General features: G+C 69.3%; 47 protein-coding genes and 5 pseudogenes. 23 read left to right on the top strand and 29 right to left on the bottom strand.

Annotated features, from left to right (window positions below; translation table 11 throughout):
- The first annotated feature begins 122 nt into the window (after positions 1–122).
- The 3 genes from ACFYO2_RS34745 to ACFYO2_RS34735 are packed head-to-tail and all read left to right on the top strand — an operon-like array spanning position 123 to position 2805.
- Positions 123–1061 (top strand): metal ABC transporter solute-binding protein, Zn/Mn family, encoded by a 939-nt coding sequence (locus ACFYO2_RS34745; RefSeq protein WP_388357171.1) that lies wholly within the window; start codon positions 123–125, stop codon positions 1059–1061.
- 59 nt (positions 1062–1120) lie between these two features.
- Complete coding sequence (locus tag ACFYO2_RS34740; protein WP_388357383.1) at positions 1121–1927, top strand: metal ABC transporter ATP-binding protein; 807 nt, start codon at positions 1121–1123, stop codon at positions 1925–1927.
- On the top strand, positions 1924–2805 hold the full coding sequence (locus ACFYO2_RS34735) for a metal ABC transporter permease (RefSeq protein ID WP_388357169.1): 882 nt from the start codon (positions 1924–1926) through the stop codon (positions 2803–2805). The genes ACFYO2_RS34740 and ACFYO2_RS34735 overlap by 4 nt, the downstream gene beginning before the upstream one ends.
- Positions 2806–3182: 377 nt before the next feature.
- On the opposite strand, the gene ACFYO2_RS34730 is transcribed toward ACFYO2_RS34735, so the two are convergent.
- Together ACFYO2_RS34730 and ACFYO2_RS34725 are read right to left on the bottom strand one after the other, a co-directional pair.
- On the bottom strand, positions 3183–4016 hold the full coding sequence (locus ACFYO2_RS34730; protein ID WP_388357166.1) for an alpha/beta fold hydrolase: 834 nt from the start codon (positions 4014–4016) through the stop codon (positions 3183–3185).
- A gap of 101 nt (positions 4017–4117) precedes the next feature.
- Positions 4118–4957 carry an alpha/beta fold hydrolase gene (locus tag ACFYO2_RS34725; protein WP_388357163.1) on the bottom strand — a complete coding sequence of 280 codons (840 nt, stop codon included), beginning with the start codon at positions 4955–4957 and terminating at the stop codon, positions 4118–4120.
- Positions 4958–5285: 328 nt separating this feature from the next.
- On the opposite strand from ACFYO2_RS34725, the gene ACFYO2_RS34720 reads away from it, so the two are divergent.
- Entirely contained in the window at positions 5286–5735 is a 450-nt protein-coding gene (locus tag ACFYO2_RS34720) for a hypothetical protein (protein WP_388357160.1), read from the top strand.
- A 73-nt stretch (positions 5736–5808) separates the two neighbouring features.
- On the opposite strand, the gene ACFYO2_RS34715 is transcribed toward ACFYO2_RS34720, so the two are convergent.
- Positions 5809–6957, bottom strand: coding sequence for a serine hydrolase domain-containing protein (locus ACFYO2_RS34715; protein WP_388357158.1), 1149 nt, complete (start codon positions 6955–6957; stop codon positions 5809–5811).
- Positions 6958–7639: 682 nt separating this feature from the next.
- On the opposite strand from ACFYO2_RS34715, the gene ACFYO2_RS34710 reads away from it, so the two are divergent.
- The 4 genes and pseudogenes from ACFYO2_RS34710 to ACFYO2_RS34695 form a co-directional block, all read left to right on the top strand.
- Entirely contained in the window at positions 7640–8728 is a 1089-nt protein-coding gene (locus tag ACFYO2_RS34710; RefSeq protein WP_388357154.1) for a BTAD domain-containing putative transcriptional regulator, read from the top strand.
- Positions 8725–10767, top strand: a complete 2043-nt coding sequence (locus ACFYO2_RS34705; RefSeq protein WP_388357151.1) for an ATP-binding protein — start codon at positions 8725–8727, stop codon at positions 10765–10767. The genes ACFYO2_RS34710 and ACFYO2_RS34705 overlap by 4 nt, the downstream gene beginning before the upstream one ends.
- 1119 nt (positions 10768–11886) lie before the next feature.
- Positions 11887–12468, top strand: a complete 582-nt coding sequence (locus ACFYO2_RS34700) for a sigma-70 family RNA polymerase sigma factor (RefSeq protein ID WP_388357148.1) — start codon at positions 11887–11889, stop codon at positions 12466–12468.
- Positions 12469–12849: 381 nt separating this feature from the next.
- Positions 12850–13065, top strand: a pseudogene (locus ACFYO2_RS34695) (ATP-binding cassette domain-containing protein); the annotation flags it as partial.
- Between the two features lie 112 nt (positions 13066–13177).
- Here the strand turns inward: ACFYO2_RS34695 and ACFYO2_RS34690 are convergent.
- A complete protein-coding gene (locus ACFYO2_RS34690) occupies positions 13178–14617 on the bottom strand; it encodes an amino acid permease (RefSeq protein WP_388357145.1) in 1440 nt (479 codons plus the stop codon).
- A gap of 276 nt (positions 14618–14893) precedes the next feature.
- Between ACFYO2_RS34690 and ACFYO2_RS34685 the strand changes: the two genes are divergently transcribed.
- Positions 14894–15628: a FadR/GntR family transcriptional regulator gene (locus tag ACFYO2_RS34685; RefSeq protein WP_388357142.1), complete on the top strand. Its 735-nt coding sequence runs from the start codon at positions 14894–14896 to the stop codon at positions 15626–15628.
- Positions 15629–15688: 60 nt separating this feature from the next.
- Positions 15689–17161, top strand: coding sequence for an APC family permease (locus tag ACFYO2_RS34680; protein WP_388357139.1), 1473 nt, complete (start codon positions 15689–15691; stop codon positions 17159–17161).
- Positions 17162–17403: 242 nt separating this feature from the next.
- Here the strand turns inward: ACFYO2_RS34680 and ACFYO2_RS34675 are convergent, their stop codons facing one another.
- Positions 17404–18243, bottom strand: a complete 840-nt coding sequence (locus ACFYO2_RS34675; protein ID WP_388357136.1) for a LysR family transcriptional regulator — start codon at positions 18241–18243, stop codon at positions 17404–17406.
- Positions 18244–18336: 93 nt separating this feature from the next.
- On the opposite strand from ACFYO2_RS34675, the gene ACFYO2_RS34670 reads away from it, so the two are divergent.
- A complete protein-coding gene (locus ACFYO2_RS34670; protein ID WP_388357380.1) occupies positions 18337–19074 on the top strand; it encodes an SDR family oxidoreductase in 738 nt (245 codons plus the stop codon).
- Positions 19075–19176: 102 nt separating this feature from the next.
- Here the strand turns inward: ACFYO2_RS34670 and ACFYO2_RS34665 are convergent, their stop codons facing one another.
- Both ACFYO2_RS34665 and ACFYO2_RS34660 read right to left on the bottom strand, forming a co-directional pair.
- Positions 19177–20235 carry an IS630 family transposase gene (locus ACFYO2_RS34665; protein WP_388357377.1) on the bottom strand — a complete coding sequence of 353 codons (1059 nt, stop codon included), beginning with the start codon at positions 20233–20235 and terminating at the stop codon, positions 19177–19179.
- A 281-nt stretch (positions 20236–20516) separates the two neighbouring features.
- Positions 20517–20987, bottom strand: a pseudogene (locus ACFYO2_RS34660) (transposase); the annotation flags it as partial.
- Positions 20988–21052: 65 nt separating this feature from the next.
- Between ACFYO2_RS34660 and ACFYO2_RS34655 the strand changes: the two are divergent.
- The 3 genes from ACFYO2_RS34655 to ACFYO2_RS34645 all read left to right on the top strand — a co-directional run bounded on the left by ACFYO2_RS34655 (position 21053) and on the right by ACFYO2_RS34645 (position 22209).
- Entirely contained in the window at positions 21053–21361 is a 309-nt protein-coding gene (locus ACFYO2_RS34655; RefSeq protein WP_388357133.1) for a transposase, read from the top strand.
- Positions 21358–21918: an IS3 family transposase gene (locus ACFYO2_RS34650; RefSeq protein ID WP_388357131.1), complete on the top strand. Its 561-nt coding sequence runs from the start codon at positions 21358–21360 to the stop codon at positions 21916–21918. The genes ACFYO2_RS34655 and ACFYO2_RS34650 overlap by 4 nt, the downstream gene beginning before the upstream one ends.
- A gap of 69 nt (positions 21919–21987) precedes the next feature.
- Positions 21988–22209, top strand: coding sequence for an IS3 family transposase (locus ACFYO2_RS34645; RefSeq protein WP_388357128.1), 222 nt, complete (start codon positions 21988–21990; stop codon positions 22207–22209).
- 155 nt (positions 22210–22364) lie between these two features.
- Here the strand turns inward: ACFYO2_RS34645 and ACFYO2_RS34640 are convergent.
- Positions 22365–22730 (bottom strand): annotated as a pseudogene (locus tag ACFYO2_RS34640) (transposase); the annotation flags it as partial.
- Positions 22731–23177: 447 nt separating this feature from the next.
- On the opposite strand from ACFYO2_RS34640, the gene ACFYO2_RS34635 reads away from it, so the two are divergent.
- Positions 23178–23687 carry an RNA polymerase sigma factor gene (locus ACFYO2_RS34635; protein WP_388357125.1) on the top strand — a complete coding sequence of 170 codons (510 nt, stop codon included), beginning with the start codon at positions 23178–23180 and terminating at the stop codon, positions 23685–23687.
- 59 nt (positions 23688–23746) lie between these two features.
- Here ACFYO2_RS34635 and ACFYO2_RS34630 read toward each other — a convergent pair whose 3' ends face one another.
- The 9 genes from ACFYO2_RS34630 to ACFYO2_RS34590 form a co-directional block, all read right to left on the bottom strand.
- Complete coding sequence (locus ACFYO2_RS34630) at positions 23747–24484, bottom strand: 4'-phosphopantetheinyl transferase superfamily protein (RefSeq protein WP_388357122.1); 738 nt, start codon at positions 24482–24484, stop codon at positions 23747–23749.
- 91 nt (positions 24485–24575) lie between these two features.
- Positions 24576–25754 carry a hypothetical protein gene (locus tag ACFYO2_RS34625; RefSeq protein WP_388357119.1) on the bottom strand — a complete coding sequence of 393 codons (1179 nt, stop codon included), beginning with the start codon at positions 25752–25754 and terminating at the stop codon, positions 24576–24578.
- 20 nt (positions 25755–25774) lie between these two features.
- A complete protein-coding gene (locus tag ACFYO2_RS34620; RefSeq protein WP_388357116.1) occupies positions 25775–28075 on the bottom strand; it encodes an anthranilate synthase component I in 2301 nt (766 codons plus the stop codon).
- A gap of 1 nt (position 28076) precedes the next feature.
- Positions 28077–29669 carry an AMP-binding protein gene (locus ACFYO2_RS34615; RefSeq protein WP_388357113.1) on the bottom strand — a complete coding sequence of 531 codons (1593 nt, stop codon included), beginning with the start codon at positions 29667–29669 and terminating at the stop codon, positions 28077–28079.
- Positions 29670–29808: 139 nt separating this feature from the next.
- On the bottom strand, positions 29809–31014 hold the full coding sequence (locus ACFYO2_RS34610; RefSeq protein WP_388357110.1) for an SDR family oxidoreductase: 1206 nt from the start codon (positions 31012–31014) through the stop codon (positions 29809–29811).
- On the bottom strand, positions 31011–32258 hold the full coding sequence (locus tag ACFYO2_RS34605) for an alpha/beta fold hydrolase (RefSeq protein ID WP_388357107.1): 1248 nt from the start codon (positions 32256–32258) through the stop codon (positions 31011–31013). The genes ACFYO2_RS34610 and ACFYO2_RS34605 overlap by 4 nt, the downstream gene beginning before the upstream one ends.
- Before the next feature lie 15 nt (positions 32259–32273).
- Positions 32274–33818, bottom strand: a complete 1545-nt coding sequence (locus ACFYO2_RS34600) for a class I adenylate-forming enzyme family protein (RefSeq protein WP_388357104.1) — start codon at positions 33816–33818, stop codon at positions 32274–32276.
- A complete protein-coding gene (locus ACFYO2_RS34595) occupies positions 33818–34060 on the bottom strand; it encodes an acyl carrier protein (RefSeq protein ID WP_388357101.1) in 243 nt (80 codons plus the stop codon). Before ACFYO2_RS34595 ends, ACFYO2_RS34600 begins: the two co-directional genes overlap by 1 nt.
- Positions 34057–35121 (bottom strand): hypothetical protein, encoded by a 1065-nt coding sequence (locus tag ACFYO2_RS34590; RefSeq protein WP_388357098.1) that lies wholly within the window; start codon positions 35119–35121, stop codon positions 34057–34059. The genes ACFYO2_RS34595 and ACFYO2_RS34590 overlap by 4 nt, the downstream gene beginning before the upstream one ends.
- Before the next feature lie 384 nt (positions 35122–35505).
- On the opposite strand from ACFYO2_RS34590, the gene ACFYO2_RS34585 reads away from it, so the two are divergent.
- From ACFYO2_RS34585 to ACFYO2_RS34560, 6 genes are read left to right on the top strand one after another with little or no spacing between them, the layout of a single operon-like run.
- Complete coding sequence (locus ACFYO2_RS34585) at positions 35506–37626, top strand: MMPL family transporter (RefSeq protein WP_388357095.1); 2121 nt, start codon at positions 35506–35508, stop codon at positions 37624–37626.
- Position 37627: 1 nt separating this feature from the next.
- Complete coding sequence (gene paaA, locus ACFYO2_RS34580) at positions 37628–38710, top strand: 1,2-phenylacetyl-CoA epoxidase subunit PaaA (protein WP_388357092.1); 1083 nt, start codon at positions 37628–37630, stop codon at positions 38708–38710.
- A complete protein-coding gene (gene paaB / locus ACFYO2_RS34575; protein WP_388357089.1) occupies positions 38710–39009 on the top strand; it encodes a 1,2-phenylacetyl-CoA epoxidase subunit PaaB in 300 nt (99 codons plus the stop codon). Before paaA ends, paaB begins: the two co-directional genes overlap by 1 nt.
- On the top strand, positions 38999–39790 hold the full coding sequence (gene paaC, locus ACFYO2_RS34570) for a 1,2-phenylacetyl-CoA epoxidase subunit PaaC (protein ID WP_388357086.1): 792 nt from the start codon (positions 38999–39001) through the stop codon (positions 39788–39790). Before paaB ends, paaC begins: the two co-directional genes overlap by 11 nt.
- On the top strand, positions 39787–40287 hold the full coding sequence (gene paaD / locus ACFYO2_RS34565) for a 1,2-phenylacetyl-CoA epoxidase subunit PaaD (protein WP_388357083.1): 501 nt from the start codon (positions 39787–39789) through the stop codon (positions 40285–40287). The genes paaC and paaD overlap by 4 nt, the downstream gene beginning before the upstream one ends.
- A gap of 29 nt (positions 40288–40316) precedes the next feature.
- Positions 40317–41465 carry a 2Fe-2S iron-sulfur cluster-binding protein gene (locus ACFYO2_RS34560; RefSeq protein ID WP_388357081.1) on the top strand — a complete coding sequence of 383 codons (1149 nt, stop codon included), beginning with the start codon at positions 40317–40319 and terminating at the stop codon, positions 41463–41465.
- 125 nt (positions 41466–41590) lie between these two features.
- On the opposite strand, the gene ACFYO2_RS34555 is transcribed toward ACFYO2_RS34560, so the two are convergent.
- Positions 41591–43873, bottom strand: coding sequence for a (Fe-S)-binding protein (locus ACFYO2_RS34555; protein ID WP_388357079.1), 2283 nt, complete (start codon positions 43871–43873; stop codon positions 41591–41593).
- A 263-nt stretch (positions 43874–44136) separates the two neighbouring features.
- Here ACFYO2_RS34555 and ACFYO2_RS34550 point away from each other — a divergent pair, with 263 nt between their 5' ends.
- Positions 44137–44550, top strand: coding sequence for a hypothetical protein (locus ACFYO2_RS34550; RefSeq protein ID WP_388357076.1), 414 nt, complete (start codon positions 44137–44139; stop codon positions 44548–44550).
- A gap of 124 nt (positions 44551–44674) precedes the next feature.
- On the opposite strand, the gene ACFYO2_RS34545 is transcribed toward ACFYO2_RS34550, so the two are convergent.
- The 11 genes and pseudogenes from ACFYO2_RS34545 to ACFYO2_RS34495 all read right to left on the bottom strand — a co-directional run bounded on the left by ACFYO2_RS34545 (position 44675) and on the right by ACFYO2_RS34495 (position 55510).
- Positions 44675–44929, bottom strand: a complete 255-nt coding sequence (locus ACFYO2_RS34545; protein WP_388357073.1) for a hypothetical protein — start codon at positions 44927–44929, stop codon at positions 44675–44677.
- A gap of 10 nt (positions 44930–44939) precedes the next feature.
- A pseudogene (locus tag ACFYO2_RS34540) lies at positions 44940–45380 on the bottom strand (DUF5959 family protein); the annotation flags it as partial.
- Between the two features lie 125 nt (positions 45381–45505).
- Positions 45506–45899: pseudogene (locus ACFYO2_RS34535) on the bottom strand (transposase); the annotation flags it as partial.
- Between the two features lie 597 nt (positions 45900–46496).
- A complete protein-coding gene (locus ACFYO2_RS34530; RefSeq protein ID WP_388357070.1) occupies positions 46497–47360 on the bottom strand; it encodes a helix-turn-helix transcriptional regulator in 864 nt (287 codons plus the stop codon).
- Between the two features lie 769 nt (positions 47361–48129).
- Positions 48130–48720, bottom strand: coding sequence for a hypothetical protein (locus tag ACFYO2_RS34525; RefSeq protein ID WP_388357067.1), 591 nt, complete (start codon positions 48718–48720; stop codon positions 48130–48132).
- A 284-nt stretch (positions 48721–49004) separates the two neighbouring features.
- Positions 49005–49876, bottom strand: a protein-coding gene (locus tag ACFYO2_RS34520) for an IS5 family transposase (RefSeq protein WP_388357374.1) whose coding sequence is annotated in 2 segments (ribosomal slippage) — positions 49005–49543 and positions 49543–49876 — 873 coding nt in all. Because the reading frame shifts where the segments join, the coding sequence is not laid out codon by codon here.
- A 371-nt stretch (positions 49877–50247) separates the two neighbouring features.
- Complete coding sequence (locus ACFYO2_RS34515; RefSeq protein WP_388357065.1) at positions 50248–50520, bottom strand: IS3 family transposase; 273 nt, start codon at positions 50518–50520, stop codon at positions 50248–50250.
- A gap of 88 nt (positions 50521–50608) precedes the next feature.
- Positions 50609–50743, bottom strand: a complete 135-nt coding sequence (locus ACFYO2_RS34510; RefSeq protein WP_388357062.1) for a hypothetical protein — start codon at positions 50741–50743, stop codon at positions 50609–50611.
- Positions 50740–51636 carry a transcriptional regulator gene (locus ACFYO2_RS34505; RefSeq protein ID WP_388357059.1) on the bottom strand — a complete coding sequence of 299 codons (897 nt, stop codon included), beginning with the start codon at positions 51634–51636 and terminating at the stop codon, positions 50740–50742. Before ACFYO2_RS34505 ends, ACFYO2_RS34510 begins: the two co-directional genes overlap by 4 nt.
- A 415-nt stretch (positions 51637–52051) precedes the next feature.
- The gene (locus tag ACFYO2_RS34500) at positions 52052–53404 is read right to left on the bottom strand and encodes a class I SAM-dependent RNA methyltransferase (protein WP_388357056.1); all 1353 of its coding nucleotides are present in this window, start codon (positions 53402–53404) and stop codon (positions 52052–52054) included.
- 57 nt (positions 53405–53461) lie between these two features.
- Positions 53462–55510, bottom strand: coding sequence for an APC family permease (locus tag ACFYO2_RS34495; protein ID WP_388357053.1), 2049 nt, complete (start codon positions 55508–55510; stop codon positions 53462–53464).
- Positions 55511–55902: 392 nt separating this feature from the next.
- Here ACFYO2_RS34495 and ACFYO2_RS34490 point away from each other — a divergent pair.
- Positions 55903–57248 (top strand): homocysteine S-methyltransferase family protein (locus tag ACFYO2_RS34490; RefSeq protein WP_388357050.1); only part of this gene is annotated, 1346 nt, incomplete at its 3' end.

Raw genomic sequence — 57248 nt, 5'->3', positions numbered from 1 at the left:
TATAGATCGGAATCAGCCATGTTCTTGACATTCATTTCCATCTAGCGTGGCGCTTGCCCGGCTCGCTCCGGGCTGTCCCAGCCCCCGGGAACATCCCTGTTCCCCCCTGTCGTGGAGGACCCATGCCCTCGTCCCCGTCCCGGCGCCTGGCCGCCCTGCTCACCGGCGCCTCGCTGGCCGTCCTGGCAGGCTGCGGCAGCTCGTCGGACTCCGGCAGCGGCGGGAGCAGCTCCCAGGAACCGGCCGCCTCGTCCAAGGTCGCCGTTGTCGCCTCGACCAACGTCTACGGCGACATCGTGAAGCAGATAGGCGGCGCGAAGGTCGACGTCACCTCGATCATCAGTGACCCCGAGCAGGACCCGCACTCCTACGAGGCCAACACCCAGAACCAACTGGCGCTGTCCAAGGCGAAGGTCGTCGTCGAGAACGGCGGCGGCTACGACGACTTCGTCGACCGGATGCTCAAGAGCGGCGGCTCCTCCGCCGAGGTGATCAACGCCGTCAAGGTCTCTGGCAAGACGGCCCCGAAGGGCGGGGAGCTCAACGAGCACGTCTGGTACGACTTCCCCACCGTCGCCAAGATCGCAGACCGCACAGCGGCCGCCCTGGGCAAGGCCGAACCCGCCGACGCGGCCGCCTTCACCCAGAACGCCGAGACGTTCAAGACGAAGCTCCACCTGCTGGAGACGAAGGAAGCCCAGATCAGGAAGGAGCACGGCGGCGAGGGCGTGGCCATCACCGAGCCCGTGCCGCTGTACCTGCTCGACGCGTCCGGCCTGGTGAACCGGACGCCCGGGGAGTTCAGCGAGGCCATCGAGGAGGGCGACGACGTCTCCCCCAAGATCCTCCAGGCCACGCTGGCCGTGTTCAGCGGCAAGGAGGTCAAGGCGCTGGTCTACAACGAGCAGACTTCCGGCCCGCAGACCGAGAAGGCCAAGGCCGCGGCGAAGGCGGCCGGCATCCCCGTCGTCCCGGTGACCGAGACCCTGCCCGCGGGCAAGGACTACCTCGGCTGGATGACCGCCAACGTCGACGCGCTCGCGAGCGCGCTGGACAAGTGAGGCGACCGGCCGCGGCCCCGGTGCCCCGGGCCCGTCAGGCGGGACCCGGGACCGGCGCGGTGATCAGCCTGCGCGAGGCCGCCGTGTCCTACGGCGAGCGTGTGGTGTGGCAGGGCCTGGACCTGGACGTACGGCCCGGGGAGTTCGTGGCCGTGCTCGGGCCGAACGGCTCGGGCAAGACCAGCTTCGTACGGTCCCTGCTGGGCCGGCAGCCTCTCTCGGCCGGCACCCTGACCGTCCTCGGCCGCCCGCCCCGCGAGGCCGCCCGGCACCTGGGTTACGTACCCCAGCAGGCGGAGTTGTCCGCGCAGGCGATGCTGCGCGCCCGCGACCTCGTACTCTTCGGGATCGACGGCCACCGCTTCGGACCGCGCCTGCGCACGGCCGCCGTCCGCCATCGGGTTGACGAGATCCTCGCGTCGGTCGGCGCGTCCACGTACGCCGACGTGCCGCTCGGCCTGCTCTCCGGAGGCGAACGTCAGCGCGTCCGCATCGGCCAGGCCCTGGCCACCGACCCGCGCATCCTGCTCTGCGACGAGCCGCTGCTCTCCCTCGACCTGAACCACCAGCGGGCCGTCACCGAACTGGTCGACGCCCGACGCCGCTCGCACGGCACGGCCGTGGTCTTCGTGACCCACGAGATCAACCCGGTGCTCGGCCTGGTGGACCGGGTGCTGTACCTGGCGCACGGCAGTCACCGGGTCGGCACACCGGAGGAGGTCCTCACCTCCGAGTCGCTGTCGCGGCTGTACGGCACCCAGGTCGATGTCGTCCGTGTACACGGCCGGGTCGTGGTCGTCGGAGCCCCCGACGACCCGGCCACACCACCGCACCACGCCCATGAGACCGAGGATGTACGCCGATGACGCTCGCCGACGGGGTCTGGCAGCAGATCTTCAGCTTCGACAACTACGGCGAACTCCTGGCGCTGGTCCGCAACTCCCTCGTCGCCGGTGCCGCGCTCGGCCTCGTCGGCGGCCTGGCCGGGGTCTTCGTCATCATGCGCGACCTGCCCTTCGCGGTGCACGGCATCAGCGAGCTGTCCTTCGCCGGAGCTTCAGCGGCCCTGCTCCTCGGCGTGAACATCGTGGCGGGCTCGATCGTCGGCTCGCTCCTCGCAGCCGGCGTGATCGGCGTCCTGGGCGCACGGGCCCGCGACCGCAACTCGGTGATCGGCATCATCATGCCGTTCGGCCTCGGACTGGGCGTGCTCTTCCTCGCCCTCTACAAAGGCCGCGCGGCCAACAAGTTCGGCCTCCTCACCGGCCAGATCGTCGCCGTCGACACCCCGCAGATGACCTGGCTGCTCGGCACCTCCGCCGTCGTCCTGCTCGCCCTGACGATCATGTGGCGCCCGCTGACCTTCGCCAGCGCCGACCCGGATGTCGCCGAGGCCCGCGGCGTGCCGGTGCGTGCCCTGTCCTTCGCCTTCATGATCGTGCTCGGACTCGCCGTCGCCCTGTCGGTGCAGATCGTCGGCGCGCTGCTGGTCCTCAGCCTCCTGGTCACGCCCGCCGCGGCCGCCGCCCGCATCACCGCGTCGCCCATCCTGCTGCCGGTGCTCAGCGTGCTCTTCGCCGTGGCCTCGATCGAGGGCGGCATCCTGCTCGCCCTGGGCAGCAGCATCCCCATCAGCCCCTACGTCACGACGATCTCGTTCACGATCTACGCCACCTGCCGCCTCGCGGGCACCCACCGCACCCGGCGGTGGGGAGCCGGACGGACGGTGGCGCAGCCGGCCTGACTCACGCGCCGAAAGGCTTTGCGGGAAAGCGCCGCCGTGAGGGCTTGGTGGCCGGCGTCGGTGAGTTCCTTCGCGGCTGCGTTCGGACCCGGCGGAGCTGCGTTCGCCGGTCGTCACCTCGGTCAGCTGGAGATGGCGCGGGAAGAGCAGGGAGGTGTCACTCCGGCTCTCGAACCATGCCAGAGCTACTCTGCGGGCAACTGTCCTGGCTTCAGGAGAGTTTCGTGCACCCCGCCGTAGTGGGAACGACGGCGGGGTGCGCACGGTTCACGGTCCTGCCGACGAGCGGCCCGCGAGCGAACGAGCAGGATCACCCTCGCGTCCCCCGCGTAACGGGCCGCGTGCCCGCTCCCGGCGGGAGGGCCGTCGGCCGTCGGTCACTTGGCCAGGAAGGCGAGGAGGGCCTGGGTGACTTCCTGGGCGTGGGTCCACAGCAGGCCGTGGGGGGCGCCGTCGATGACGACGTAGTCCGCCTGCGGGAGTGACTGGTGGAAGCGTTCTCCGGTGGCCTCGATGGGCAGGATGCGGTCGGCGGTCCCGTGCAGGATCAGTGCCGGGACGTCGATCTTGGGGAGGTCGGCACGGAAGTCGGTGGACCAGGTCGCCACGCAAGCCAGGGAGGCGTACGAGGAGGCTCCGGCGGCAACGTTCCAGCTGTTGCGGACGGCTTCCTCGCTGATGCGGGTGCCGAGGTTCTCGTCGAGGTTGTAGAAGTTCTCGTAGAACGCGGTGAAGTAGGCGTAGCGGTCGGCGGTGACTGCCTCTTCGATGTCCTTGAAGATGGTGCCGTCGACGCCGCCGGGGTTGTCGTCGGTCTTGAGGAGGAAAGGCTCGAGAGAGGCGAGGAAGGCTGCCTTGGCTATCCGGGCGGAGCCGTAGGTTCCCAGGTAGCGGGCGACCTCGCCGGTACCCATGGAGAAGCCGACCAGGACGACGTCGTTGAGGTCGAGGGTCTCCAGGACCGTGTTCAGGTCGGCAGCGAAGGTGTCGTAGTCGTAGCCGGTGGTGGGCTGGCTGGAGCGGCCGAAACCGCGCCGGTCGTACGTGATCACGCGGTAGCCGGCCGACAGCAGGGCGGCCGACTGCTTCTCCCAGGAGTGGCCGTCGAGCGGGTAGCCGTGGATCAGTACGACCGGCTGCCCGGTGCCGTGGTCCTCGTAGTACAGCTCGATGCTGGTCGAGTTCTCCTGGCCGACGGTGATGAACGCCATGCTGGTTACTGCCTTTCGGTGGGAAATGCGTCTGGTGGTGAAGTGCCCGGACGGGCAGGACTGTGGGGACGTGCGAGGCTGCGACAGGGCGGAACTGCCGGTCAGCGGACCGTGCGGGCCGCCTGCTCCACGATGCGGGCGACGGCCCCGGGGCGGGACACGGATACCGCGTGCGACGCGTCGATGACCGTGGTGCGAGCCCCGGCACGGGCCGACATGTAGCGCTGGGCGGCCACGGGGATGTTGAGGTCTTCGGTAGTGACCAACGACCAGGAGGGGATCGTCTTCCAGGCGGCCTTCGTCGACTTCTCCTCCAGCGCGGCGGCGGCGATCGGACGCTGTCCTGCTGCCATGAGCCTGGCCTTGTCCGCCGGCACGTCCGCAGCGAACTGGTCGCGGAACTTTTCCGGCTTGATGTACACGTCTGCGCCCTGACCACCGTCGGGCAGCGTGTAGTTGACGGACTCGATCGCCTGGCCGAGGGTGCTGCCGGGGAACTTGTTCGTCAGTCCGAGCGAACTCTCGCCCGTGTCGGGCAGGAACGCAGCGATGTAGACCAGCGCCTTCACCTTGCCCTCCAGGCCCGCGGCGGCCTGGCTGATGACGGTACCGCCGTAGGAGTGACCGACCAGGACCACGGGCCCGTCGATGTGGTCGACGACGCTGCGCAGGTAAGCGGCATCGGTCGCCGGACCTCGCAGCGGGTTGGCGGCGGACACCACGGGATAGCCCGCACTCTGCAGCCGAGTGACGACACCGTCCCAGCTCGCCGCGTCGGCGAACGCCCCGTGCTCCAGCACGATCGTCGGACGTATCTGATGGTGGGGCACCGCACCGGCTACGCCGGGCAGGGTGACGGCGGCCACAGACAGCCCTACGGCCGCTGTGACACCGAGCAGGGCGGATCTGCGGCTCGGACGGGCCAGGCGGGTGATGCGCATGCGTGAATGTCCTTTTCCTTGGTTGTCGGCCCTCACCGGACCGTGCCGGCGAAGCGGCCGGTGCGTTCGAGAAACGAAGCACCGAGTTCCTTTGTGGATGACCGAGTTGTTGTGCGTTCCGTCTGCGCCAGGTGGTCAGCGCGGATCGGAGGGATGGTGGGCGACACGCGACAGCGGCCCGGAGAGCGGCTGCCGGGCTGCCGCCCGACCTGGCCCTGGAGCATCGCCCGCCCCCCCAACTGCCGGGCCAGAACGTCTTTCGTCCTGTTCAACGATGAGAAGACAGGGCCGGTTCACCCCGGGAACGGGATGTTCGTTCATCGATCCGATGCCGGACGGTGCCGTCGCGGACGCGGCGTACGGCATCGCGCGCGAGGCTCTGACCAACGTGGCGCGGCACTCGCCGGGTGCGGCCACGACGGTGACCTGCCTGTACGGCGACACCTGCACGGGAGTCTCGGTCACGAGCGCGCGGCCGGCCGGGTCGGTGGCGCACGGCGCGGGCCTCGGTTCAGGGCGCGGCCAGGGCTTTCTGCGGTCGCGGGCCCGGGAGCCGGGTGGCACACTGCCCAGCGGCCCGACAGCCGAGAGCGGTTGGGAGGTACGCGCGACCCTGCCCGGCCGGACCGCCGCCGCCTCGGCAGGGCGGTCGGCTCCGTACACGTATCGCCTGGCACAGGTCGTGACCGCTGCCGGCCTCGTCCTGCAACCGCTGCTTCCCTTGCTGGTCGACCGGGAGGGCACGGCGTCGAACGCACAGCGGGTGACGGCACCCTGACGGGCGAGCTGAACCGGTGAGTCACGGCTTTACCCAACTCCTGGTCGGGCCTCCGGGGTGGAGCGGGCGGGCCTCAGCCGGTGGAGTCCAGGACTTCGTAGACATGCCTCATGTAGCTGAGGGTGCGCTCCGAGCCGAGGATTCCGTCGCCCAGCCGGTTCATCGTGTACGAGAACGTGACGCGCCGGTCGAGGTCCATCATGACGATCGAGCCGCCCCGGCCGACCCAGAAGCAGACCCTTCCGGTGGGCATGTGCGGCATCGTCCTCGCATCGGCGAGCGCGAAGCCGATGCCCCAGCGCACGGGAACGCCCAGGAACAGGTCGATCCCGTCGGTCTGTACGTCGAGGGCCTTGTCCACCGTGTCCGCGAAGAGGAGCCGGTGGCCGTTCACCTGGCCGCGCCGTGAGATCACGGAGAGGGCACGGGCCATGCCTCGTGCGTTGCCGTGTCCATTGACGGCTCCGAGTTCGGCACGGCGCCACTGCGGAGTGTCGACGTGCTCGTCCCGGGCGGGGCTTCCGAGCAACGTCTTGGTGAAGATCCCCTCGGGATCGAGGCCGGCGGGCATTTCGGGGAGCTGCGACGGCGCCACCAGCTCGGCGATACGCGGCCAGTCGGCCTGCCGCGCACCGATCTGGACGTCGGCTTGTGACGGCTTGGCGATCTCGGTGTCGACGAACTCGGTCAGGGTACGGCCGCTGACCCGCCGGACAAGCTCTCCCACCAGCTGTCCCTGAGTCTGCACGTGGTAGCCCGAGGCACTGCCCGGCTCCCACCAGGGTGCCTGCGCGGCCAGCCGGGCGCTCGCGGTCGGCCAGTCGTACAGATCGTCGATGGTGAAGGGCTGCTGCCAGCCGGAGAGCCCCGAGGTGTGTGCCAGGACATGCCGCACCTCGATGTCCTGCTTGCCCTGAGCAGCGAATTCCGGCCAGTAGTGCGCGACCGGGCGGTCCAGATCCAGCGCCCCCCGGTCGACGAGGACGAGGGCCGCCAGACTGCTGAGGGTCTTGGTGGTCGACCACAGGCTGACCAACGTGTCCTGGTGCCACGGAACGGTCCGCGCTTCGTCGGCATGCCCACCCCACAGATCGACTTCCATGACTCCGTCGACATCGACGGCGATCGACGCCCCCAGCTCCTCGCCGGACTCCAGGTGCGCTGCCAGCGCCGCTCGGACCGGTTCGAACCGGGCAGTGCTCGTTCCTTCGACGATGACCATGTCTTTCCCCACTCTTGACGACGACCGTTCGATCACTCAACGGAATGAACGTCACGCTGGTTCACGCTTCGTCGCAGGTGAGGGCATCTGTGTGGATGCCCCTCTGGCGGGAGGACATCTGCAGAGACCGTCTACAGAGGATCCGGCCCGCTCTGCGACGCCGCCGACCGGAACGGACCGCGTACCGGATGCGTTCTTCACGGGCCGTCCGGCGCGGGGTGCTCGCAGATCAGCAGCGTCGGAATCAGCCGGCCACCGGTTCGTTCCATGGCGAGCCGAGGTCGTGGTAGCAGATGAGCGGCTCCCCAGGTGGAGGCGGCCCTTTCCCGGCGGAGGGCGGATCCCGCGCCCCACCTGCAGTCGCCGCGGCCGGCGAAGGCGCCCCTGTCACCGCGGCGCATCGCGCCGCCGGTGAAGTCATCCCGCCGGGTGGCGTCCTGCTAATGTCCTGTCCGATATGCGGGAAGCGGACGACGGGGTCCTCGCCGCGCCGATCACATGCTCCGGCCCCCCACCTCGGCGGACAGGTCACCGCGACGAGGGTCGCACGGGTGTCCGGGTGTGCCAGCGCCCGGTTTTCGTCACCGCGGGAGCGGGTCGCCCATTCCGCGGGTCATGGTCATGTATGTGCCCCCGATGGCGGCGCCGTCGAGCGGGATTCTGAGTGGGTACGGTGACAACTGTGAGGCAGGGTCTCGACTTCGGGCTGCTGGGTCCGCTGGTGGTACGGCGGGCGGGCACGGTACTCGATCCGGGTCGGCGCAGGCAGCGGCTGCTGCTGATCCGCCTGCTGCTCGCCGAGAGCCGGGCGGTCGCTCCGCAGACGCTGTGCGAGGAACTGTGGCCGCAGCAGCCGGGACGGACACCGGGCGGAGCGATGGGCTCCCTGCACGCCCACATCAGCAAGGTACGCGCGGTCCTGGAACCCCAGCACCTGCGCCGACAGGGCACCTTCGAGGTGCTGGTCACCGAACCCCTGGGCTACGCCCTGCGTGTTCCGCCCGAGAGCCGTGACACCGTACGCTTCGAGCGGGCCCTTGCCCAGGCACACCGGTTCATGGAGCAGGGCCGGCCCGAACGCGTCGTGGAAGAGACCGGAAAAGCCCTGGAGATGTGGCGCGGCACCCCGTTCGCCGACGCCGCGCACCACCTGTTCGCCATCCACGAGGCAGCACGCCTGGAAGAACTGCGGCAGACCACCCGCGAGATCCGCACCACTGCCCTGCTCCTGCGAGGACGGATCACCGAAGCCCTGGACGCGGCACAGGAAATGACCACAGAGCATCCCCTGCGGGAAACCGGCTGGGCCTTGCTGCTGCGCGCCCTGTACCTCGCCGGCCGGCACCCCGAAGCGCTTCAGCGCTACACCGACCTGCGCCGGCATCTCGCCGACGAACTCGGCCTCGAACCCGGCCCATCCCTACGCGCCCTGCACCACGGCATCCTCCACCACGACCTGCCACCCCTTCACTCAGCCGATGAACTGAACAGATTCGGCGCGGCATCCGCCCCCGGCGGGGGTGCCGGGCACGGCAGCGATCCGATCGGGCCGGCCATGTCCGGGGTGCCGGACGAGGGCGAGGCAACCGCGCCCGTCGGCCCGGCCGCCGACGAACCAGCCGACGCGGCCGATCGGTCCGATGCGAGGTGCGACCCGGCCCCGGGGATGAGGGAACCACGTCGCCGCCCCTGGCACGTCCGGCACAACTGCCGCGCAGTCTCCCGGTGTTCGCCGGGCGGGCGGCCGAGGGGGCGTGGCTGTCGGCTGTGAGCGGTGCACCCGGCCGGCCCGGACCGGCCGCTGCCCCTGTCGTCGTCATCAGCGGTGCTCCCGGTGTCGGCAAGACCACCTTCGCCGTCCACCACGCCCACCGCATCGCCCCCTCTTTCCGCGACGGACAGCTTTTCGTCAACCTGTGCGGATTCCACCCCCACGCACCCGCCATCGAACCCGGCAACGCCCTGCACGGCTTCCTCACCGCCCTCGGTGTTCCCGCCCAGCGCATCCCCGAAGACACCCCCGGCCGCAGCACCCTCTTCCGCAGCCTCCTCGCCGACCGGCAGATCCTCCTCGTCCTGGACAACGCCCGCGACGAGCAACAAGTGCGCCCCCTGCTCCCCGCGGGAGCGGGCTGCCTCACCCTGATCACCAGCCGCAACCAACTCCCCGGCCTGATCGCCACCGACGGCGCCAAACCCCTCACCCTCCCCCTGCCCTCACAAACCGAGGCCCACCAAGCCCTCGAACGACGCCTGGGAACCGAACGACTGGCCGCCGAGCCCACCGCCACAGCCGACATCATCCGCCTGTGCGGACGACTTCCCCTGGCCATGGCCGTGGTCGCCGCCCGCGCCGAACTCGATCCCTCCTTCCCCCTTCACGCCATCGCCGACGAGCTGCGACACACCCACGGCGGCCTCGACGCGTTCACCGGTTTCGACACCACCACCGACGTGCGCACCGTCTTCTCCTGGTCCTACCGGTCCCTGGACGAGCCCACCGCCCGGCTCTTCCGCTTCCTGGCCCTGCACCCCGGCCCGCACATCACTGCCCCCGCCGCGGCCGGCCTCGCCGGCCTTCCCCTCCCCCGAACCCGCCGCGCACTCGCCGGCCTGGTCAGTTCCTGCCTCGTGGAACAACCACTGCCCGGCCGCTACAGCCTGCACGACCTCCTGCGCGGCTACGCCACCGAACTGACCCACACCCACGACACCACCGACGAACGCCACCACGCCACCCTCCGGGTCCTGGACCACTACATGTTCACCGCCTACGAGGCCAACCAGCTCCTGAAACACGACACAACACCCGAGCTCGACCTCGGTGCACCCAACCCAGGCGTCACCCCGGAGAACCTCACCACCGTCAAGCAGGCAACCCGATGGCTCACCGCCGAACACCAAGTGCTGACCGGCCTGCTCCACACCACCGTCAGCCAACAGCTGGACCACCACACCACCGGGCTGGCCTGGTCACTCAAGGACTATCTCTACCGCCAGGAATTCTGGCCCGAAGCCATCACCGCACTGACCCCCGCCCTTGAAGTGGCCCGGCGCCAGAACAACCGCCTCGAAGAAGGCCGTTGCCTACGCCACCTCGGTGGCATCCACGGCTATCTCGGCCATCAGGAACAAGCCCTGCACCACCTACAACTCGCCACCACGATCTTCGAAGAGCTCGACGCGACCGGTGAACAGGCCCGAGCCCACTACGTCACGGCGTGCGCGCTGTTCCTGTTCGGCCGGATCCAGGAGGCCGTGACGTCCTCCGAGCGGGGACTGGAGCTGTCCCGGGAGACAGGTGAGGAGTTGTGGTTGGCCGAGTGCCTCGTCGAACTCGCCTGGTTCCGCTCCAACCTGGGGCAGCTCGAGAAAAGCCTTCAGTACAGCGAGGAGGGCATCGCCTTGTTCCAGCGCCTGGACGCGCCGTGGCAGCTGGCCCAGGCCTGGGACATTCTGGGCTACAACCTCCGTCAGCTCGGCCGTTACGAGGAATCGGTGGCCACCTACCAGCGGGCGACGCGGGCGTTCGAGGAACTGGGCGACCACAGGAACGCCATCGGCTCACTGATGCGGCTGGGCGACACCCGGCTGGCCTCGGGTGACCGGAATGGCGCACGGGCGGACTGGGTCCACGCCCTCGAGCGCGCCGACGAGCGAGCCATGTCCCACAGCGCCCAGCAGGTCCGTGACCGGCTCACCGCCCTGGACATGGACGCGGATCCCACGCCCACCGTGCCGGAGAGGGCGGCCGGGAGCCATGAGCTCCCGGTTCCGAGGAGTGGTGATCCTGCGCGCCAGGTGTACTGATCACGAGCATTGTCGACACCGACCGGGATGGTTCAGCGGATGATCACTCGTCCGCGCATCCGCTGAGCTCCAGCGGGCGCGGGCCTCCTCTCACCCGCAGAGCCGGGGCCCAGGAGCCATGACGCCCGCGTTGGCGAAGCACGCGGTCTGGTTGCCGTTGTACCAGACCTTGAACCAGGTCCGTCCGGTCACCGCAGGCGGTCTGATCGACCGCGGCGGCCGGGGAGGCGGGCGGGAGAGCGGTCATGGCTCCCGCCGCCAGGACGAGTCCGAGCCGGGAGAGGGTGCGCTTCATCAGTGGAGTTTTCCTTCCGAGATGGTGCCGTGCTGCGGAGCAACACGATCGAGGGGCCGGCAAACCACCCTTGTTGTTCACGCCGGGGAAGCAGCCAATGGCGCACAGAGTGAAGGGGTGGACGACCGGTCTGTGTGGAACCGTGTCGGACCTGGGCCCAGGGTCGGCGAGCGAGGAGTCGCCACCTGGCCAGCAGGCCCCGATGCGTAGGCGTTCGGTCTGCTGAACGTTGCGTGCGGCTCTCCGGTTCACCCTGCAGTCGATGCCGTCCTCGACGCCGTCACGGGGGAGCTGCGCCTGCAGCGTCAACGCTCTTCCGCGACCGGCCGACGGCTTCCTGGCCGATGGCCTTCCGGGTTTCCCATCCGCTGAGCCACATGTCCGACCGCCGGCCTCCACTCAGCCCTTACGGGCCCGGTGTGCGACGCGGGCACTCAGCACATGAAACGGCGTCCAGGGCGGCCGGTTCGCCGTGCGTAAGAACACGTGGGCGGATGCGCGACGGAGGACCGGCCGATCGGTGCGGTGCCCGGTCGACGTGTACCAGAGCGTCGTGACGGACGTCGCGACACGAGCGGGCACCCGCTCCCCCCACCCACACACAGCCCGAACGCCACGGCGGCGGTCCTTCCGTGTGCGACTCGGCCGGAAGCGCGCTCCGCAGCGGATGCCAGGGCCTGGCCGGGGCGGTCAGCGAGAGACGCCAAGGGGCACGACAAGGAGACGACAAGGTTTGGCCAAGGGCTCCCTACGAAGGTTGAGCCACTCGCCGCGCATGCGGGAGAGCACGCCACAGAACACTTGAACAGGATTGGGCGCCACCCATGAACGGGATCATGGAAGCGGGGACCACCACCCTCGCTCCGGCTCGGGCGCATGCCCGGAACGTCACTTCGGAAGCCGACTGCGATGCCTTCATCCGAGACGTCTACGATCAGTACGGACTTCTGCTCGTCCGGTACGCCACGCGGCTGCTGGACGGCGACTGGCACAAGGCGGAGGACATCCTCCAGGAGACCGCGGCCCGTGCCTGGAAACACGCCCGGTTCTTGGGCACCCGCGGCGACCACATCCGGCCGTGGCTGTTCACCGTGGCCAGGAACCTTGTCATCGACCACCACCGGGCTCGGCAGATCAGGCCTCTTGAGCTGATGCCGGTCGAGGACCTGGACACATCCTGGGATGGCATGAGATCCACGATCACCTCCCACGCAGTGCTGGAAGCACTGCGGGAGCTGAAAGAGCAGCATCGGACCATTATCGGCCTCATGTACTACCTGGAATGCAGCGTGGCCCAGGCAGCCGAGCACCTCGGCATCCCGCCCGGCACCGTCAAGAGCCGCGCCTTCTACGCCGTGCGGGCACTGCGCAAGGCCCTGGAGAAACAAGACGTACTCGGCGAATAGCCATGGCACGGGCGGTGGGTGCCGCCCTGGTCCTCCACGGCCCCCTCCGGGACCACCGAGCGTGCCGCTCGCCGTGCTGTGCCGGGGATACCGGACAGCTCCGCGGCGGTCATCGGAAGTGAGCTCGCCCCAGCGCAGTCCGGTGGAGAAGGCGAGCAGGCACATCGTCCGCCAGGCAGTGGGAAGTTCGTCCGGGATGCTCTGGGCCTGGTCGAGCGTGAACCACCACGGCGGTTTGACCGCGGCGGTACTGCATCAGCCGGCCGAAGGTCCGCTCGATCGCCCACCGCTTGGGCAGCGGCCAGGACGCCTTCACCTGCGGCCGCCGCTCCCCTTCCCCATCGATACTGAGCCCGGCAATCCCACTCCACGACCTCGATGATCAGCACGCTGCGCCGTGAACGCTTCGGTTCCGTCTTCCAGTACGGCGAACTACTCCCCGAGCTGACCATCGAGGAGAACACGGCCCTGCCACTGCGCCTGGCCGGGCAGCGCAAGTGACCCGCGCTCGCCACCGCGGGCGAGGTGCTCGAACGACTCGGGCTCTGTGACCTGCGCGAGCGCCGCCCGTCGCAGGTGTCCGGAGGGCAGAGCGAGGCACTCCGGCCCCGGCACGGCGACTCCGGCGAGTCGGAAGAAGCGACGCCGCGGTGGCGGCATGGCCGGAGAGACCCATGCCACCACCGCGGGGGGGGACGGAAGCTGCCCCCTACGACACCGTGGCGCGGTCCGGCGTGTGCGTCCCGTTCCGGACTGCCCTGCGCTGGCGGACCACGGCGAAGACCACCACGGCCAGGGCCAGCAGGGTGGACAAGGCGACCTGGTCGCGGCCGCCGCCATCGGCCGTGTCGGTGAGCATGTAGCCCAGGACGAAGATGATGAGGCCGATGGTGGCCCAGGTCAGGTAGGGGTAGAGCCACATCCGGACGACCAGCTTCTCCGGCGACTCCCGCTCGATGATCTTGCGCATCCGTAGCTGGGAGAAGCAGATCACCAGCCAGACGAACAGGGCGATCGCACCGGAGGAGTTGAGCAGGAACTGAAAAACAGTGTCCGGCCACAGGTAGTTGAAGGCGACCGCGACGAAGCCGAAGACCACCGAGGCGAGGATGGCCGAGCGCGGGACGCCACGCTCCGTCGTCCGGCCGAACGCGGCCGGGGCGTCACTGCGGCGGGCGAGGGAGAAGGCCATGCGTGAGGCCGTGTACAGGCCGGAGTTGAGGCAGGACAGTACCGAGGTCAGCACGATGGCGTTCATGATCTCGCCGGCGTGCGGGATGCCTACGGAGCTGAGGGCGGCGACGTACGAGCCGTCCTTGAGGATGGCAGGGTCGTCCCAGCCCACCAGCGAAACCACCATCAGGATCGAGCCCAGGTAGAACACCGCGATCCGCCAGATCACGCTGTTGGTGGCCTTGATGACGGCGGCCCGCGGGTTCGCGGTCTCACCCGCCGCCAGCGTGACGATCTCGCTGCCCATGAAGGAGAAGACCACCATCAGGACGCCGGTGAGGATCGCTCCGGGTCCGTTCGGCAGGAAGCCGCCGTGTGCGGTGAGGTTGGAGAAGCCGCTCGCCGGGTGGTCCGAGCCGGGCAGCAGGCCGAAGATGGCGAGGCCGCCGACCGCAATGAACGCGACGATCGCGACGACCTTGATGCCGGCGAACCAGAACTCGAACTCGCCGTAGGAGCTGACCGAGACCAGATTGCTGGCGGTGAGGACGACCATGACGATCAGGGCCCAGCCCCACTGCGGGACCGCCGGTATCCAGCCGGCAAGGATCTTGGCCCCGGCGGTCGCCTCGACGGCGAGCACCACGACCCAGAAGAACCAGTACAGCCAGCCGATGGTGAAGCCGGCCCACCGGCCCAGCGCGCGGTCGGCGTAGGCGGAGAACGAGCCGGAGGTGGGGTTGGCCACGGCCATCTCGCCAAGCATGCGCATCACGAGGACGACCAGGACGCCGACGAGGGCGTACGAGATCAGGATGCCGGGCCCGGCGGCGGCGATGCCGGAGCCGGATCCGACGAACAGGCCGGCACCGATGACACCGCCGATCGCGATCATCGACAGGTGGCGGTTCTTGAGTCCGGCCTGGAGGCCGGACTCAGGCTCTGTGGGAGGGCTCTTGGGGACGGTTGTGGTCATCTCGACATCCATGGAGGGAGTGCGGACCAGGGCCCCTGGAAATTAGTTCAGTACGATCTAAAAGAACAAGACTTGTTTAACTGTTCACCTTGCTCTATTTTTCGTGCAGCGCCCACGGCGTCTTCCGTCCTCCGTGGCTGCCACCGTGTCGTCCCCGTGTTCCGATCCCCTGGGGAGCCCCCATGCACCACACCGCGGCATGGTCGCGAGAACCCTCCGTGCGGATGCCGTCGCCGTGGGCCCTGCCCGCGCTCGACAGGCCGTTAGGGTGGCGTCGTGGTCAATGCAGCGGGCAAGTTCGGTCCCTACAACCAGCCGGTGCCCGCGCGGTCCGCGCCGGTCGGCGGGGCATGGGACACCCGCGTCCTGGCCAGCCGTGGGCCCACTGGAGCGGAGCTCGTCCGGTCCAGGATCGCCCTGCGGGTGCGTCTGAGGTCCGTCGCGCCGGGAGACCGGCTGCCGGACGCGGGCGTCCTCGCCGAGGAGCTGGGGATCAGTGAGATCACCGTGCGCCGCGCGCTGGAGGCCATGTGCCAGGACGGCCTGCTCGACCGCCGTCGGGGCCGGGCGGGCGGAACCTTCGTCGCGGCCGACTGGGACTCGGTCGTCGCCGTGCTGCACGACGCCGACGAGGCGGCCGCGCTGGACTCCTTCCATCTGCTGCTCGAATGCGGTCTCGTGGCGCACAGCACGGGCGAGGTCCCGGACGGGCGGCTCGACGGACTGCGGGCGCTGGTCGAGGAGATGGACCTGGCGGCCGCCCCGGCCCGGCTCCTGGAACTGGAGACCCGTTTCCACCTCGACCTCGCGGAGACCCTCGGCGGCACCGGGATCCGCGAGTTCGCCGCCGATCTGCTCGGCCGACAGTGCCTGCTGGGGCCCGCGCCGGCCCCCGCGGTCGTACGGGCCCGCAACCGCTGCCACGCCGACCTGCTCGACGAACTCACCCGTGGCGCGATGGACCCGGCGGTACACGCGGTGAAGGCACACCGGCGCGCAGGCCTGAACTGATCCCTTCTCCCCCTTTCCCTCCCTTCCCTGTGTCGCCACCCCACAGAAGGAGCTGTCGCCATGCCGGACCCCGGAGCTGTCGGCCCGTCGTCGGCGTCGGGCCCCGTCACTGGCGCGCCCCAGCGGCTGCGCGGCGGCGTCCTCGGCATGGCGGACATCGCCGCCGCCACGATGGCCAACGTCGGCCCGGCGATGAGCTTCTTCTTCGGCTTCGCCTTCCTGGCCACCACCGCCGGGGTCGCGTCCCCACTGACCATCGTGGCGGCGGGCGTGGCGGTCGCGCTGCTCGGCAACACGCTGGCCGAGTTCTCCCGGGCGCACCCCTCCGCAGGCAGCTTCATCACCTTCGTCGGCAAGACCTTCGGGCCGGTCAGCGCGGTGACCACGGCCCTGCTGGCCGGGCTCGGCTACATCGTCGCCATGGCCTCGGTGATCGCGATCTCGGGCGGCTTCGTGCAGATCACCCTGCACCACTACACGGGCGTGGACCTGCCGTGGATCATCTGGACACTGCTGCTGACCGGACTGTCGGTGGTGTTGATGCTGCGCGGGATCGTCGTCTCCACCAAGTGGGCCGGCTACTTCTTCGGTGTGGAGATGCTGGTGCTCGTCGTGGTGTCGGTCGCGACGATCGTCGAGCACCGCGGCGACCTCTCCGCCGCCCCGTTCCTGCCCGGCCACCTCACCCACGGACTCAAGGGGCTGGCGGCCGGCTTCCCGCTGGCGGTGTACCTGTTCATCGGCTGGGAGAACTCGGCGGCACTCGCGGAGGAGACGGAGAACCCACGGCGCAACGTCGGCCGCGCCGTGTTCTCCTCCGTCGCGATCATGACGGTGAGCTACATCCTCTTCTCCTACGCCACGGTGACCGGCTTCGGATACGACGTGGACCGGCTCGGTGCCTCCCGGATCCCCTTCATCGACGTCGCCCAGCACACGCTCGGCGCGCTGGCGCTCCTCGCCTACGTCGGCGGCCTGACCTCCACCCTGGGCGTGCTGATCGCGGGCATCAACTCCCAGGCCCGCCTGGTGTTCAACGCGGGGCGGGAGGGACTGCTGCCGTCCTTCTTCGGTTACGTCCACCCCACGCGCCGTACGCCGAACAACGCGATCGTCACCTTCACCGTCACCGCGCTGCTGATCATCGGAGGCTGGGGCCTGGGCCACCTGCTCGGGTCCGGCAGCGGTTCGATGAACCCCGTGGTCTTCTTCACGGAGTCCTCGAGCCTCGGCGCCATCCTGATCCTGCTGGTCTACCTCGCGTCCAACATCGCCCTGCCGCTGTACTACCGCAGATACCGCCCGCAGGAGTTCCGGACCGTCCGGCACCTCGTGCTGCCCGCGATCGGCGCCCTCGCCATCCTGGTTCCGCTCTACTACCTCGCCAAGCCCGGCCAGCCCGCCCCGTACAGCTGGTTCCCGTACGCGGCCCTGGCCACCCTGCTCGCAGCCGTCGGCTACGCGACCCTCCTGGTCCGCCGTGATCCCGGCCTGGCCGAACGGGTGGGCTCCGTCGTCGCCGACGCGGAGTGAGCCGACGGTGCCGACCACTGTCAGGCCGGAAGGAGCTCGCTGCCGTCACCCCGGTCGGACGGGGTACTAGTGGCTTGTCACGCAGCCTTGGCCGGGTATTCGGTCCACTGCCGGGTGGGTGACTCGGGTGCGAGCGGGTCGTCGGCTCGGCGCGGGCGTTGTGCCAGCGGACAGGGGAGGCGTTTGAGCTGCCAGTTGCTTGATCGGGGCTGCCGTTGGATGGCCGCCCTCTTAATCCGAGTTCAAAGGCGTGTTGCAACGCGGATCAGGTCAGCAACTGTACGAAGGCGGCTGTGCGGCGGCCAGGCGATCACCGTTGCCACGGGCGGAGCGTCCAGGACCGGCACGGCGGCGAGGTCCCGGCGCAGGTCGGCGCCGGCCGACTCGGGAATGACCACAGTGGTACGGCCGAGCGCGATCAGCTGGAAGAGCTGTGTCAGGTTCCGTACCTCTGCGCCCGGTCCCTCTGGGTAGCTGCCGCTGGGACCGGGCCAGCGCGCCATCGGGAGCTCTGGCAGCGTGGTGACGTCGGCCATCCGGATCTGAGAGCGGCTGGCGAGCGGGTGTGAGGCCGGCAGGATCGCGACCTGTCCCTCGGTGTACAGGGTTTCGGTGTCGAGCCCGGCTGCTGAGTCGAAGGGCAGGTGCAGCAGAGCTACGTCGGCTTGCCCGTCCTGCAGCAGCAGCTGGTGCTGGTGTGCCTCGCAGAGCAGTAGCTCGACGGTGGCTGCGCCGGGTTCCGCGGCGTAGGCGTCGAGCAGTTTCGTCAGCAGTTCGCCAGCGGTGCCGGACTTCACGGCGAGGACAAGGCTGGGGTGCGCTGTCGCGGCCCGACGGGTACGCCGCTCAGCTGCGGTCACTGCGCTGAGGATCGCGCGTCCTTCGGCCAGCAGCACGCCTCCGGCCGCGGTGAGCGTGACCTTGCGGCTGGTGCGTTCCAGCAGTGCGATTCCGAGCCGCCGTTCGAGCTGGGTGATCGCGCGGGACAGGGGCGGCTGGGCCATCCCGAGGCGCTGGGCAGCCTTGCCGAAGTGCAGCTCCTCGGCGACGGCGACGAAGTACCGCAGCTCGCGTATTTCCATGAGTCCAGGCTAATGACGGCAGACGGCAGATCGATACCGACCAGGTATCGCTGCACTACCGAGATGGTGTTGGTGCCCGGCCGCAGCACGAGCATGCTCGCTGTCATGAGCGAGAAGACGATCGCGCTGGTCACCGGCGCGAACAAGGGGATCGGGTATGAGATCGCGGCCGGGCTGGGTGCGCGGGGCTGGAGTGTCGGTGTCGGCGCCCGGGACGAGCGACGCCGGGAGGACGCCGTGGCGAAGTTGCGCGCGGCCGGCGCCGACGCGTTCGGCGTACCCCTGGACGTGACCGACGGCGGGAGTGTGACCGCCGCGGTCCAACTGATCGAGGAGCGGGCAGGACGGCTCGACGTACTGGTCAACAATGCCGGCGTTGCCGGCGGCTGGCCGGAGGAACCCACGACCATCGACCTCGAGACCGTGCGGCGACTGGTGGAGACCAACGTCATCGGCGTCATCAGGGTCACCAACGCAATGCTGCCGCTGCTTCGCCGCTCGGAGCACCCGCGGATCGTCAACCAGTCCAGCCACGTCGGCTCCCTGACACTGCAGACCACGCCCGGCGTCGACCTCGGGGGGATCAGCGGGGGCTACGCGCCGACGAAGACCTACCTCAACGCCGTCACCATCCAGTACGCCAAGGAGCTGAGCGGCACCAACATCCTGATCAACAACGCCTGCCCCGGTTACGTGGCCACCGACCTCAACGGATTCAGCGGGACCCAGACCGCCGAGCAGGGCGCGGCGATCGCCATCAGGCTGGCGACCCTGCCGGACGACGGCCCTACCGGCCAACTGTTCGACGACAACGGGGTCGTGCCCTGGTGACCTGACCCTCGGATACGTCCTCGTCGATCAGGCCGCCGCCGGTCGGACCCACGTGCACCCTGCGAAGATCGCTGTCGCTGGGCTGGACGACGTCCCATGGCTTTACGCAGCCTTGGCTGGGAATTCGGTCCAATGCCGGATGGGTGACTCGGGTGCGAAGCCCGTCTTCGGCTCGGCGCGGGCGTTGTGCCAGCGTATGTAGGCGGCGATGGCGGCGTTCTGCTCGTCGTGCGTGCGGTGGTCCGTGCCGTTGAGTGCGAAGTAGCGCAGCGCGGCGAACTCGGACTCGATCCAGTTCAGCCAGGAGCCGTAGGTGGGTAGGAAGACCAGCTCGATGTCGTTGTCGGCGGCCCAAGTGCGGACCTCGGCGTGCTTGTGCGGGGAGAAGTTGTCCAGCACGACGTACAGCTTCTCCTTGGGCCAGCGGGCTCGCAGCGCCTTCAGCAGGCCGAGGAACTCGTGCCACCGCTTGCGCTCGCGGATGCGGTAGTACATCTTGCCGGTGGCCAGATCGAGGGCGGCGAGCATGTGCATCACGCCCTCGTAGCGGTTGTAGGTGGCCCTCAGCCGGCGCGGAGCACGAAGTGGCCTCCACGCTTTGCCCTTGCGCGGCTGGAGACCGAGCGGGCCGAACTCGTCCACGCAGACCACCCGGCCGTCGACGGGCGGCGTGTCGTAGAGCTCCAGGACCCGGTGCATCTTGGCGATGAAAGCCGGGTCGGTGGATGCCTTCCATGTGGTCGTCGTCTGCCAGGAGACCTTGCCCTCGCGCAAGATCCGGCGCAAGGTCTCCCGGCTGAGGGCGGCGACGACCTTGTGCTTGACCAGGTGCTCGGCGAGCTTGGCCAGGCTCCAGGTGGAGAATGCTTTGATGCCCCAGTCACCGGGGGACGTTCGGGCGATCAGGCAGATGCGCTCGCGCACCTGGTCACCGATCGTCTTCGGCCGCCCCCCGCTCCATTTTGGGTCCAGCGCGTCGAAACCCCCTTCGTTGAAGGCGTGGATGACATCGCGCACGTAGTCCTCGCCGACCTGCAGCAACGAGGTGATGTCCCCTACCGGCTGCCCCTGCGCGGACATCAGCACCACGATCGCCCGCCGCAGCCTCACCGGGTCCTTCGACGTCCGGCTGATCCGCTGAAGCCGCCGGCCCTCCTCCATGCTCACCGACCGGACGAACACTCCCGGACGACGCCCCACAACCACCTCCAAGATCAAGTCCCGGAGACAGCCTGACGGACTACCAGCGGCTGATCAATTTCCCGGTCGACTAATCGAGCCGAGCCACTAGCCTCGCCGTTTCGGTTGGGCTGATGAGATGTCGTTGATCGTCAACTGTCGGGTGGGCGAGGTGTTTTCGCTGCTTGGGCATGGCGGAGTCCCGGCGCGCTGGTCGGTTTCTCCAAGGTCTTTCGGGTCATGGGCGGGCAGGGGTTCGCCGGTCAGGCGGCGGGACGGGGCAGTGCGGCGAGGCGGTGGAAAGCCGTGGCCAGTTCGTGTCTCCAGGGCCAGGTCGCCGATATCCGTAGGCGCAGACGCCGGCCGCCGCGGGTGAGGCGGGCGGCGACGTGCAGCAGCCGGTAGCGGAGCTTCTTCGGCTCGGCAGCCGCGAGCTCGCCGTCCAGTAGCAGGAAACGGGTCCAGGCCAGCAGGTCGATCGCCGCGAGGCTGAGTTCGAGCCAGACGGCATTGATGCCGAAGTCGCGGGAGGGGAAGCGGCCGAATCCGGTGGTCTTGCCGCAACGGATGTGGTCCTCGACGCATGCATGCCCGCGGTGACGGACCTCCAGGAACTGGGCGGAACCACCATCGCAGGACGGGGTGTCGGTGAGGAACGCCTGGTGCCGCAGGCCCTCGTCCTGGTCGAACAGGGACAGCTGGGCTCCGGGGTGCGGGCGTTCGCGGCGCATGAGGTTCCCCCGAGATGCGGAGTGTGTTGACAGAGGGTCAGATGGGACTCATGAGAGGAACATCGACCATGGCTGCCCCCAGAAAGTACTCGCTGGAGTTGCGTGAGCGTGCGGTGCGGATGTATCGCTCCGCCGAGCCGAAGCCGCAGATCAAGAAGCTCGCCGTCGACCTCGGGGTGCATCCGGAGGCACTGCGTGGCTGGATCCGTCAGGCCGAGGCGGACGCCGGCGAGCGCGACGACCGGCTCACCACCGATGAACGCACCGAACTCGCCGCGCTGCGCAAGGAGAACGTCCAGCTCAAGCGGGCGAACGAGGTCCTGCGGACGGCCTCGGTGTTTTTCGCGGCGCAGCTCGACCCGACCCGGCCCAGGTGACGGCGCTCATTGACGAGCACCCGCGCCTGGGGGTCGAGTGCGTACTCCGGGAACTTTCCATCGCCTCCTCGACGTACTACCGCTGGCGTCGTGCCGAGCGCGAGCCGTGCGAACGCCGGCGCCGGGATGTGGAACTCACCGAGCAGATCAAGGAGATCCACGCCGACTCGGGCGGAACATACGGCTCGCCGCGCGTGCACGCCGTACTCCAGCGCGAGGGCGTCCACGTGGGCCGCAAACGGGTCGAGCGGTTGATGCGCGAGGCCGACATCGCTGGCATCAGCCCACGCCGGGGCGGCTTCACGCGCCGCGATCCCAAGGCCACCCTCGCCCCGGACCTGGTCGAGCGGGACTTCACCGCGCCTGCGCCGAACCGGCTGTGGGTCACCGACCTCACCATGATCACCACCGGTGAGGGGCCCTTGTGGCTCTCGGCGATCCGGGACGCGTTCTCCCGCCGGGTGGTGGCCTGGGAGACCTCCGCCCGCGCGGACGCCGACCTGGTCCTGACCACCCTCGAATACGCGCTCGCGAGCCGGGAAGTCGAACCGGGCTGATCCACCATGCGGATCACGGCTGTCAATACACATCCGTGAAGCTCACAACGCGACTTATAGGAGCGGGAGATGATCATCAAGACGGAGTGCATCCGCGGCCGCGTCTTCGCCACCCGGGCCGAGGCGAATCTCGCGCTGTTCGAGTACATCGACGGCTTCTATAACTCCCGGCGCATCCAGAAGCGGCTCGGCTACCTCAGTCCGGTCGAGTTCGAGGAAAAGCACTACTCCGACCAGGCAACGGCAGAACGAACGAACCTGAAACCCCGTCAACCTGCCCTGACCAGCTGATCAGCACCTCCCGCACGCCGGGGGAACCTCACTCCTGGACCTGCACCAGATCCTCGTCACGCCGATACCCGGATCGCCCGCCCGCACATTGGAACAGCTACACGCCCGAACAACCCCTGCGGAACCCCGTCGCTGACAGTTATTGAAATACGGGCCCCCGCGGTGCCGGTGTACTGCCGCGACACGCACGCCGAGGCATTGCCGTCCTTGAGGAACCCGGTGTCGTCGAAGATCAGCGCCTTCGGCCGGATCGCCGCCTCCATCCGCCAGGCCAACCGGGCCCGCACGTGCGCCGGATCCCAAGGGCTCGTCGTCACGAAATGGGCCAGGGCCTGCCGGTTCCCGTCCTCGCCCAGCCGGGCGGCCATCGGCTCGACCGACTTGCGCTGCCCATCGGTGAGCAGACCTCGCAGGTAGACCTGCCCCCACCGACGCTGATCATTACGCGCGAACGGCTCGAAGACCTCTGCAGCAAAGTCCTCCAACTCACGCCGCACAGATGCAAGTTCCTCCGGAGTCACACGCCTTCAACGACACTCCAGACCCACAGGACACGCATCGTCAACACCGACGTGACCAAGCCCTACTACTGCCCTGTGCCTTTAAGTCGGTCGATCCCGCACTCGACGGCATGGCGCTCGCGGTAATCCACCGCATGGAAACGCGGCGGTTCGGCCGCCACGGGAGCCGAGCTTCCTGCGGTTGCGGGCTTGGTCAGCCCTTGGACTTGTAACAATTGGTGCGGGTTCTCCCCCTTTTGCGACCGGCGCTGTCCGAATCGCGCCCTGGCGAAGTCCTGCCATGGCGGGAGACAGCCAGCGCCAATTGTGCGTTTCCTGAATCTCCGTCACTAACCTCGAGTACACGGGGGGTTGGACACTGTGGCGCCGGGCATTCCGCCCTGCCTTCAGGGAGTTCGCTCCCTCCCGATGTCACTGGTAATCGCGACATGTAAGCAAGGCGGGGGAATGAACGAGACGGCCACGGCCCAGCCAGTTGCCAATCTGATCCTGAGCGCGCAGGCGGGGAGCCACCGCGCGATGAACGATCTGCTGCTCCACATCACGCCGTTCGTACGGCGGCTTTGCTCCTCGGTCGACGCCGGGCACCGGCCCGAGGCGGTCCAGGAATCGCTGCTCGCAGTGTACCGGGGGCTGCGGACCCTCAGGGAGCCCGCGGCGTTCTACGGCTGGGTGCGCGCCGTGACGGTACGGGAGGCCGCACGTACCGCACGGCGCGCGGGACAGGCCGCGACGGCCGAACTGGTCGACCAGCCGTCTCCGGGCGACCCTTCGCTCGGTGTCGCCATCACCGACGTCCTGGAGCGGCTGCCCTCGCACCAACGAGACATCCTCACGCTGCGCGCGGTCTACGGCCTGGAGGAGCGGGAGACGGCAAGCGTGCTTTCCCTGCCGGTCGGCACGGTGCGCTCCCGGTTGCACCGCGCCCGGCGGAACTTCCAGGACGCCTGGCACTGACCCGGCCGTCCACGTAGACGGCCCCGGCCGGGTACGTCGGACGCCCCGGTCCGGGTACGTCAACCGGCCCCGCCTGGGCCGCAGTCGGCAGCGGTCCAGGTCAGGACCGCGCCGTCAGCCCAGCGGACGTGGACGTGCAGGACCCGCTCCGGCGTCCCCCGTGCCCGGGCGGAAAAGCCCCCGGGCACGGGGCGGATGGCGATACCGAGCAACGTTGTGGGCCGCTGCGGTGGCGGGAGCAGCGCGTGCAGCGCCTTGTACGCGGACTCCTTTGCGGAGAACAGCTCCCGCAGACGGCGTTCGCAGGCCGCGTCCGCGCCGTCGGCGGTGGACTCGTCGGCGCTGCCGGTGCCGGTGAGGAACAGCCGTTCCTCACCGGTGAGCACCACCCGGCCCGCGGCCGGCGGCAGCGGGTGGCGCTCCAGGTCCACGCCGAGCCCGGCGCAGTACGCGACGGGAGCGGCCAGTGCCACAGCCACTCCTCCGGAGTGGCTGAGGGAGCCGACGCTGCCGCGCGGTAGGCGGGGCCGGACCCCGTCCGCCTCGTACGGGATCTCCGCGGCGGCGCCGCCGGGCTGTCCGGACCGGGCCAGGGCCCGCCGCAAGGCGGCCCGCCCCGAGAGGAACGTCCGGGCTCTGGCGGGAAGTTGGCCCGCGCACAGCTGGCCCTCGACCGGGCCCGCCGGGCGCAGTGCCGGCTCCGTCACTGTGGCAAGGCCCAGAGTCAGCCGACCCCCGCCGGAGCCGGGGAGCGTGGCCTCCACAACGGGGCGCAGCGCGAGCAGTGCACGCACCACGCCCGCTCCGTCATCGAGCCGCGGCTTCGGCGACACCGCGCTCACCGCGGCGCCCCCGCCCCACCCCTGCCCGCGCTTTCGGTGTCTGCGCTCAGCACTGCGCACGCAGTTGGGCCGGCCACCCCGCCGGGTCGTCGCCGAGGTAGCCGCTCAGCCACTCCGCCCAGCGCTCGAGGCCGAAGGCCCAGCAGACGGAGAAGCCCGGCTGCCCGGCGAAGGCGATGTCGAAGCCCTTGCCGAAGTGCTGGTTGTGGTAGTTGAGCGAGGAGACCGCGACGCCCGAACCGTCGTGCGCCATCCGGCCCACCAGTTCGTACTTGACGTCCATCGCCGCCTGGTACTGGGCCATTTGCGGGCGGGCGCTGGTGAAGAACGGGTCCGAGGCGGGCTGCACCTTGCACGGCAGGCCGAGGCTCTCGGCGAGCGAGAGGAGTTCCTTGAGAACCTGGGCGTGGAAGGCGCGGGCACCTGGCCGGTCGCCGACGTACACGATCTCGCGCATGCTGAACGACCAGCGGCGGGTCGGCGAGGTGTCGGCGGTGGCCTTGCCCTCGTAGCGGCTGCACTGGCCGGTGGCCGTGACAGTCAGCGGCTCCTCGAGGCGCGCGCCCTGGAAGCGCTCGAAGAGCCCCATGCACACGGCGGGCGCGAGGGCGACCGGGGTGAACTCCAACTCGGCCGCGCGGCTCGCCGGATCGGTGGCGATGCCGAAGCGGTCGAGCGCGTCCAGGTCGGGGCGCACGACGCCAGCGGCGGTGATGTGCTGCGGGAAGTTGCCGGTGTAGCCGGCCTTCTCCAGCGTGGTCCAGGGCAGTAGCGCGGGCACCGTGTACTCGGTGGCGCCGAGCCGTGCGGCGGTCTGCCCGAGCAGCCGCTCCAGCACGCGGATCAGCAGCGCGTTCCGGGGGCCGCTGACGAACAGGCCTGGGCCGATGCGGCCGTCGGCGGGGGTGTCGCCGAGCGGGCCGCACGAGGCGGGCGCCGCGGGTTCGGCGGCAAGGTCCCAGCGGTCGAGGCGGGTACGGTCCGCCCGCTGCGGGGCGCCTGCGAACCGCTTGAACGCCTCGCCGAGGAGCCGCTCGACCCGGTCGGCGTGCACATCGTCAGTGGCGCCGAACTCGATCTGGGGCACGGACTCCAGGTGGATTCGTCCCTCGTCGGTGCCGTCCAGGCAGTAGCGCAGCATCGCGCCGAACTCGCGGCGGTCGTCGGGATGCAGCTCGCCTGGGGCCAGCCAGGTTCGCCGGACCGGGGCAACGGTGTCAGTCATGCTCGTGAAACCTCTCTCCATCACACACGGGGCACGCTGCCGACGGGCTGCGGCCGCCGTGCGAGTCGCGCAAGGACATTGGCGATCAGCAGCTGTCCGTGGTCGTCGAACTGCGTCATCAGGGACTCGGGGTGGAACTGCACGCCCGCCAGCGGCCGGGTCTCGTGCTCGACGGCCATGGCCACCCCGTCCGGGCAGCGGGCGGTGACCCGCAGACCGGGCGGCAGGGCCTCGGCATCGGCGTACAGAGAGTGGTAGCGGCCGGCGGTGAACCGCGGTGGCAGACCGTGCAGCAGTTCCCCGCCACCGTCTACCACCGAGACCAACGACGGCTTTCCGTGGAAGGGGCGGTCGAGCACTGCGAGCCGCCCGCCCAGGTACTCCACGATGGCCTGCATGCCGAGGCAGACGCCGAACACCGGGATGCCGTGATCCTCGGCGATGCGCAGGGTGCCTGCCGTGTCGTGGTCCTCGGGGCGGCCGGGCCCTGGCGAGAGGACCAGCAGGTCGGGATCGACGTCCGCCACAAGGGACTTGTCGAAACCGCTGCGGTAGGTCGAGACGCGGGCGCCCGCCTGCCGGAGGTAGCCGGCCAGCGTGTGCACGAAGGAGTCCTGGTGGTCCACAAGCAGCACCCGCGGGGTGTACGCGGAGCCGTCCACGCCCGCCGCGGCAGCCACCGTGCCGGGCTCACTGGCCGTAAGGCAGACGCGGGGCGCCCCGGAGCCAGACATGGTGGCGAGCACGTCGAGGAGCGCCTTCGCCTTGAGTTCGGTCTCCTGCTCCTCGGTCTCGGGCACCGAGTCGTAGAGCAGTGTCGCCCCGGTACGTACCCGGGCGCGGCCGTCACGCAGTTGCACAGTGCGCAGGGTGAGGCCGGTGTCCAGGGTGCCGTCGAAGCCGATGCGGCCGACGGCACCGCCGTACCAGCGGCGTGGGGAGCGCTCGTGCTCCTCCAGGAAGGCGACGGCCGCGTGCTTGGGTGCGCCGGTGACCGTCACCGCCCACATGTGGCTGAGGAAGGCGTCCAGCGCGTCCCGCTCCGGCCGCAGCACACCCTCGACGTGGTCGACGGTGTGGATCAGCGTCGAGTACATCTCGAGCTGACGGCGCCCGATGACGCGGACGGTGCCGGGCTCGCATACCCGGGACTTGTCGTTGCGGTCCACGTCCGTGCACATGGTCAGCTCCGCCTCCTCCTTCTCGGAGGCGAGCAGGGCCTTGATCTGTTCGGCGTCCTCAAGGGCATCGCGGCCGCGGGCCGCGGTGCCGCTGACGGGCGCCGACTCCACACGCCAGCCGGTGCCGTCGGCCGTGTGCCGCGCGTGCACTCGGACGAACATCTCCGGTGAAGTGCCCACCAGGTGCTCGCCCTCGCCGAGGTTCATCAGCATCTGGTACGGCGAGGGGTTGCGGGTGCGCAGTGCCCGGAACAGCTCCGAGGGCGGGCAGGGCACGGGCCGGTCGAAGGTACGGCTGGCCACCACCTCGAACAGGTCGCCCGCGCGGAACCGTTCACGTGCGGCGTCCACCAGGGTGGCGTACTCGCCCGGGGCGTGGTCGTCGAAGGGGCCGTCCGTGGGGCTCCCGGCACGGAATGGCTGCGCGGGTGTGGTCCGCGGCAGTCCGTGCGTGCTCCGGCCCTGGGCCGTGAACTCGTAACTGTGCCGCCAGGCGGTTCCCGCCACCGGGTCGGTGATGGTCACCTCGTCCGGCAGGTGCAGCACCAGATCGCGGTCGTGGTCCGAGCGCCCGGGCTGCCGCAGCGGCACGGGGTCGAAGGCGAGCACGAGGTCGTAGCCGAAGGCGCCGTAGAGACCGAGGAAGTCCCCTGCGGGGCCGGACAGTGCGTCGCGTACGGCGCGGACGAAGTCGAAGGCGCCCGGCCGTCGCGACCGGTCCTCCTCGCTGAACCTGTCCTGGCCGGGCGTGGTGCGCACCAGTCCGGTGAACCCCCGGTCCCCGGCGGGCCCGCCGGGGGAAGTGAGTTCGCGGACTTCACGCAGGGCCCGTTGTGCCGCCGTGAGCAGCACCGGCAGCAGCACCTCGCCGCGTGCGTTGAGCGCACGGACCTCCACCGTGCGCAGCCCGCGCAGCAGGATCTCGACGGGCGGGTCGATGTAGCCGACGGCGTGCCGCCGGTAGCGGTCGGGGGATTCGTAGTCGGAGCGCAGGACGGCACCCCTGCGGGTGTCCAGTGCGCTCTCCAGCTCCCGCATGGCGGACTCGCCGTCGACGGCGGTACGGGCGCGCTCGACGCGCACCCCGGCGCCAGTGGTCCACTCCCGGAGGAGCGGAACGGGCAGGGGGTGGGTGGTCATCTCAGTTCAGCACCCCGTCCAGAGCCGGGATCGAACCGTCCGTCAGGCCGGCGGCGAGTACGTTCCGCTTTACCTTCCAGGTGGCGGTGTGCGGCATGTGCTCCCAGGCCAGGTGCACCGGCTCCGGCAGCTCGGGCAGGTGCGCGACGGCAGCCTTCCAGGCGGCGCGGTCCAGCGGCAGGTCCCGGCGGGTGCTCACCACGGGCCGTACGGTGTCGCCGACCCGGACGAAGACGGCCTCGGTCAGGTCCGGGAGCGCCTCGATGAGGTAGTCCTCGGCGGCCAGCAGGCTCTCCAGGCCGTCCGTCTGGTCGAACTCTCGGTCCATCAGGTGCACACAGCCCCAGCGGGTCTTGTAACCGATGTCCTGGAGGTTCCACCAGTCGTCCTCGCGCCGCTCGTCGTACAGCTCCTGCTGGCCGACGTAGGTGAGGGCGACACCGGAGGACTTGGCCTGGATGTAGCCGTTGCGGGTGCCCTCGTCCTGCGGGCGGGGCCGGATCCGGGCCTTGGTCATGCCGGGGAAGACGAAGCCGACACAACGGCCGTCCGCCTTGCGGATGTTGCGGCGGGTGTAGATCCGCATGGTGACCGGGCCGGTCTCGGTCTGCCCGTAGGTCTGGATGAACAGCGGGGAGCGCCGCTTGCTCGCCCCGAGCAGAGTGCGGATGCTGCGCGGGTGGATGGCGTCGAAGGTGCTCATGAAGATGCGTACCCGCTCGAAGGGGCCGTCCGGGATGCCGACCAGCTCCTCCCAGTGCAGGTACATGTTGGGGTGGGCCTCCACGCAGCCCGGGCGGCACTCGGAGAGCACCTTGCGCACGCTGTCCACGTCCGCGTCCGCGAGCGGCGCGATGCCGATGCCGAGCTGGAGCGCGGTGGCCAGCGCCGCGTAGGTGCGTGCGTGCACGAACGAGATGCACATGGCGAAGGTCTCGCGGTACCGCAGCAGCTTCGCCATCTGCGCCTGAGTGTTGATGGGCAACTGCGTGCCGCGTCGCGCGGCGGCGACCAGCTTGGGCACCCCGGTGGTGCCGGAGGTGTGTGTGATCAGCGCGGGCGAGTCGTGCGGGATGTCCGGGTACGGCGGGGCCTCGCCCGGCACGGTGGCGGCCAGCGAAGGCAGCCCGGTCGGCTCGCCGTGCGTGAGCAGGACGGACGGCGCGTGCTCGCGCAGCGCCTCGAAGTGCTCCCCGGCGCGCGCCCGGGTGGCCGGGTCGGTGAGGAAGTGGTCCGGCTTGAGCCGGCTCATCATCGTCACCACAGTCGGCCACTCCAGGAAGGGCGCGAGCATCGCGGGGACCGCGCCGACCCGGCCGATGGCGCAGGCGAGGAAGAGAATGTCGGCGTTGTGGCTCTTGAAGACTGCCACGGTGTCCCCGGGGCGCACACCGGCGGCGTACAGCCGGGCGGCCGTGTCCTCGACGAGCTCGGCGACCTGTGCGTAGGTCGGCCGCAGGCCGAGACCGGGCGCGAGGTCGAAGGGCCGGTCCAGGTAGAACAGTGAGTCGGGGTACTTCTTCGCGGCCTGCTGGGTGATCAGACCCAGGGTGAACAGCTTCCCGGGCTTAGGCAGATCGTCGGGCAGGTTCATGTGCGGTCTCCTCTCCTGGAGGGGACTGGAGACGGTGCGGGCGTCTCGGACGTGGGTGGTGGGCGTACGGCGGCGTACGGCGGCGTGCGGGCACCGGGCGCCGACGGCGGTGGGGGACGCCGGCGGCGCGGGCAGCTGATCAGCCGCCAGTGGTGGTGGCCAGTTGGCGCGCGCGCTGGAAGGCGAAGGCGGCACGGGCAGGGGCCGAGCTGCGGCCGTCGGACTCGATGCGGTCCAGATACCACTGCACGAAGCGGCGGACCTCCGCACGGTCCAGGCCGAAGCGCTGGGCACCCTCGCCGCAGACGGACTCGGTGTTCGTCTGGTCGAAGCGCTTCCCGTTGATCATGTATGAGGCGTAGAACTGGATGCCTGCGTCGAGCTTCAGGTCGATCGCGGTGAGCAGCCCCCGGTTGGAGACGAAGCGGGGCTTGCGCAGTCCGGCGAGTGCGAAGACCTCCTCGATGACCTCGCCGACCTTCGGTGAACCGCCGTTGTTGAGGTGGTAGACGGTGCTCAGCGCGCCCTCACGGCCGATGGTGACGGCGTTCCTGGCCACCAGGTCGACGGGGACGAGGTCGCACTCGATGTCCGGGTCGGCGATGATCGGCACCTGCCGGTGCTGGAGCAGGTTGCCGAACTCCTTCTCCACGGCGCGGCGGAAGCGCAGTGCGGACGAGACGAAGCCGTACATGCCGGTGAAGCTGGTGGCGGCGCCGGTGGCGGAGTGCCCGATGACGATCGACGGGCGCAGCACACGCCACGGCAGGCCGGAGCCCGCGACCTCCTGCTCGCCGATGGTCTTGGTGGCCTCGTAAACGTTGTTGGCCGAGTCGGTGTTGCCGGGGAACTCCTCGCGCATCAAGCCGGTGCGCCTGCCCGCCACGTAGGCGGTGCTGACGTGGTTGAACACCGGCTCGCCGAGGGTTTTGGCGAGCGCCAGCACATTGCGCGTGCCGGTCACGTTCATCAGGTTGATCTCGTCGGCGTGCCGGTCCTCGTACTTGAGGGAGGCGGCGACGTGCCAGAACGTGCCGGGCGCGTCGCCTCCCGCGGCGGTGAGGAACCGGTCGGCGGACTCGGGCAAAGCCCCGTCCGTCATGTCCCCGGCGACGGCCCTGGTGCGCTCCAGGATCGAGGGCAGCAGACCGGGGACGCCGTACATCTCGGCCGCGTGGCCGAGGGCGTCGTGCAGGCGACGGGTCGCGGCCTCGTCGTCGCCGCCGCGCACCAGGCACACCAGACGGTCGGAGGTCTGCTGGAGCAGTTCCAGCGCGACGGCGCCGCCGACGAAGCCGGTCGCTCCGGTGATGACGTGTACGGCGGGAGTGGTGGTGGCGGTCACTGTGTGGCCTCCTGGCAGGTGTTGGGCAGGGTGGGGCTGTGGTGGGCGAGCAGGTGGGCTGCGATGGAGCTGAGGCTTTCGAAGACCTCCGGCGGGACGTCCATGTCCCACTCGACGGACAGCTCCTCCTCGATCCGGCCCAGGAGCAGGGTGAATGCCCAGGACTCCAGACCGATGCTGTTCAAAGAGGTCTCGGCGAGGCCCGTCCCGGGCAGGTCGGCCCGGTCGGCGACGACCTCGCGCAGTAGCGTGCAGAGTGCGGCGAGCAGCGCGTCGTCGCCCTCGGAGGCGACGGCCGGTGCGGCAGCGTCGCCCCCGGCCGCGTCCTCGGCGGCGGGGCCGCCGGCTGAGCCCGCGGCCTGGCCGTCACCGGTCTGCGGGGCCACGGCCGTCTCGCGGGCCAGGAGCGAGTCGAGGAAGCTTTGGACCCGGGCCTGGAAGCCGTCGCCGTCCTCCATGTACGGGAGGTGGCCGACGTCGTGCATCCACTCGACCTCGGAGTCCTCGATGAGCCGCCCGGCCTCCGCGCCGAGCTTCTCGTTCCACATATCGTCCTTGTCACCGAGAAGTAGCAGCGTCGGCTGCTTGATGGCGGCAAGGAGTTCCGGCCCGTCGGTGACCTGGGTGGCGCACTTGAGGTTGGTGAGCATCGGGTCCGGCGGGTGGATGGCCGTGAACGCCGACCGCAGTCCGAGGTAGCCGGTGGCACCCATCTCGCGCATCGCCGCCTCGCTGAAGACGACCGAGTACAGGTGGTCCCAGAGGGCCTGCGTGCCGCCCAGCTCAAGGGAGTTGATGCAGGCGCGCTCGGTGGCCCGGCGCCGGATGCCGTCCGAGGGCGTGCAGGACGGGCCGGTGAGGATCAGCCCGTCCACGCGCTCCGGGTAACGGGCAGCGAAGTCCCGGCAGATGAAGCCGGAGGCGGAGGTGCCGAGCAGGTGGGTACGCTCGATACCGAGGCCGTCGAGCAGCAGCCGCAGGTCCTCGACGTGGTCGTCCCAGGTCATGTCCGGGGAGACCGAGGAGGCGCCCTGGTTGCGCAGGTCGTAGGTGAGGACCCGGTTCCGCTTGGCCAGTTCGGCGGTGAAGTTGCGCCACATCGGCGCGATGATGAAGAAGTTGTTCACCAGGGTGAGGTGCGGGCCCTCGTCTCCCTGGATCTCGTAGTAGAGCTCGGTGTCGTCCGAGACGCGGAGCGTGCGCTCCGCGGTATAGCGCAGGTCGAGCGTCGGTGCGCTGGTCATGGTCTTCCTTCCGGCTCAGGTGCGCAGCAGCCTTTTGAGGATCTTTCCGGCGGGGCTACGGGGCACCTGGTCGATGAACTCCAGATGCCGGGGGCGTTTGTACGGCGCGAGGCGCTCGGCGAGGTGGGCCATCAGCTCGGCCCGGGTGACGGTCGGTGCGCCGTCGGCCTTGGTGTCTTCCGCCTCGGCGGGGCCGGTGACGACGTACGCCTTCGGCACCTCGCCGTAGTCGGCATCCGGGACACCGACCACGGCCGCGTCGCGCACCAGCGGGTGCGTGAGCAGCGCGCGCTCGATCTCGGCGGGGTAGACGTTCTGTCCGGCGCGCAGGATCAGGTCCTTGCGCCGGTCGACGAGGTGGATGAGCCCCGTTTCGTCGAGGAGACCGAGGTCACCGGTGCGTATCCAGCCGTCGACGGTGATCTCCGCGGTGGCGGCCGGGTTGTTCCAGTAACCGCGCATCAGTCCGGGGCCGCGTACGGTGACCTCGCCGACGGTGCCGCGCGGCAGTTCTTCGCCCGCCTCGTCGAGAACCCGTACCGACATGCCGGGGATGACCCGTCCCGCGGGCAGCGGGGCGTCGGTGCCGACGGCGAGGTGGTCGTGCGGGCCGAGGGTGGCGAACGGGCCGCCCACCTCGGTCATGCCGTACACCTGCCGGAAGCCGCAGTCGAGCCGCTTGGCGGCCTCGGCGTGCAGCTCGGCGGGCATCGGCGCGGCCCCGTACATCACCTCGCGCAGGGAGCCGAGGTCGGTGCTCGCCATGCCCTTGCTCTGCAGCAGGAAGCGGAGCATCTGCGGGACGAGCCAGACGTGCGTGGCACGGTGCCGCTCCATCGCCGCGAGCGCCCGCTGCGGCGTGAAGCCCGGCAGCACCACGACGGTGGCGCCCGCCGCCATGTAGGTGAGGGTGACCGTCATGCTGCCGTGGTAGAGCGGGCAGCAGTTGACCAGCACCATGTCGTCGGCCGGCGCCGCCGCGGCGAGCCAGCCGAGCGAGATGCCGCGGAACGAGGCGTGGTCGACGGTGACGCCCTTGGCCTGCCCGGTGGTGGCTGAGGTGTGCAGGATCGCGGCGAGGTCGCTGTCGGCCACGTCCGGGAGCCGGAAGGCGTCTGCGTCCTCCGCGTCCTGCGCAGCGCCGGTGCCCTGGGCCTGTGGGGCGGTTAGCTCTGCGTACTCCGGGCCGTCCACCGCGAGGCGCAGCCGCACTGGCAGTCCGGGGTGGCGCTCCAGCAGCGCGGCCTCACCGAGGATCACGCTGACTCCGGTGCGCCGCACCATGCCGGTCACCTCGGTCGCCGTGAGGCTGTGATTCAGCGGCACGAACAGTGCGCCGAGCTTGGCCAACGCGAAGTACGACTCGATGACCTCGATGCGGTCCACGGAAAGGAGGGCGACCCGGTCACCCATGGAGACGCCGCGTGCCGCGAGACCGCGGGCGAGCCTTGTCGTCCGCTCTTCCAACTCGGACCAGGTCACAGAGCGTTCGGAGTCGATCAGCGCCGTGCGGTGCCCGAAGCACTGCTGGTTGCGGTGCAGGAGCTGGCTGAGCCACATCAGGCGGCGCCCTCTGCCGTACGGCGCGCGGCGATCATGCGCTCGTAGTCGGAGATGGAGGACAGGCCGTCCATGTCCTCCGCGGTGACCTCCACGCCGGTGCGCTCCTCGATGAGCAGGACCAGGCGGACCAGGTCACCCGAGTCGACGCCGCTCGCACTGAGGTTGGCGTCGTCGGTGATCTCGCCGCCGAACTCCGTCATGCCGGTCAGTTCGACGAGCATCTCCCGTACGGTGCTCATGCGTTGCCTTTCGTTGTGGTGCCACTGAATGTGTTGTCCCAGGACCCGTCGCCGACGGGGCAGTCGTGCACGGCCAGCGCACCGCCGGCCGGCACGGACCAGGGCAGAAACCGGCTCGGGACGGAGCCGGCGCAGAAATCTGAGAACTCCTCGTGGGGCGACCGGTGCCGCTCGGAGAGGACCGCGAAGACCGGGTCGACGGGCTTGAACACGCCGTCGTCGTCGCGTACTTCGCACCAGGCGTGCTCGGCGTCGAGGACCCCCAGGTAGCGGCCGCGGCGGGTACGGGTGATGAGCCCGTCCGCCTCCGCCCTGCGCTGGAGTTCCAGGGAGCAGACCGTGCAGTCCATGATCCCTAGCCGTTTCGTCTCGGCCGGGTCGGTGCGCAGCCGCGGGTGCATCCACTGGAAGCGGTAGGGGCCGTTGCGCAACTCGCCCACCAGCGCGTCGAAGTGGCGCCGGGCCGTGGCCGAGAGCAGCGGGGCGCGCCACCCGGAGGTGGTGACCCGGCCGGTCAGGCGCAGCGCCGCGGCGTTCTGCACGACGAGTTCGCCGTCCTCGCGCACAGCAGGCTGCTCGCACTCCAGCGCGTCGATGCTGCCGCCGAACACCTCGGGCGTGGGCAGCGCGATCCGCCAGGTGCCGCCGGGGCACTGGGGTTCGCGGCAGCGCAGTCGCCAGTCCAGCGTCCAGTGGCGCGGCGGGGTCCAGGTGTCGGGGGTGCCCGAGGCGAACCGGAGCATCATCCGCTGCCCGGCCAGTGGAACGCTGGTGGTGGCACCGGAGTAGAGGGCCGTGTTCGCCAAGTCGTGGTAGTCGAAGCGGAGTCCGGCGCCGGAACCCTGGTGGGCGAGGCCGCCCGCCGCGAGCCGGTCGAGGAGGTCGTCCTTGCAGCCGAGCAGGGCCCGCGCCTCGTCCCGGCCCACCCGCAGCTCCCGGAACCGGCCCGGCATCGGCACGAGCTCGCGCAGGGCCGACAGCCAGGGCCGCAGCGCGGGGTCCGCACCGTCGTCCCCTTCCGGGGGCGGCGCGGCAGCGCGTGTGCGGACGTCAGAAGACATGGTGGCGCGGTCCTTCCTGGTGGGCGGGGCAGACAAGGGCCGCAAGCGCGCAGCGGGGCGCTTGGGCGGTGTGGGAGCGGCACGGGGCTGCGCGCCGAAGCGGCACGCACAACAAGAGAGTCCGGCACACCGCCCCGGCAATCCCTCACCCGTCGGAAAAGACGGTGTGGCGTACCCCATAGCCCTGCCGTGGATTGCGCGGTCGGTCCTCGACCTCATCACCCACGGGGGTGTCACGCCCTCAGCCCTGTCACGCCACCCCCGCGAAAGGGAGTTTGCGAAGTGTTTGAAAGGCTGTTGCACCTGCTGGAGAAGGGGCCGCGGCGTCTGCTCTGGACGGTCGGACTTCTCGCGCTCGTCTGTCTGACTGGCGGCGGATCTCAGATGAAGTCCATGACTATGGGCGTGGACGACTACGACGACTCGGAGTCGGCCGCCGTCCAGGTCCTCGATGACGTGGAGAAGGCCACCGGAGCCAACCTCGAACAGGGCTATGTCGTCCTCGTCGAGCTGGACGAGCCCGTCGACCCCCAGGCCGCCGAGCGGCCGGCGCAGTTGCGGCGCGCGGTCGACCTGATCAAGAAGCGGCCGGAGGTCACGGATGTCGCGGACTTCGTCTCGGCCAAGAACCCCGCGATGGTACGGAAGGACGGCCGGAGCACCTACTTCGTCGCCTCCGTCAAGGGGTTCGCGCCGGGCGGCGCCGTCACCAAGGCCGTCACGGAGACCCAGGACACCCTCGAGGCCGATAAGCAGCTGCGCGACAGCGTCACCCTCGGCGGCCCGACCGTTTCGAACGTCGAGGCCAGCGCGATCTCCAGCGAGGACCTCGGCAAGGCCGAGGCGCTGGCCTTCCCGATCCTGCTGATCCTGCTGCTCTTCATCTTCCGCGGCGTGATCGCGGCGCTGATCCCGCTGGGCGGCGCCCTCGTCTCCATCGCCGTGGCGCTGGGCGTGCTCGGCACGGTGATGACCGTGCTCGACCTCTCGATCTTCGCCCTCAACCTGGTGATGGCGCTCGGCATCGGCCTGTCCATCGACTTCAGCCTGCTGATCATCTCCCGCTTCCGTGAGGAGCTGCGGGCCGGCCACGACGCCCTCGAGGCCGTCGGCCGGACCATGCGCACGGCCGGCCGCACCGTCCTGTTCAGCGGCCTGACCGTCGCCGTGGCGCTGGCCTCGCTGCTCGTCTTCCCCCAGCGGTTCCTCTACACGATGGGCATCGCCGGTATCGCCACCTCCGTCGGTGCGCTGATCTTCGCGCTGCTCGGGCTGCCGGCGCTGCTCACCGCGCTGGGCGGGCGCATCAACAAGTGGGCGCCCAAGCGCTGGCAGCGCACGCAGGAGCAGAACCCGGGCCACGAGTCCGGCGGTCGCTGGTATCGCTTCTCGCACGGCGTGATGCGCCGCCCGGTGAGCGCCGCGGTGGCCGCGAGCGCGGTGCTCGTGGTCCTCGCACTGCCCGCCTTCGGCACCAAGTTCACCGGCATCGACTCCGCCTCGATGCCCGCGGACTCCGACGCGGGCCGGGTGTACGCGACCCTGGAGAAGGACTTCCCCGGCTCGCTCCAGTCGCCGGTCCACCTCGTCTCCGAGGCACCGGGGGACGCGGGTACCAAGCTCACCGCCTACCGTGAGCAGCTCGCAGGGCTCGACGGTGTCGCCGCCGTGACGCTGCCCCGCCCGATCGGCGACGGGATGTGGGAGACCCAACTGGCTCTCAAGGACGCACCGTTGTCGCTTGAGGCCCAGGACACCCTGGATGCGGTCCAGGGTGTGGACGCCCCGTACCCTACGGTGACCACCGGCAACACCGCGCTCTACGACGCGATGATGAGCAGCCTCGGCGACCATCTGCCGTTGAGCATCGCCCTGATGTCGCTCACCACGCTGCTCATCCTCTTCGCGATGACCGGCTCGGTGGTGCTCCCGCTGAAGGCGGTCATCACCAACCTGCTCACCCTCGCCAGCACCCTCGGCCTGCTCATCTTCGTCTTCCAGGACGGCAACCTGGAGGGTGTTTTCGACTTCAGCGGCCAGGGCGCGCTCCAGCCGACGATGCTCATCATCCTGCTGGCGGTGGCCCTGGCGATGTCCACCGACTACACGGTCTTCCTGTTCTCCCGCATCAAGGAGGGCGTGGACCACGGTCTGCCGGACCGCGAGGCCATTGCCATCGGTCTGGAGAAGGTGGGCCGCACGGTCACGCTGGCCGCGGTGCTCTTCTGCATCCCGATGGGTGCGCTGGTGCTGTCCCGCCTGATCTTCATCAAGCAGCTCGGCTTCGGCACGGCCGTCTCAGTCATCATCGACGCCACCCTCGTACGCGCACTCCTGGTGCCGTCGCTGATGGCGCTGTTTGGCAAAGCCAACTGGTGGGCGCCGGGTCCGCTGCGCCGGTTCCATGCACGCTTTTTGAGCGGACTGAACGAGCGGGACGAGCAGGCCGCGCCTGCGGCCGCAGGCGCCGGGCGTGAGTCCGTCGGCACCGGACGGGAGGCCTGACTTGACCGCTGACACCGCGCTCGCCGAACGCCTGGAGGAGCGCTTCGAGGAGCTGCTCCGCAACGACGAACGGGTCGAGCCGCACGACTGGATGCCGGACGGCTACCGGCGCATGCTCGTACGGCAGATCGGCCAGCACGCCCACTCGGAGATCATCGGCATGCAGCCGGAGGGCACCTGGATCGCCCGCGCCCCCTCGCTGCGCCGCAAAGCCATACTCCTTGCAAAGGTGCAGGACGAGGCGGGGCACGGGCTCTACCTCTACGCGGCGGCGCAGACCCTCGGCGTCAGCCGCGCCGAGCTGCTCGATGCCCTGCACAGCGGCAGCCAGCGCTACGCGGGCACGTTCAACCACCCGGCGCTCACCTGGGCGGACACTGGGGCCATCGCCTGGCTGACGGACGGCGCCGCCGTCATCAACCAGGTGCCGCTGTGCCGCACGTCCTACGGGCCGTATGCCCGCGCGATGCTGCGCATTTGCCAGGAGGAGACCTTCCACGTACGCCAGGGCTTCGATTCCCTGCGCGCGCTGTGCCAGGGCACGCCCGAGCAGCGGCAGATGGCACAGGACGCGGTGAACCGCTGGTGGCTGCCCGCCGTTGCGCTGATGTTCGGCCCGCCGGACACCCCGGCGGGCAAGGACCGCGCCGCCGCCTTCGGGGCGGCGCACACCAAGCGGGCCATCGCCTGGGGCATCAAGCGGCACCCCAACGACGAGCTGCGCCAGCGGTTCGTCGACATCTGCGTGCCGCAGGCCGAGGAGCTGGGCCTGAGCCTGCCCGACCCGGCCATCGCCTGGAACCCCGAACACGGGCATTACGACTTCACGCCCGTCAGCTGGGACCAGTACCGCGAGGTGCTCTCGGACGACTCCCAGTGCGCGCGTCAGCGCCTCGCACACCGGGTCGCCGCGCACGAGGACGGCGCCTGGGTACGGGAGGCCGCAGTCGCGGCCTCCCGGCGCGCGGAACAGGCAGCGCAGGCCGAGCAGACCGATGGCACGGCCGCGGCGCAGGGGGACACGCACGAGGGGGCCCATGGCCACACCGCACCGGCCACCGACCAGGGCAGGGGGACGCCGTAATGAGCACGTGCACGAGGGCCGAGACGCCGTGGGAGGTCTTCGTCAGAACCCGCCGCGGCCTGGGGCACCAGCACGTCGGCTCGGTGCTCGGCGCCGACGCCGACCTGGCGATGGCCAACGCACGCGATCTGTACACGCGGCGCGGGGAACCGTCGTCGATCTGGGTGGTCCGCTCCTCGGACATCCGGGCCACCGCGCCGGACGAGAAGGAGCCGCTGTTCAGCAACGGCACGGGCAAGCCGTACCGGCTCTCCGAGCAGTACGCGGCCCCGGCGGGTGGAAGCGACCATGGCCACTGATGCCTTGACCGCGCTGCGCGACACCGCCGCGCTGGAAAGTAACACTGCGCAGTACGCCCTCGCTCTGGGCGACGACGCTCTGATCCTCTGCCAGCGGATCTCCGCCTGGGTGACCAGGGCGCCCTCCATCGAGGAGGACCTGGCACTGTCGAACATCGCGCTGGACCTCCTCGGCCATGCCCGCACCCTGCTCGCGTACTCCGCCGAGCTGACCGGACACGGTGACGAGGACACCCTCGCGTTCACCCGCACCGAGCGGCAGTTCCGCAATGTGCTGCTCGCGGAGATCCCCAACGGGGACTATGCGCTCACCCTCGCGCGCCAACTCTGCTTCACACACCACACCAGGCTGCTGTACACCGCACTCACCGAATCCGCGGACCCGGCACTCGCCGCGTTCGCCGGCAAGGCCGTCCAAGAGTCCGCCTACCACTGCGTGCACGCCGAGCAGTGGACGGTCCGGCTCGGCACCGGAACCGAGGAGAGCCACCGCCGGATGCAGGCGGGCCTGGAACAGGTCTGGCCGTACACCGCCGAGCTGTTCGTGACGGACGCCGTGACCGCACGGCTGGCGGCGGACGGTGTCGCCGTGGACCCGGCGGGTCTGCGGGCAGAGTGGGACGCGGCCGTCGGCGGCGTTCTCGCCCGGGCCGGGCTGACCCTGCCCAAGGCCACCTGGCACGCCCGCGGCGGCCGGGACGGCCTGCACACCGAGGGGTTCGGGCCGCTGGTGGCCGAACTCCAGGCGGTGCACCGGCAGTACCCCGGAGGCACCTGGTGACGGCAGGACGCGAACGGCTGGCTCCCGAGCAGGTACGGGAGCGAGTCGGCGCGGTGTCGGACCCGGAGCTGCCGTTGATCACCCTCGGGGAGCTGGGTGTGGTGCGTCATGTGACGACGGGCCCTGACGGGACGGTGGAGGTCACCGTCACGCCCACCTACACCGGCTGCCCCGCAATGGACACCATCGTGGCAGAGATCCGGGCCGAACTCACCCGCTGCGGGCATCCGGACGGGCGGGTCAGAACCGTCCTCGCACCTGCCTGGACCACCGACTGGATCACGACAGCCGGTCGGCGCAAGCTCGCCGAGAACGGCATCTCACCACCGGGCAGCCGGACCGCGCAGCTGGACCTGCGGCTCGGTACCGGCGTCGCCTGCCCCCACTGCGGCTCGACGGCCACCCGGCCGCAGAGCCCGTTCGGGGTGACACGCTGCCAGTCCCTGCTGGTGTGCCTTTCCTGCCGGGAGACCTTCGGCCACATGAAGGCGATATGACACCACGAGACGGAGCTGTCCGTACCCTCATGGAGCGAACGCAGAGCCCCGACCGGCACCGGCCGCCGGAGCCGGTCCCGCCCGGGCCCGGTTTCCACGCGCTGCCGGTGCGCCGTATTGACCGGCTCACCGAAACCGCCGTGGCCATCACCCTCGGGGTCCCCGACGGGTTGGCCGCCACCTTCACCCACCGTCCCGGCCAGCACATCGCCGTACGCCACCATCTCGGCAGCGCGGGTGCGGGGCGGGAGATCCGGCGCAGCTACTCGATCTGCCGACCACCCGTCTCTGCGATGCCGGGGACGCTGCGCATCGTCGTCAAACAGCTAGGACCGGGCGGCTTCGGTGAGTACGCCCTCACGCGGCTCACCGTGGGCGACACCCTCGAAGCCAGCCCGCCCAAAGGCAGTTTCACGCTCGCGGACCGGCCCGGAGCGCACCACGTACTGATCGGCGGCGGCAGCGGGATCACCCCGCTGCTGAGCATGGCGGACTCCGCACTGCGCGACGACCCGCAGTGCAAGGTCTCGCTCGTCTGCGCCAACCGCACGGCGCGCTCGACCCTCCTCGCCGAGGAGGTGGCGGACCTCAAGGACCGCCACACAGGCCGGTTCTTCGCCCTGCACGTGCTGTCCGGAGAGGAACGCGAGTCGGAGGTACTGTCCGGCCGCATCGACGCCGCGAAGCTGCCGTGCCTGCTGACCGGGCTCGGCGCCGCACCGGGCGATGCCCGCACGCACTTCTACCTCTGCGGTCCGTGGGGCCTGGTGGAATCGGTGGACGAGGTCCTGCGGGAGCTGGGCGCCGCCCCGTCCCGCGTACGCCGGGAACTGTTCACGACGGACCCGGACGCGCAGGACCGGACGGTCCGCCAAGACACGGCTGCGGGCGACGGTGGCGGGGCCCGGATCACGGCCAGGCTGCACGGCCGCAGCACCGAAGCCGAGATGACCCCACAAGACCCCTCGCTCCTCGCGGCAGTACTGCGGTACCGGCCGGAGACTCCGTACTCGTGCCGCGACGGTCTGTGCGGCTCGTGCCGGGCGCGAGTGGTCGACGGCAAGGTCGAACTCGCCCGACGCTACGCACTCACCCAGGAGGAACAGGACGCCGGCTACACGCTGCCGTGCCAGGCCCGTCCGGCGTCGGACCACGTACGGCTGGACTTCGACGTGTAAGCACAGGCGGGGTGCCGCCACATAGGGCACGACACGCAGATCAGTGACAAGACACAAAGACAGGGCCGGAACCGCAAGTTGCGGTCCCGGCCCTGTCTCTTGGAACGGGGCGCCCCGGCGGCCCGCTATGTGGCGGGTTCGGGCTCTGGCGCGTCCTCGGTCTCGGCCTCGCCCGCGGGCTCGGCCGGCGTCTTCACCGAGTCGAGGAGCAGTTGGGCGACGTCGACGACCTGGACGGACTCCTTGGCCTGGCCGTCGTTCTTCTTGCCGTTGACCGAGTCGGTCAGCATGACGAGGCAGAACGGGCAGGCGGTGGAGACGATGTCGGGGTTGAGCGACAGAGCCTCGTCCACGCGCTCGTTGTTGATGCGCTTGCCGATCCGCTCCTCCATCCACATCCGCGCGCCACCGGCGCCGCAGCAGAAGCCGCGTTCCTTGTGGCGGTGCATCTCCTGCTGACGCAGGCCCGGGACGGCGGACATGATCTCGCGCGGGGGCGTGTAGACCTTGTTGTGGCGGCCCAGGTAGCACGGGTCGTGGTAGGTGATGAGCCCGTCGACCGGCGTCACCGGCAGCAACTTGCCCTCGTCGATGAGGTGTTGGAGCAGCTGCGTGTGGTGGATGACTTCGTAGTCGCCGCCGAGCTGCGGGTACTCGTTGGCGATCGTGTTGAAGCAGTGGGGGCAGGTGGAGACGATCTTCTTGGCCGACTTCGGTTTCCTGGAGTGGGGGGTGGTGTTGCCCTCGTCGTCCATCTCCTCGCCGAACGCCATGTTCAGCGAGGCCACGTTCTCCATGCCGAGTTCCTGGAACAGGGGCTCGTTGCCGAGGCGGCGGGCCGAGTCGCCGGTGCACTTCTCGTCGCCGCCCATGATCGCGAACTTGACGCCCGCGATGTGCAGCAGCTCCGCGAAGGCCTTGGTGGTCTTCTTGGCGCGGTCTTCGAGGGCGCCGGCGCAGCCGACCCAGTACAGGTAGTCGACCTCGGACAGGTCCTCGATGTCACGGCCGACGACCGGGATCTCGAAGTCGACCTCCTTGGTCCACTCCAGGCGCTGCTTCTTGGCCAGCCCCCAGGGGTTGCCCTTCTTCTCCAGGTTCTTGAGCATCGTGCCCGCCTCGGACGGGAACGCGCTCTCGATCATCACCTGGTAGCGGCGCATGTCGACGATGTGGTCGATGTGCTCGATGTCGACCGGGCACTGCTCGACGCACGCACCGCAGCTGGTGCAGGACCACAGGACGTCGGGGTCGATGACACCGTTCTCTTCAAGCGTGCCGATCAGCGGGCGCTCGGCCTCGGCGAGGGCGGACGCGGGGACGTCCTTCAGCTGCTCGGCGGAAGCCTTCTCGTTGCCCTCCATGTCCTTGCCGCCGCCCGCGAGGAGGTACGGCGCCTTGGCGTGCGCGTGGTCGCGCAGCGACATGATCAGGAGCTTCGGGGACAGCGGCTTGCCCGTGTTCCACGCCGGGCACTGCGACTGGCAACGCCCGCACTCCGTACACGTGGAGAAGTCCAGCAGGCCCTTCCAGGAGAACTGCTCGACCTGGGAGACACCGAAGACGTCATCCTCACCCGGGTCCTCGAAGTTGATCGGCTTACCGCCCGAGGTCATCGGCTGAAGCGCACCCAGGGCCGTGCGGCCGGAGGATTCCCGCTTGAACCAGATGTTGGGGAAGCCGAGCATGCGGTGCCAGGCGATGCTCATGTCGAGGTTCAGACTGACCGTGATCATCCAGATGAAGGACGCGCTCAGCTTGAGCATGGCGAAGAAGTAGACCAGGGTCTCCACATTGGCGTGGCTGACGCCCTCGAAGAGGAGGGTCAGGCCGTAGGACACGTAGTTGTCCGGGCCGTAGTCCGCGTGGTGCAGTACGCCTTCCAGGCCGCGCAGCGTCATCACCGAGAGACCGATGAGGAAGATGACGCTGTCGACGAAGTAGGCGTGGGCCCGGTTCGATCCCGCGAAGCGGGACTTGCGGCCCGGCCGGGTCGGTAGGCTCAGCTGCCGGATCACGAACATGATCATGATGCCGACCGTGGTGCCGGTACCGATGAACTCGATGTACATCTCGTACGGCAGCCAGCCACCGACGACCGGCAGCTTCCAGTCCGGCTGGAACAACTGCCCATACGCGTTGAGGATCGTCAGGAACAGCGTGTAGAAGCCCAGCGCGACGAACCAGTGGGCAAAGCCCACCAGTCCCCACTGCATCATCCGCGTATGGCCCAGGAACTCCTTGACCAGCGTCACGCTCCGCTGCCACGGGTTGTCCAGACGATTCGCGTTCTCCGGCAACGGCGCACCCAGCCGGAAGAAGCGGAAGAAATGCACAAAGGCGCGCACGAACAACGCAATGCCGATCGCGCTGAGTGTCAGCGAAACGACGATCGCGGCGAGTTGCATGGGGACTCCTCGAACCGGTCCCGGTGGGGCTGAGGGACGCAGATGTGTGAACCTCCGAGTGGGCTCCCGCGAGGACAGGCGGGCGTCCGGCCCGGCCATTACTGAACGGTAACTTATTGAGCCGGTACGAGAGTACAGCCCCTCTCGGCGGCGGCACACCCGGGCACGCAGTGATCTGCGTCGCTGATGTCGTGCCGAGATCGACGAACTCGCGAGTCAGGCAAGGATGTCGGCGAGTTTCCAGCGTGGAGCAACGGAGCTCGTTGGTCCGAGACAGACCGGTGATCTCCGCGGACCTGCCCGAAGCCCTGGTCCGCAAGCGAAAGGCGGAGCTGATCGAGACCTGTCGGCAGACCAACACCCAACCCAGCGTCCGGGATCTGGTTCGTCAGCTCGGCCTGAGCACCACCACGTTCCGCCGCCGCCTCCCCGACATCGTTCGTGAACCCGGCATCCTTCGATCCACCCCCTCCGTTCCTGCTCCCGGGCCCAGTGAGCACGACAGGCTCGTCAGCAGGAACGCGAAGCCCCGTCGGCGCAACCAGGAGCTGACCTCCGAACTGGCGCCGGCAACGGCTCAAATCCAGCACCTCGCCAGGACCACCGCGGAGCTCTACGAGGTGCTGGAGAACGTCTCCAAGATCACGAACGTCCAGAGCAAGATGTCGCTTCGCTGAGACAAGGGCTCCGGACAGGCGGCGTCGAAATCGGCAAGTTCTACCGCGGGCGCGGCATCAACCTTCGGGCGCGCCGGCCTCCGCGGCTTCTGACCGCACGGCAGGAAGAGGCCGAAACCGTCGGTCAGCGGTACAGGCGTTGCGCGGAGTCGGTGGCCGGGCTGTGGTGATCGTGGGCGGTGCAGGCGAAGTTCACGACGGTGCGGCGGGCGCCGGACCGGGCGAGGGGGGTGACGCGGTGCGCGGTGAGGTCGCTGCGCAGCAGGTAGGCGTCGCCCGACTGGTGGTGGGCCCGCCGGGCACTGGGGGCGTTAAAAGAGCGTTTTATCCCGGCAGGAGTGTTTGAGAAGCAGTCGGTTTTGCTTACGTTAGGGGGCATGCCTCGTGGCTTAGCTCCTGCGGTTGGAGCTCCACTCGTAGGCCATGGGAGCCGTCTCCACGACTTCACTGGGCCAGGTTTCTCGAACGTGGTCAAGTCGCTGGTGGTGGTCTTGGATCCAGCTCTCCTGTGGTCCGATCCCCAACACGAGGCTCATGCGGTCGGGGTCCTGGACCGTCAACGACAACGTGCGGTCCTCGTGCATGAAGAAGTCGAGACTCAGCCCGCGATCGCCACCGATAGTTGCGCCTTTGCCCGGTGCGACCTGAGTCAATTCGCGCTGCCAGGTGTCGAGGTCCTGCTGCAAAAGGCAGAGCTCAAGTCTGGCATCGACAAAGCTCGCCGAGACCAGGACATCGGCGCTCAGGATGTCGTGGCCGGTCAGCACTCCGGGCTGGTAGCGGCCGGTCACGCGGACGACGCAGCGGTTGCCATCCGCGTCTCCCAGATCGATCAGGTTCACCGGGGCCGGTTCAGTCACCGCTGGTCTCGCTCTCGTGTGAGGGGCTGACCCGCATCCTCGCGTATGGCCGCGTGGACTTGTCGGGCCGGCCGAGTCTGTTTCTCGCGCTCTGGCTATGAGTCCTTCCAGTTCGGAGTCGACTCTCGTGTGAGCCTGCGGCTCATCAGGTCGATCATCGCGAGGCGGATCATCGCTTTGGAGCGGTGCGGGTGGGTTTCGTAGTCGCGCGAGGCGGCGGTGGTTCATGAGCCAGCCGAAGGTCCGCTCGACGACGCACCGACGCGGGATGCCCTTGAAACCCTTCTGGCCCGGGGCGCGGCGGGTGACCTCGACGTCAATGCCGAGGATGGCGTCGTGGTCGATGGCCTTGGCTCGATAGCCGGTGTCGGCCCAGGCCTTGGTGATTCGGGGGTGGGCCTTGGCGATGTGCGAGAGCAGGTGGATGCCGCCGGCATGGTCGGAGACGCTGGCCGCGGTGACCCAGACCGCGAGGAGGAGGCCGAGGGTGCCGAGTTTTGTGCGTCCAGCACGCTCGCGGTGGATGAGGGTGACACGGTGGATCCGGCGCAAGCATCCCGGGATCACTTGGAAGCAGCTCCGCCGACGTTATTACGGCGGTGGCTGGTGGCCTGTCACGGAGGAAGCGGATTTGTTGAACCCGGCAAAGTTAAGCACGACCAGATACCGATACCGGGGGACACTCATCCCGACCCCGTGGCCCATTACGGCATGAAGAACAGAACACCCCGAAACTGGACTTGCGGAGAGCCCGGTGCCCGGAGACGGGCACGCCGGGTTCGGGAGGCGGCTCGGGGAAACCCACCGATGGAGACATCGGCAGGGCGCCCCGAGTCGACCTCACCCACCGCCCGGAAGCCCTTGCGCTTGTCTATGGTGCGTTCAACTTCCTTCCGGCGTTTGCACGCGGCATGGTCGAAGCCGGGCGGGCGGCCACCGGACGAGCCACGCGGTGGCGGGCCTGGTCCTTCTTCTCCGGGATGGCGTGCGGAGTCCCCCGACGATGCCATGCCCGCGGTGGCGGACTTCGAGGAACTGGGCAGGTCCGCCACCGGAGCAAGGAGTGTCAGTGAGGCCCGCGCCGCGTCAACCGCCGAGGGCGGGGGCCGGCTCGGGCTCGGGTTCCGGGATCGAGGTGAGGTGGCTGGGGCAGACGGGGGCGAGCAGGCCGTACTGGGCGGCGCGGGCGCCCGCCGCGAAGCGGCTGGTGACGCCGAGCCGTTGCATCAGGTCGGCGATCAGCCGGCTGGCGGTGCGCGGCGAGACCCCGAGGGTGCGCGCGATGGCCTCGTCCTTCATGCCGTCGGCCAGCAACTGCACCAGCGTGCGCTGTTCGTTCGAGAGGTCGGACGGGGAGCGTTCACCCTCCGGGGCGAGCGGGGGCGCTTCGCGCCAGGTGTGCTCGAACACCGCGGAGAACGCGTTCACCAGCGGCGCCCCGCGGATCGTGAGCTGGGAGCTGCGTGACTCGCCCTCAGCCGCGGGCAGCACGGCGTAGTCGGAGTCAATGATCACCATGTTGAGCGGGATGACCGAGGCGAGCCGCAGATCCACGCCTGCGGCCACCAGACTGCTGAACGAGTCGTAGGTGCCGGGCGACATCGAGTCGCGACGCAACCGGACGGAACGGATCTGGATACCCCTGTCGAACATTTGCTGCCGGAGCGGCCCGAGCCTGCGGCGCAGCCAGGTCGGAAGGCTGCTCTCCGCGTAGGCGGTGCGCAGGGTGGAGCGCGCCGAGTCGGTGACGTCGTGCAGCACTTGCACCATCTCATCGACGCTGTTGGTGGCGGTGACCTCGACGCGCGAGTGGGAGAAGCCGGTTCCCGGGAGGTACACCTCCAGCAGCGACTCCATCGCCTCGTGCATCCGCAGGGACTCCTCCAGGCTGCGCTGCGCCATGTCCTGCTGCTGCCGGAGCATGCGCATCAGCGCGAATTCCGGATCCACCGGTACGACGCGATCGCCTTCCCTTGCCGGCCAGCTCACCAATCCAAGGCGCCGCAGGGAAGCCCACGTCGCGCGCGCTTCGGCACGTGACAATCCGAAACTGTCCGTCAGCTCTTCCGGATCGGAACCTCCGCGCTCCCGCAGCTCCATATAGACAGCGAGCCGTGAGGCTTCGGATACTTGCGCATTCACTCCGGTTTCACGGTTTCTCACAGAGGGGCTCCCGGGCGACTGAGCTTTGCACTGTCCAGCGGCTACCGACGCGTAGGTGGTCATTCGCACGCATAGGTGGTCACTCTGACGCGTAGGCGGTCACTCTGACGCGTAGGCGGTCACTCTGACGCTCAGGTCGTCACTCTAAGGCAGGCTCGCAGGCGAGAGCGGTAAGTGAGAGGCAGTTCACGCGCTGGGCGCGGTGGGGAGTCGTGCGCTGGTTGAGGCAGGCGATGAGTTCCTGGCGCCACATTCTCGTCGCGATGCCCAGGGGCCAGTGTTCTGGCCCACGACAGCCGCTGGACAGGTCTGGGCGAGTTCGAGGCAGATGCCTCGTCGATCCATCCTGATCCCGCGCTGGGAGGGTGTACTGCCAGCACTCTCCCGTCCTTCAGCCGACTCAATACGACGGATGGATCTTGTGCTGAGGACAGACAGCGCAGCAGTGAGGTCACCTCGGTGGGTGCTTCGTGGCCGAGCGGTCTGCGGTCGTAGCGGGACAACGCCACTGTGGTGAAAGGCAGATCGCGGGCCACGAGCCTTGCAGCTTCCTCGCTCACGCCCCCGATTTCTGCACAGAACAGCATGCGCTGGTCGTCACCGGCGACGAGCCGCCCGGGAAGAAGAGGTTCGGCGCCGCCTGCGTGTGCTGCTCCGGCGAGGTAGTCCGCGAACGAGTCGTGCATGGCGGCCACTGTCTGGTCCCATCCCAGTGCGTGATCAGCCCGCAGCGACGGGCTGCTTCATGGACGGCTGATGTATCAGTTGCCAATCCCACGCTTTGAAGGGCGGATGCGGCCTGGCTGAGCAGGTGGTGCCATTCGTAGACGTCTGCGTAGCGGCGACCGTCATTCAGCAGGCGGGCGAAGACGATGCCCAGCGCCATGCGCACAGCTGAGATGTCGGCTGCTCCGTTTCGCGCGGCCAGCTGTTCGATGAAGGCAAGGTAGAGGTCTGCTCTGCCTTTCGGAGCCGGCTGGTCGTCAAGGAGCGACAGAGCCATGGAGAACAGCAGGTGGTTGGCTGCCGCGTCATCCAGCTTCTGTTCGAGAGGCGCTACGACAGCGCGGGCCAACTGTGGCGGGCACGGCCTTCCGGAAGCAGCAGTTGCCTTTTCCACCAGTTCGACCCGCTCCTCATGATCCAACCCACCATCTGGTACGTAGCTGGAGTCACGCTGCTGGGCAGGATGTCACGCAGTGCTGCCACATTGCGCCCCACCAGCACAAGCCGCGCTCCACGACCAGCGGAAACGGGAGCCAGCAGGTCTTGGTGCAGGGCACGGCGTATCGGTTCAGCGATCTCTGAGGCACGGTCGATGACCAGAGTAACCGTGGCGTCCGAGATGGCCTGAGCGCCGGTGGCTGTGGGGAATGCTTCGTCGAGCACCGTAGCGAGGCCATCGGCGGCTAGGCCGTGTCTGACAAATGATCATGCTGTTGAGTTGCGGAGCCACAGGATGAGCGAGCCCGGGTGCAGTCCTGCCTCGTAACGGCTGGCGAGCTTGTCGAACCGGGTTGCAACTGCCCGGAACTGTTTGAGCCGGGAGAAGCAACGTTCGACGACGTTGCGGTGTTTGTATGCCTCCGGGTCGAAGGGGGGGCGGCGTCCGCCGAGGCTGCCCCGTCGCCGCCGGTTGTCGATCTGGTCGGAGCGTTCGGGGATGGTGGCCTTGATCCCGCGGCGTCTGAGGCCGGCCCGGATCACCCGTGAGGAGTGCGCCTTATCGGCCAGGACACGGTCGGGCCTGCGTCTGGGCCTGCCCGGCCCGGTCCGGGGAACGCGAATGCCGTCCATGACCGTCTCGAACACCGTGGAGTCGTTGACGTTTCCGGGGGTCAGGACGATCGACAACGGCAGACCCCGTCCGTCGACGGCGAGATGAACCTTGGTGGTCAGGCCGCCCCGGGACCGGCCGAGGGCCTGCCGCGCCGCCGAGCGTTGCGGATCTTCCAGTTTGTCCTCGTCGGGCTCCGCTTTTTGCGGGCCCCGGCCGCGTGCTGGTGGGCACGGTTGACGGTGGAGTCGACCGAGACCGTCCACTCCACCCTGCCCACCGCCTCGTCACGGACGTGGACATGCTTCAGCAAGGCAGCCCAGGTGCCGTCCGACTCCCAGCGGGCGAACCGCTCATAGACGGTTTGCCACGGCCCATACCGCTCCGGCAGATCACGCCACGGAGCACCGGTCCGCAGCCGCCACAACACCCCGTCGATCACCTGCCGATGACCCCGCCAGGGCCGACCCCGCCCATCCGTTGCAGGGAGCAGCGGTTGTATTCGCTCCCACGCCGCATCCGTCAGTTCACCTCAACCTGCTACAAGATCAATTATCAGACAGGGCCTAGTACTCCAGCAGGATTTTGCGGTCTGACCTGCGGGTTTCGCTGGGCGGCTGGAGTGTAGCGGGCTGTGGAGTGGTCAGGGGCGGTTTTACGGTGGCCGCCCCTCGATCGTGCGACAACGCCGCAGGTAATGACAGCGGCGGGCAACTGCTTGGCGTCGTCGGCGCCAGTTCGACCAGCTCACCGCGTGGTGTCGGCCTCGACGTCCGCGCAGGTGCGGGGACCGGGGCCGACAAGCTGCCAGGAGTCGCCGAACCTCCGCCACTGTGAGCTCGATGGTCCCGGCTGCCTCACCGGTTTGAGGTTCCCCCGGCGTGCGGGAGGTGCTGATCAGCTGGTCAGGGCAGGTTGACGGGGTTTCAGGTTCGTTCGTTCGGCCGTTGCCTGGTCGGAGTAGTGCTTTTCCTCGAACTCGACCGGACTGAGGTAGCCGAGCCGCTTCTGGATGCGCCGGGAGTGATAGAAGCCGTCGATGTACTCGAACAGCGCGAGATTCGCCTCGGCCCGGGTGGCGAAGACGCGGCCGCGGATGCACTCCGTCTTGATGATCATCCACAGGTTCTCCGCGAGGGCGTTGTCGTAACTGTCCCCGACCGAGCCCATGGATGCCTCAACTCCCGCCCTTATAAGTCGCGTTGTGAGCTTCACGGATGTGTATTGACCAGGTTCAACCAGTGGATGCAACACCGGCTTATTTGATCGATAGCGTGATCGCGACCGTCCAGCCCCGTTCGAGTGCCGGGACGACGAGCCCTGTGCGCAGTTCCTCGATCCCGCCGGCGCTCGATCCGACGACGCCCAGCACCTTGCCCTGCATCGAGCTCACTGCACCGCCCTGCATCGTTGGGCCATGGCCGGCAGCTCGGACGAGTAGCTGCCGCCCGTGACCGGGGACTGCTTCCTCAGGTCGCGAAGCGTCTCGCGTACCCGTGGATTGTTCCGCACGAGCTGGGGTGAGGTGCGTTCGGCCTCCCGCAGTTCCCTGAAGGACTCGTCGACGCGACCCCTGAGGCAGAGGCCGCGGGCGTAGTCGATGCGATGAGACACAGCGCGTTCCGCCGGCATGTGGGAAACGTCGATGCCGCCATGCTCGACGACGTACGGGATGTTCTCGAGGTCAAGCTCGATCGACAGGCGGTGCAGCTCGACGTTCGTCGGACCGAAGCACATCTGCCAGTGGTTCTCGTCGGAACCGAGCCGGTCGGCGAGCCGCTTCCCCTTCTCCAACAGGGAGTTGGCGGTGTGCCGATCCTGGTGCCGTGCAGCGGCCACAGCAGCCCGCAGATGAATCATGCCAAGCAGGCTCAAGGCGGCCGGGTCGTCGTCGCGAACCTGACTGGCGAGCCAGGCCGCGGCGGTATCGCCCAGTTCGAGGGCGTCCTCGTATCGCCCGTTGGCCAGCAGTGCGTGCGTACCGGAGCGGGCGGCGGAGACGAGCGACAGCGGGTCCTCGGATTCGTCGGCGGCCCGCATGGCGCGCTCGGCCGCGAGCCACGACAAGTCGGACTCGCCGACCTTGGCAAGGGTGGTTGCCGCCAGGTGATGCGTGCGAGCCGAGACGGCGAGGCCGCGTCGCCGCTGATCGCCAGGCGGAAGGTCTTCCGGTTCCTGGGCCGTCCTCAGCAGACCGGGCAGGGCGGCTATGACGTCACCAAGAACGCCAGCCTGGTAGTCGCCCCAGCTGCGCTCGACGACGACCTGCGCCTGCTCCCGGATCACCCTCGCTTCCTCCTGACTCCAGCACCGCTGAACCCAGGATGATCACGAGACCGCCCACCGGCCCTCATTTGATCCGCTGTCCGTGGCCCTCATTTCAACCGTCGCCGACAGAAAGGTCATTTACCCAGGTCAGGAGCTCAAATCCATCCATCACAGCAGCCCACAGGGCCGCCTGGTCTCTTCCTGGACATTTGACCAGCAGGACTCAGCAGGTCTCGGCAGGTCTGCGCTCAGCGTCGCCTGCCCTCGGCGCCCCATCGATGCTCGCCACCTCGACAGCGTCTGACCTGCTCGACAGGGCACCTGACGGCCCATCAGAACGAGCGTCAAATGAGCGTCACGAGCGTTATTTGAGCGTCAAGATATCGCCCGTAACGCCCACACCGCACATAATGCGCACAAGAAAAACCGCAGTTCAGGCGGCCTTTGCGACCGGTTCAAGGATCGCCACGCACTCCACGTGGTGGGTCATCGGAAACAGATCGAACACCCGCAGCGTCCGCACCCGATACCCCCCGTCCCGGAAGTACCCCAGGTCCCGCGCCAGCGCGGCCGGATCGCAGGCGACGTAGGCGATCCGCCGCGCGTCGAGCGACGCGATGTGCGCGACCGTCTTGCGGCCGGCGCCCGCCCGCGGCGGGTCGAGGACGACCAGGTCGACCTCGGTGATGCCGGTGCGCGGCAGCACGGTCTCGACCTTGCCCTGTTCGATGCGGACGCGGTCGAAGTCGGCGAGGTTGTGCCGGGCGTCCTCGACCGCGCGCTTGCCGGACTCGATGCCGAGGACCGCGCCCTTCTCGCCGAGCCGGTCGGCCAACGCCCCCGCGAACAGGCCCACACCGCAGTACAGGTCCAGCGCCATCTCGCCCTTGCGGGGCAGCAGGCCCTGCATGACGGCCGTGACGAGGGTGTCCGCGGCCTTCGGATGGACCTGCCAGAAGCCTCCGCTGCCGACGCGGTGGGTACGGCCGTCCGCACGCTCGCGGACGAAGGGGCGGCCGTGGACGCGGTGGACGCCGCCGTCCTTCTCCTCGACCCTCATCACCGAGACCGGCTTGTCCAGCTCGACCAGGGGCAGACGGGCACCCGGTCGCGGCGTCAGGATCACCTGGCGGTCCTGGGAACCCGTCGCCGCGATCGCCTCGACGGACTCCATGCCCGTCCAGTCGCGCTTCTCGATGCCCAGCTCGCTGACGCCCTCGGCGGCGATCATGCAGTGGTCGATCGGCTCGACCTCGTGCGAGCGGTGCCGGCGCAGGCCCGCCTGACCGTCCGGGGTCACCGCGTACTGCACCCGCGTGCGCCACTGCGGCACCTGGCCCGCCGGAAGCTTGTCGCCCTCCGCAGGCAGCACCGTGCCGTCCCAGCCCGCCTCCTCCGGCGTGAGGCCGGCGAGCCGCTGCAGCTGCTCGGCGACGACCTCGCCCTTGAGGCGGCGCTGCGCGCCCGGCTTGGCGTGCTGCCAGTCGCAGCCGCCGCAGCGGCCGGGGCCGGCGTAGGGGCAGGGCGCCTCGATGCGGTCCTTGGACGCGGACAGGACCGAAACCGCGTCCGCGCGCAGGAACCGGGCACCTTCCTCGCCGTCGGTCACCCGGGCCACGACCCGCTCGCCGGGCAGCGTGTGCCGGACGAACAGCACCTGGCCCTCGTCGGTACGGGCGATGCAGTGCCCGCCGTGGGCGACGGGGCCGACCTCGACCTCGTACTCCTCCCCCACCAGTGACCGCGCCTGCGACTCCGCCTGCGTTTTCTTCGGTTCTGCCTGCATGGCGGGGTGACTCCAGATGCGTAAGGGGGTGGGACTGCGGAACAACAGCCCACCAGTCTACGTCGGTGTCGACGTCTCCTTCGCCCGCTCCTCGGCGGGACCGCGCCGCACCGAGCCCGGGGCGTTCCACTCCTGCCGCTTGCGGGCCCGCTTCCGCGCCACCTCGGAGGACTGCAACTGGTAGGGCACCGAGGTCACCATGACGCCGGGCGTGAACAGCAGCCGGCCCTTGAGCCTGAGCGCGCTCTGGTTGTGCAGCAACTGCTCGTACCAGTGGCCGACCACGTACTCGGGGATGATCACGGACACCACGTCGCGCGGCGACTCCTTGCGCAGGCCCTTGACGTACTCGATGATCGGCCGCGTGATCTCGCGGTACGGCGAGTCGAGCACCTTGAGCGGAACGGTGATCCCGCGCCGCTCCCACTCCTCGCGCAGCGCCTTGGTCTCCGCCGGGTCGACGTTGACGCTGAGCGCCTCCAGGCTGTCCGAGCGCATCAGCTTGGCGTACGCCAGTGCCCGCAGCGTCGGCCGGTGGATCTTCGAGATCAGCACGACCGAGTGCACCCGGGACGGTCGTACGCTGTCGTCGCTCGGGCCCTCGGGGGCCGCGATCTCCTCGGCCACCCGGTCGTAGTGCTTACGAATGGCCGTCATCGTCGCGTAGAAGATCACCATGCCGAGCAGTGCGACCCAGGCGCCGTGCGTGAATTTGGTGACCAGTACGACGACCAGCACCAGGCCCGTGAAGAAGGCGCCGAAGGTGTTGATCGCGCGGGAGCGGACCATGCGGCGGCGCTTGGCCTGGTCCTTCTCCGTGGCGAGGTGACGGTTCCAGTGGCGGACCATGCCGGTCTGGCTGAGCGTGAAGGACACGAACACGCCGACGATGTAGAGCTGGATCAGCCGCGTCGAGTCGGCGCCGTAGATCCACACAAGGAGCCCGGCCGCGCCGGCCAGCAGCACGATGCCGTTGGAGAAGGCGAGGCGGTCGCCGCGGGTGTGCAGCTGGCGGGGCAGATAGCGGTCCTGGGCGAGGATCGAGCCGAGCAGCGGGAAGCCGTTGTAGGCGGTGTTCGCGGCCAGGAACAGCACCAGCGCGGTGGCCGCGGCGAGCACGATGAACAGGAAGCTGCCCTTGCCGAAGACGGCCTCGGCGACCTGGGAGATCACCGGGTTCTGCACATAGTCCGAGCCGAGGGCGACGCCGTTGTGGAGCAGGTCGACGGCCGGGTTCTCGGCCATCCGGACCTTGGTGAACGCGGCCAGCGCGATGATGCCGCAGAACATGGTGACGGCGAGCAGGCCCATCGCCGCGAGCGTGCTCGCCGCGTTCTTCGACTTGGGCTTGCGGAACGCCGGGACGCCGTTGGAGATCGCCTCCACGCCGGTGAGCGCGGCACAGCCGGATGAGAAGGCGCGCAGCAGGAGGAAGACGAGGGCGAAGCCCGCCAGGCCCTGGTGCTCGGCCTTGATCTGGTATCCCGCCGTCGGTGCCCGCATGGTGTCGTCGAGGACCAGCCCCCGGAACGCACCCCACGCGATCATGATGAAGACGCCGGCGACGAAGACGTACGTCGGAATCGCGAACAGCGAGCCCGACTCCTTGACCCCGCGCAGGTTCATCAGCGTCAGCAGCACGATCACGGCGATCGCGCAGAGCACCTTGTGCTCGACCACGAAGGGGACCGCGGAGCCGAGGTTCTCGATGCCGGAGGCGATGGAGACGGCGACGGTGAGGACGTAGTCGACGAGCAGGGCGCTGGCGACCGTGAGGCCCGCCTTGGGGCCGAGGTTGGTGTTGGCCACCTCGTAGTCGCCGCCGCCGCTGGGGTACGCGTGCACGTTCTGCCGGTAGGAGGCGACCACCGTGAACATCAGCACGACCACCGCGAGGGCGATCCAGGGGCTGAAGTGGTACGCCGACACGCCCGCGATGGAAAGGACCAGCAGCACCTCTCCCGGCGCGTACGCCACGGAGGACAGCGGGTCGGAGGCGAAGACGGGCAGTGCGATGCGCTTCGGCAGGAGCGTTTCGCCGAGCCGATCACTGCGCAGTGCGCGCCCGATCAGGATCCGTTTGGGCACGTCGGTCAGTTTGGACACAACAGAGGATCGTAGGCGTTCGAACGCAAGGTCGCCCACCCGCCACCCCACTTCTGCGCCCTGTCTGCTCTCCGGGTGAAATCGGGGACGGTCCGGCTGCGGATTCCGAAGGCCGCCAGATCCTCGTGTCTATATGACTAACCCCCGACCGTTTCCAGGCCACGGCCGCCCGCTGGAGGTTCCATGCACACGACCGCAGAGCTGATCGGCGCCGTCGGCAGCCTCGTCGGACTCGGCGTCCTCACCCTCATCAGCTTCAGGCGCATCAGCCGCCGTTGATCGCCTCGGATTCCCTTGGCGACACCGACAGGGGTGGCGAGTACCGTTGCATCGAGCACGCCGGTCCTCCGGCCGCTAAGCCGACAGCCGTCGCACCCGAAGGAGCCCTTTTCATGGCCTCTGTGCCACCGACCCCTTCCGCCGACAGCCGGACTCGTGTGTCCGCCCTCCGTGACGCGCTCGCCTCCCGTGTGGTGGTGGCCGACGGGGCGATGGGCACCATGCTCCAGGCGCAGGACCCCACGTTGGAGGACTTCGAGCAGCTCGAGGGCTGCAACGAGATCCTGAACGTGACCCGCCCGGACATCGTGCGCTCCGTCCACGAGGCGTACTTCGCAGTGGGCGTCGACTGCGTCGAGACCAACACCTTCGGCGCCAACCACGCAGCCCTCGGCGAGTACGACATCGCCGACCGCGTGTACGAACTGTCCGAGGCGGGTGCCCGCATCGCCCGCGAGACCGCCGACGAGTTCACCGCGTCGACCGGGCAGCAGCGCTGGGTGCTGGGGTCCATGGGGCCGGGCACCAAGCTGCCGACGCTGGGACATGCCCCGTACCGGGTTCTGCGCGACGCCTACCAGCAGAACGCCGAGGGCATGATCGCGGGCGGCGCCGACGCGCTGCTCGTCGAGACCACGCAGGACCTGCTCCAGACCAAGGCCGCCGTCCTGGGCGCCCGCCGCGCCCTCGACGCCCTGGGCGAGGACCGCCCGCTGGTCGTCTCGGTGACCGTCGAGACGACCGGCACGATGCTGCTGGGATCGGAGATCGGCGCCGCGCTGACGGCGCTGGAGCCGCTCGGCATCGACATGATCGGCCTCAACTGCGCCACCGGCCCGGCCGAGATGAGCGAGCACCTGCGTTACCTGTCGCGGAACTCCCGCATCCCCCTGTCCTGCATGCCGAACGCGGGCCTCCCGGTCCTCACCAAGGACGGCGCCCACTACCCGCTGACGGCCCCGGAACTGGCCGACGCCCAGGAGACCTTCGTCCGGGAGTACGGCCTGTCCCTGATCGGTGGCTGCTGCGGCACCACCCCCGAGCATCTGCGCCAGGTCGTCGAGCGCGTCCGTGACATGACGCCGGCGGCGCGTGATCCGCGCCCCGAGCCGGGTGCGGCTTCCCTCTATCAGACGGTGTCGTTCCGGCAGGACACCGCGTACATGGCGATCGGGGAGCGGACGAACGCGAACGGGTCGAGGAAGTTCCGGGAGGCCATGCTGGAGGGCCGCTGGGACGACTGTGTGGAGATGGCCCGCGAGCAGATCCGGGAGGGCGCGCACATGCTCGATCTGTGCGTGGACTACGTCGGCCGGGACGGGGTCGCGGACATGGAGGAGCTGGCGGGCCGGTTCGCGACCGCCTCCACGCTGCCGATCGTGCTGGACTCCACCGAGGTCGAGGTCCTGCGGGCCGGGCTGGAGAAGCTCGGTGGCCGCGCGGTCATCAACTCCGTCAA

Source organism: Streptomyces sp. NPDC006602 (assembly GCF_042870385.1).
In the GTDB taxonomy this organism is placed as follows: domain Bacteria; phylum Actinomycetota; class Actinomycetes; order Streptomycetales; family Streptomycetaceae; genus Streptomyces.
Note: the sequence above shows the minus strand (reverse complement) of the source record. Positions and strands in the feature narration are given on the sequence as shown.

Excerpts from the sequence above, each read along its gene's own strand:
- ACFYO2_RS34745 (WP_388357171.1), top strand. The coding sequence starts at position 123 with ATGCCCTCGTCCCCGTCCCGGCGCCTGGCCGCCCTGCTCACCGGCGCC.
- ACFYO2_RS34735 (WP_388357169.1), top strand. The coding sequence starts at position 1,924 with ATGACGCTCGCCGACGGGGTCTGGCAGCAGATCTTCAGCTTCGACAAC.
- ACFYO2_RS34730 (WP_388357166.1), bottom strand. The coding sequence starts at position 4,016 with ATGGCGTTCATCACCGTCGGCCAGGAGAACTCGACCAGCATCGAGCTG.
- ACFYO2_RS34725 (WP_388357163.1), bottom strand. The coding sequence starts at position 4,957 with ATGCGCATCACCCGCCTGGCCCGTCCGAGCCGCAGATCCGCCCTGCTC.
- ACFYO2_RS34720 (WP_388357160.1), top strand. The coding sequence starts at position 5,286 with ATGCCGGACGGTGCCGTCGCGGACGCGGCGTACGGCATCGCGCGCGAG.
- ACFYO2_RS34715 (WP_388357158.1), bottom strand. The coding sequence starts at position 6,957 with ATGGTCATCGTCGAAGGAACGAGCACTGCCCGGTTCGAACCGGTCCGA.
- ACFYO2_RS34700 (WP_388357148.1), top strand. The coding sequence starts at position 11,887 with ATGAACGGGATCATGGAAGCGGGGACCACCACCCTCGCTCCGGCTCGG.
- ACFYO2_RS34690 (WP_388357145.1), bottom strand. The coding sequence starts at position 14,617 with ATGACCACAACCGTCCCCAAGAGCCCTCCCACAGAGCCTGAGTCCGGC.
- ACFYO2_RS34680 (WP_388357139.1), top strand. The coding sequence starts at position 15,689 with ATGCCGGACCCCGGAGCTGTCGGCCCGTCGTCGGCGTCGGGCCCCGTC.
- ACFYO2_RS34675 (WP_388357136.1), bottom strand. The coding sequence starts at position 18,243 with ATGGAAATACGCGAGCTGCGGTACTTCGTCGCCGTCGCCGAGGAGCTG.
- ACFYO2_RS34670 (WP_388357380.1), top strand. The coding sequence starts at position 18,337 with ATGCTCGCTGTCATGAGCGAGAAGACGATCGCGCTGGTCACCGGCGCG.
- ACFYO2_RS34665 (WP_388357377.1), bottom strand. The coding sequence starts at position 20,235 with ATGGAGGAGGGCCGGCGGCTTCAGCGGATCAGCCGGACGTCGAAGGAC.
- ACFYO2_RS34655 (WP_388357133.1), top strand. The coding sequence starts at position 21,053 with ATGGCTGCCCCCAGAAAGTACTCGCTGGAGTTGCGTGAGCGTGCGGTG.
- ACFYO2_RS34645 (WP_388357128.1), top strand. The coding sequence starts at position 21,988 with ATGATCATCAAGACGGAGTGCATCCGCGGCCGCGTCTTCGCCACCCGG.
- ACFYO2_RS34635 (WP_388357125.1), top strand. The coding sequence starts at position 23,178 with ATGAACGAGACGGCCACGGCCCAGCCAGTTGCCAATCTGATCCTGAGC.
- ACFYO2_RS34625 (WP_388357119.1), bottom strand. The coding sequence starts at position 25,754 with ATGACTGACACCGTTGCCCCGGTCCGGCGAACCTGGCTGGCCCCAGGC.
- ACFYO2_RS34620 (WP_388357116.1), bottom strand. The coding sequence starts at position 28,075 with ATGACCACCCACCCCCTGCCCGTTCCGCTCCTCCGGGAGTGGACCACT.
- ACFYO2_RS34615 (WP_388357113.1), bottom strand. The coding sequence starts at position 29,669 with ATGAACCTGCCCGACGATCTGCCTAAGCCCGGGAAGCTGTTCACCCTG.
- ACFYO2_RS34605 (WP_388357107.1), bottom strand. The coding sequence starts at position 32,258 with ATGACCAGCGCACCGACGCTCGACCTGCGCTATACCGCGGAGCGCACG.
- ACFYO2_RS34600 (WP_388357104.1), bottom strand. The coding sequence starts at position 33,818 with ATGTGGCTCAGCCAGCTCCTGCACCGCAACCAGCAGTGCTTCGGGCAC.
- ACFYO2_RS34595 (WP_388357101.1), bottom strand. The coding sequence starts at position 34,060 with ATGAGCACCGTACGGGAGATGCTCGTCGAACTGACCGGCATGACGGAG.
- ACFYO2_RS34590 (WP_388357098.1), bottom strand. The coding sequence starts at position 35,121 with ATGTCTTCTGACGTCCGCACACGCGCTGCCGCGCCGCCCCCGGAAGGG.
- ACFYO2_RS34585 (WP_388357095.1), top strand. The coding sequence starts at position 35,506 with ATGAAGTCCATGACTATGGGCGTGGACGACTACGACGACTCGGAGTCG.
- paaB (WP_388357089.1), top strand. The coding sequence starts at position 38,710 with ATGAGCACGTGCACGAGGGCCGAGACGCCGTGGGAGGTCTTCGTCAGA.
- paaC (WP_388357086.1), top strand. The coding sequence starts at position 38,999 with ATGGCCACTGATGCCTTGACCGCGCTGCGCGACACCGCCGCGCTGGAA.
- ACFYO2_RS34560 (WP_388357081.1), top strand. The coding sequence starts at position 40,317 with ATGGAGCGAACGCAGAGCCCCGACCGGCACCGGCCGCCGGAGCCGGTC.
- ACFYO2_RS34555 (WP_388357079.1), bottom strand. The coding sequence starts at position 43,873 with ATGCAACTCGCCGCGATCGTCGTTTCGCTGACACTCAGCGCGATCGGC.
- ACFYO2_RS34545 (WP_388357073.1), bottom strand. The coding sequence starts at position 44,929 with ATGCCCCCTAACGTAAGCAAAACCGACTGCTTCTCAAACACTCCTGCC.
- ACFYO2_RS34515 (WP_388357065.1), bottom strand. The coding sequence starts at position 50,520 with ATGGGCTCGGTCGGGGACAGTTACGACAACGCCCTCGCGGAGAACCTG.
- ACFYO2_RS34500 (WP_388357056.1), bottom strand. The coding sequence starts at position 53,404 with ATGCAGGCAGAACCGAAGAAAACGCAGGCGGAGTCGCAGGCGCGGTCA.